We start from the raw sequence: 55,892 nt of genomic DNA, 5'->3' as shown, positions 1-55,892 counted from the left end.
CACCGGGTGCCGCTCGTGGAACACCCGCCACCCGAACGAGCCCGGTTCCTCGACGGTGATCAACGGCGCGTCCACGATTCCTCCTCGGTTCACCCCACGTGCGGCCCCACCGATTCGACCACCTCGATCCGGAACCGCCGCATCGACGGCGCCCACGGCGTCGGCCCCGCGGTCCGTGCCGGGCACGACGTGCAGGTCGCACGGCACCCCGGCCTCACGCAGCCGCCGAGCGTAGCCGAGGTCCTCATCGCGGAACAGATCGAGGCCGCCGACCCCGAGTCACCCCGGTGGCGACTCGCCCAGAGCGCCGCGCGGCGCACGTTGCCATCGGCCGTTGACAGGGGACAGTTTTAGCCATAATCACCCATGATCAATGTCCGAAATGTCGGGACAATTATGGCTAAAACTGTCCCCCTCCAGAGACGACCACCCCACTGAACGCGGAAAAGGGCGGGGTGAGGACCCGAGTCGTCGATGTGGTTCTAGTCCGCGAAGCGGTTGAGCTTGAGCGCGCGCACGAACGCACTCCACTGGGAGGGAGTCGCCGTGACGAAGCCGCCTGCCGGGTGCTTCGAGTCGCGCACTGCGGTGTGGCCGGATAATCGGGCGACCTCGACGCATTCGCCGTTCGGGCCGCTGTAGCTGGACTTGCGCCAGTTCCGCACTTCGTTCACCACTGGGCCTCCGTGCTGCACGCGATCTCTTCGATGAGCTCTGAGGTGGCTTCAGGGCTCATGGCAACTCTGCCGATCAGGTCGACCGCGTGTCCATACTCGTGAACATCGTCTGTGTCGACGACGAAGGCTCCCGAGCTGAAGTGCTCGAAGTGCACCGCTGAGGGCGCGTCCGGGAACTCGTAGAGGACGAAGGGACCCAGCACCCCGGGGTGCCAGCCCACGCCGGGCCGCACGAGCTGGACCGTCACGTTGTCCCGTTGCATCAGCTCGCGGATGTTGCGGAGCTGATCAACCATCACCTCGCTCGACCCGATTCGGTCCCGCAGCGCGTTCTCGCCCAGCAGCACGTGCAGGTCGAGGGGTCTCTTGCGCGTGATCACCTCCCGGCGAGCGATGCGCACCATGGTTCGCGCCTCGATCTCGTTGGGTGGCAAACCGGCTGCTCTCATCAGCGCCCGCGCGTAGTCGGTCGTCTGGAGCAGCCCTGGGATGAGCATGGGCGCCCACTGGTAGATCGCCGAGGCGGCGCGTTCGCATTCGACTGCGCCTGCGAGTTGTTGGGGGATGCCGGGCATGCCGACGGTGAGCCAGTTGGGTTCTCCGGCGTGCTTGGCCAGGTCGACGATCCGCCTCTTCTCCGCTCCCGTGACCCCGGCTGCGGTGAGGAGGGAGGCGACGTCTTCCGGGGTGGGCACTCTGCGGCCGGTTTCCCAGTGGGAGATCGTGCCGTGGCTCATGCCGAGGCGTTTGCTGAGCTCGCGGCCGCTGATCCCGCATTCCTCGCGGATCGTGCGGATCGCGGCGGCCAGGGCGCGGGCTCTCGGCGTCATCGTGTTGGCGTCTACAGGCACGAGACGAAACGTAGACCCTCTGAACTGGTATATCCATCGCTCGATCAGGTACTTGATCGATGACTAGTAGACGTCGATTCTGATGTGGACAGTCGCAGATCACCCTGGGGGAAGCGATGTATCCGTTTCATTGGGTTCCGTCGGCATCGGCACGCCACGCGAGCGAAGACCCGCGCCCGGAGGGCACTTTCGTCTACCCGACGGGCACCGAGGTGTCGACGCTGTGCGGCCTGACCGAGCAGAGCGCCGACAACTCCGAACTCGCCTGGTTCTGGCCCACCTGCGAAACCTGCTACGAGAAGGCCCGAAAGATAGCCGACTCGCTCACCACCTAGCCCGATCCCCCGCCGCCGTCGGGGTGACGGAATACCGGAGTATTCCGTCGCCCGATTACTCCGGTATTCCGTGACCGGATTACTCCCGTAATCCGTCGCCCGATTACGGCGGTTTTCCGTCGCCGGAATACCGGAGTAATCGGTCACCCCGGGCCCGTCAGGACGAGCGGAGGGCGGGGGCGACCTCGGTGGCGAGGCGGTGGAGCGAGGCGAGGGCATCGTCGATCGGCATTCCCGCCCAGTCGGTGCGGAGGATGAAGTGGTTGACTCCCAAGGAGTCTCGCCACGGCAGCAGCGCGTCGACGCAGTCCTGCGGGGAGCCGACGATGAACCGGTCGTCGGCGAGTTCGGCGTAGTCGCTGCGGAACGACTCCCGGTCCGGCATCACCTTGTCCTGGCCCCAGTCGGCGTACACCTCGTACTTGCGGGCCAGGTGCGGCCGGGCGAGTTCCAGCGCGCGATCCCTCGTGGGGGCGCAGTAGATCTCGCGCATGAGCGGCAGTTCGCGGACCGGTTCGCGGCCCGCGGCGGCGCGTTCGGCGTGGAAGAGGTCGAGCTGCCTGCGGACGGTGGCCGTGGTGGCGTGCGGGTTGATCATCCAGGTGTCGCCGAGCCGGGCCGCGCGACGCACTGCGCCGTCGGAGTTGGCCGCCATCCACACCGGGGGTGTGCGGTGCGGCAGCGAGGTGGAGCGGACGCCGTCGAGCCGGCACCACGGGTTGTCGGCGTGGACGGGCTCGCCGCTCCACAGCTCCTGGACGATGCGCAGGTTCTCGGTGAACCGCTTGACCTTCTGCTCGGGTGGCACCCCGAACGCCGCGTACTCGACCTCCCGGTAGCCCAGGCCCACGCCGAACACCGAGCGCCCGCCGGTGACGGCGTCGAGGCTCGCGAAGTTCTCGGCGGTGTCGACCGGGTTGTGCAGCGCGAGCAGGTGGATCCCGGTGCCGATGCGCATCTCCCCCGCCTCGGCCGCCAGCCGGGCCAGCCACGGCAGCGGCTGGATGTGGGAGAACGACTCGGGCAGGTGGTGCTGCCCGGCGAACACCGAGTCCAGCCCGCCGTCCCGGGCGGCCCGGACGAGGCGGAGCTGTTCGCCCAACGCCTCGACCGGATCGCGCCCTGCGGGCTGCTGGTGGGTCAGGAAGACCCCGACCTGGACCTCTTCAGCCACGGCAGGCCTCCGCGAAGTCGGCCGCCGGGGTGTCGTCGCCGAGCGAGAGGACGGCGTCGAGCACCTTCTCGGCGGTGGCGGCCGAGGCCGCGGTGCCGATGGTGTCGTGGAACTTCGCGACGATCTCGTCGTTGCTCAGCGGGCGCTCGTCGTGGCCGCGGTTGACCTGCTCGCGGTGCCGCAGCACCCGCCCGTCGGCCAGCTCGATCTCGACGTAGCCGGAATAGGCTGCGGGGAAAGCGCTTTCGTCGTCATCGACGACGGTCACCTTGCCCGCCAGATCCAGGATCCCCCGGTCCCGCAGCGCGTCGTCCTCCAGCTCGGTGAGCGTGAAGCGCCCGCGCCGCAGGGCGGCGGCGACCACGAACGGGAGGCTGAACTTCGCGTCGTACTCGTCGCGCGGAGCCCACTTGGCCTCCAGCGGTTCGCACACGACCTTGCCCGGCACCGGGTGGATCGCGCACCGCACGCTGCTGATCTCGGTGTCGCCGATCTCGGGGCGCAGGATGAGCGCGGCGTCGGCGAAGGCGTGGATGAAGTGGCAGATCGGGTAGGGCTTGACGGCGGTGCGCATCAGCTCCCACGTCTCGCCCCAGCCCTCGACCACGGCCTCCGGACGCGTCTCGCGCCCGGTCAGGTGCGTGTTGTAGAGCCCGAAGCGGCCTTCGTAGACCTCGTTCGGCCCGGTCCAGCCGGCCTTCGCGAAGCCGGCGGCGGTCAGGCCCGACATGGCCGCCCAGCCCGGGTGCAGCCGCTTGGTCCAGGCGCCGTCGGCGAGGAATTCCAGCAGCCCGGAGCTCATCGACCCCACGATGCCCTGGGCGGTGGCGAGCCCGTCGGCGTCGAGTCCGGTGATCTTGCCCGCCGCCACCGACGCCCCGAAGGCGCCCGCGACGGCCGTGGGGTGGAACCCGACGTCGTGGAACCCGCCCGCGCCGCCGACGCCGACCCGCGCCGAGACCTCCACGCCGAGCACGTAGGCCAGCAGCAGGTCCCGGGTGGTGGCGCCCTGGGCCACCGCCGCCGCCAGCGCCGCGGGCAGCGCGGCGGCCGAGACGTGGGTGACCGCCGGGATGTGGGTGTCGTCGAAGTCCATGCCGTGGATGAGCACGCCGTTGAGCACCGCGGCGTCGCGCGCCGGGAGCCGGTCAGGCATGGCCAGCACCGGCTGGTCACCGCCGCCGAACGAGCTCAGCGCGTGCCGCGCGACCGCCGCGAACGGGTAGCGGGTGGAGGCGAAGGCGAGCCCGACCGCGTCGAGCACGAGGTGCCGGGCGCGCAGCAGCACGTCGTCCGGGACGTCGGAGAGCGTGGCCTTGGCGGCGAAGTCGGCCACCTGGCGGGACAGAGTCATCGTCGATCCTCCTGTTCGCGTCACCGCAGCGTCGCCTTGCCCGCGAGCAGCGCCTTGGCGACCACGCCGCGCAGCACGTCGTTGGTGCCCTCGCCGATCGACATCAGCGGGGCGTCCCGGTACAGCCGCTCGACCTCGAACTCCGTGGAGTAACCGTAGCCGCCGTGGATGCGCATGGCGTCGGTCGCGCAGGCCAGGGCCTGCTCGGAGGCGAAGATCTTGGCCATGCCGGACTCGGTGTCCATCCGCACGCCGTCGTCCATCCGGGAGGCCGCCCAGTAGGTCATCAGCCGCGCCGACTGGAGCCGCACGGCGATCTCGGCCACCCGCAGCTGCACGGCCTGGAAGTCGCCGATGGGCTGGCCGAACGCGGTGCGGTCGCGGGCGTAGCCGAGGGCTTCCTCGTAGGCGCGCTGGGCGATGCCGACGCTGCGCGCGGCGATGTTGATCCGCCCGGTCTCCAGCGACGACAGCGCCTGCTGCATGCCGCGTCCCTCGACGCCGCCGAGCAGCTGGGAGGCGGGAACCCGCACATCGGTGAGCACGACCTCGCAGGACTCGGTGCCCTTGTAGCCGAGCTTGCCGATGTCGCGGGTGACCTCCAGCCCGGGCGTGTCGGCGTCGACGAGCAGGATGCTCATGCCGCGGTGGGCGGGGCTGGCGGTGGGATCGGTCTTGACCAGTACCGGCAGCGGGTCGGCGTGCCGGGCGTTGGTGATCCACATCTTGGTGCCGTTGATGACGTAGTCGTCGCCGTCGCGGCGGGCGGTGGTGAGGATGCCCTGCAGGTCGGTGCCCGCGCCGGGTTCGGTGAGGGCGATGCCGGTGCGGCGCTGCCCGGTGGCCAGTTCCGGCAGGTACTTGGCCTTCTGCTCCTCGGTGCCGTGGCGGGCGAGCATGAAGCACGACACCGAGTGGCTGCCGAGGATGCCGGCGATGCCCATCCAGCCGCGGGAGATCTCCTCGAAGGCCAGCGCGAACGACACCGTGTCGGCGCCGAGACCGCCGTACTCCTCGGGGACGGCGAGGCCGAACAGGCCCAGCTGCTTCATCCCCTCCACGATCTCGGTCGGGTACCGGCCGGAGGCCTCCCAGTCGCGGGCCACCGGCACGATCTCGCGGTCGACGAAGTCGCGCAGCGTGTCGCGGAACAGCCGTTGTTCGTCGTTGAGCGTGAAGTCCATTGCTCAGCCCTTCCCCAGCACGCCGGCGTCGCGCAGCTCGGCGATCGCCTCGTCGGTGTATCCCAGGTCCCGCAGGACGCGGTCGGTGTCGGCGCCCATCGCGGGCGCAGGTCGGGTCGGCACCCGGTCGGCACCGGGCGGGCCGACGCGCACGGCGCTGCGGAGGGTCCGCACGGTGCCGAACGCGGGGTGCTCGGTGCTGGCGATGAGGTCGCGCTCGACGGTGTGCGGTTCGGTCATGGCGGCGGCGACGTCGTTGATCGGCGCGCACGGGATCGACGCCGCGTACAGCGGTTCCAGCCACTCGGCGACGGTGCGGGTGCGCAGGATTCCCTCCAGCTCCGGGAGGAGTTCGGCGCGGTTGCGGTCGCGGTCGGCGAAGGTCGTGAACCGCTCGTCGGAAGCGAGGTCCGGCCTGCCGATGACCTCGGTGAGCCGATGCCAGAACTTCTCCTTGGCGCAGCCGATGACCAGCCACCCGTCGGCGGCCTCGAAGGCCTGGAACGGCACCAGCGACGGGTGCGCCGACTGCCGCGTCCGGGCGGGCTCGTAGCCGGCGGTGAGGTGCCAGGTGCCGGGGTAGGTGAGCAGGCTGATCGCGGTGTCGTAGAGCGACAGGTCGCAGTCGGTGCCGACGCCGTCGCGGCGGGCGGCGTGGATGCCCGACAGCAGCGAGATCGCCGCCACGTACCCGCCGCAGTAGTCCACTAGGGACAGTCCCGTTTTCTGCGGCGCGCCACCGGGTTCGCCGGTCAGCGACATCCACCCGCCGAGGGCCTGCAGCACGTAGTCGTAGCCGGGTTCCCTGGAACGCGGCCCGGTCATGCCGAAGCCGGTCAGCGAGCAGCAGACGATGCGCGGGTTGATGTCCTTGAGGTCGTCGTAGCGGATGCGCAGCTTCTCCGGCACGTCACCGCGCAGGTTCGAGTACACCGCGTCGGCCTCGCGCACCAGGTCCTCGAAGACCTTCCGGCCCTCGTCGGTGCGGATGTCGAGGGTGACCGAGGACTTGTCGCGGTTGAACGACTGGAAGAACAGCGAGTCGCCGTCGGCGGCGTACGGCGGCACGGTGCGCCCCACGTCGCCGTCGACCGACGGGTCCTCGATCTTGATGATCTGCGCGCCCAGCTCGGCCAGGTGCATCGATCCGAACGGGCCCGCGCCGTACTGCTCCAGCGAGACGATCCGCACGTCCTCCAGGGGCCTCATGACTCCTCCAGGCTCAGCGGCTCGGCGGCCTGCGGGAACAGCGTCCCGGCCCCGCCCGCTTCCTTCTTGTGCACGTAGAAGGTGCGCTTGAACGACAGGACCTCGACGGCGTCCTGGTTGAGGGTGCGGGTCTTGACGGTGACGATGCCGGCCTTCGGCCGCGACCCGGACTCGCGCTTGGACAGCACGATCGACTCCGACCACAGGGTGTCGCCGGAGAAGACCGGCGCGGTGAGCTTGAGCTCGTCGAGACCGAGGTTGGCGAAGGCGTTCTGGGTCAGGTCGGTGACCGACTGCCCGATCGCGATGGAGATCGTCAGCGGCGAGACCACCAGCATCTTCCCGAATTCCGAGTCCGCACCGACCTGGGCGTTGAAGTGCGCCTGGTTGGTGTTCATGGTCAGCAGCGTGAACCACGTGTTGTCGGTGTCGGTGATGGTGCGGCCCAGCGGGTGCTGGTAGATGTCGCCGACTTCGAAGTCCTCGAAGAATCGGCCCTGCCAGCCGGGTTTGACGGACATGCGTTGCACACTCCTTCGTCGCGCTCAGGCGCGTTCGATCTCTTCCAGTCGGCGGTTGGTGGTGCGCTCGCCGAACAGCAGCATCACCAGTCCCATCGCCAGGGCGGCGAGGGCGAGGTAGACGTAGACGGCGGGCAGCCCGAAGCCGGAGTACAGGCCCGCGACCAGGAATCCGCCGACGACACCGGCCAGCCGCCCGGAGCCGTTGGCGATGCCGGAACCGAGGCCGCGCAGGTGCAGCGGGAAGACCTCGGCGATGTAGGTGTAGAGCGTGGCCACACCGGTCTGCATGAGCATCGCGGCGCCGAATCCGCAGATCAGGATGGCGGCCGAGTGCGGGATCAGGCCGAACAGCAGCAGCAGGACGGCGACCGCGACCTCCAGGCCGAAGATGACGGTCTTGCGCTCGAAGCGGTCGATGATCGGCATCGCCAGCAGGGCGCCGGGCACCGCGGCGATCGCCAGGATCGACGAGAACGTGAGGCTCTGGGCGGTGGTGTAGCCGCGCTCGACCAGCAGCGTGGGCACCCACGAGCTGAAGCCGTAGAACGACAGGATCAGGAACACGCAGCCCAGCGCGGCGACGATCGTCTTGCGCAGGGTGGCGCCGCGCAGCAGTTCGCCGACCTTGCCCGCCACGACGGGCTTTTCGGCCACCGGTTCCGGCAGCGGCTGTCCGGTGCGCTGCTCGGCCTGCGCCTCCAGCTTCGCGACCAGCTCCTCCTCGCCACCGGTGAGGCCGTGGGCGGCGCGCCAGCGCACCGACTCCGGCAGCACCTTCAGCGCGATGACACCGGCGATGGCGCCCAGCGCGCCGAGCACGAAGATCCAGCGCCAGCCGCCTTCGCCCAGCGGCACCAGCAGCCGGGCGGCCCAGGCCGCGATCGGGACTCCGGCCAGGCCGATGGCCAGCAGCAGCGCCTGCCAGCGGCCGCGGTGGGCGCGCGGGAACATCTCGCTGACCCACACCAGCAGCACGCCGGTCATGGCCTGCAGGCCGAATCCGGTGAGCACGCGCAGGACCCCGAGCGACCACGGTCCGACGGCGAAGGCGCTGAGCAGGGAGAACAGCGAGTAGAAGAACACGGCGCCGATGAGCACCGGGCGTCGTCCGATGCGGTCGGAGAGCCGGCCGCCGACGATGGCGCCGACGAACATGCCGACGAACCCGGCGGAGGTGATCGCACCGACCGCGCCGATCGACAGTCCCCACTCGGCGCGCAGGGCGGGGGCGGCGAAGGCGAAGGAGTTGAGGTCGACGAGGTCGAAGACGAACAGCGAGCCCAGCAGCCAGGCCCAGCGGTGGTGCTGCCTGGTGACGACGGGGATGCGGTCGAGGCGGGCGGTGAGGTCGGCGGTGGTCGGCGGAGCCGCTCCGGTGCCGGGGTCGGATGGACGAGACGCCATTGTCGTGCTCCCTCCGGCGCGCTGCGCTGCGCGCCCCTCGGGCCCCGCGCCGGTGGTGCGCGGGGCGACCGGGTGGTCCCGGCCACACCGGGGACACTAATCATCAGACATTTAGAACCGCAAGAGTTCAGCCGAGAAATTCGGACTCGCCGGCGCGCAGCAGGATCGCCCGCGCCCGCAGCTCCACCGGGCGGTCGATGAGCTTGCCGTCGAGCACCGCCACTCCCCCGGAACCCGCCGCGACCAGCACTTTCCTCGCCCAGTCGAGCTCGTCGGCGGTGGGCGCGAAGGCGCGCGAGACCGGCTCGACCTGCGCCGGGTGGATGCACAGCTTGGCGGTACAACCCAGCGAGAGCGCGTGCGCGGAGTCGGCCAGCAGCAGCTCCTCGTCGCGCACCGCGGTGGTGACGCCGTCGATCGGCGCGCCCGCCCCGGCCACCCGGGCGGCCAGCACCAGGGCCGAGCGGGCGTGGCGCAAGGCCTCGTTGTCGGCCGGGTCCACGCCGAGCTCGGCGGCCAGGTCCACGCTGCCGAACGCCGGCCGGACCACCCCGGGCACCGCGCACACCTCGGCGGCCCGGTGGATGCCGACGGCGGTCTCGATCAGCGGGATGATCTGCGGTTCCGGCCCCATCGCGGCGGCCAGCGCGGCGACCTCCGCGGGGTCCTGGGCCTTGGGCAGCATCACCGGAACGCCGGGCACCGCGGCGACGTCCTCGGCGTACCACGGGGTCGACGGCGGGTTGACGCGCACGATCACGTTGGGCGGGGCGGTGCTCAGCCAGTCCGACACGGCGCGCCGGGCGTCCTGTTTGGACTCCGGCGCGACCGCGTCCTCCAGGTCCAGGACGACGAAGTCCGCGCCGGTGTCCACGGCCTTCGCGAAGCGGTCGGGACGGTCACCGGGGACGAACAGCACGCTGCGGGCACCGATCAGGGAACGTTCACTCATACGTCAGACTTTTGCACAACAATCCCGCTCGGGACAGTGTTGTGGGGATACGATGCAATGGCAGGCAGGGTCGCGACGCGGTCGCGGCGCCACGAGGAGCACTCCGGAGCGTGAACAGATGAGCCCGAACCCGGACCGTCGGGGCACCGCCACCTCGCCGGAGGAGACGCCCAAGGCCGCGCCGCGCGCGAACCTGCGGGTGCAGAAGGTGCGGCCCGCCTACCGGCAGGTCGCCGACGAGCTCCGCTCCCAGATCATGCGGGGCAGCCTGGAACCCGGGTCCCGGCTGCCGTCGGAGTCCGAGCTGACCGGCATGTTCGGCGTCAGCCGTTCCACCGTCCGCGAGGCGCTGCGCGCCCTGGCCAGCCAGCACCTCATCGAGACCCGGCGCGGCGTGCAGGGCGGATCGTTCGTCGCCGCGCCCGAACCCACCCGGCTCGTCGACGACCTCGGCGGCATGCTCGGCGTCCTGGTCACCACCCCGCAGATGGGCATCGGCGATCTCCTCGAAGCGCGCCTGCTGCTGGAGCCGGCCGCGGCCCGGCTGGCCGCCCAGCGCGCCGACGACGACACCGTGGAGGCGCTGCGCGCGGCGGCCGAAGCCCCGCGCGATTCCCGCGATCCCAGCGGTTTCGTCACGCACATGGACTTCCACACCATGATCCTCATGGCCACCGGGAACCTGATGCTGACCATGATGGGCCAGCCGGTCAGCGACGTGCTGCGCACCCGCCTCGACCGCGCCTCGGTCGCCCCGGAGCAGTGGGACCAGGTCGACTCCTGCCACATCGCGATCACCGATCACATCGCCCGCGGCGAGGCCGCCGAGGCCGAGGAGCGGATGCGCGACCACCTCCTCGACCTCAAGAACCTCTACACCGAGACCTGGCGCACCCGCCCGGAGGAGTGACCTCACGCCGCGACGTTCGTTACCAGTGGGCAGTTTTAGCCATTACTGTCCAGACAAAACGGACATCAACCTGGGGCGGTTGTGGCTAAAACTGCCCCGGCGATCCTGGACGTTGATGGCCGGACCCAACCCTGCGCAGCACGAGGAGTCGAGTGTGGAACCGAGCACGATCCGGCACGAGGTCATCGACGGGGTTCTCGTCGTCACGCTGAACCGCCCCGACCAGCTCAACGCCTTCACCCCCACGATGGCCGACGAGCTGGAACGGACGTTCGTGCAGGTCAACGACGACGACTCGATCCGCGCGGTGGTCGTCACCGGCGAGGGGCGCGCGTTCTGCGCCGGGATGGACCTCAGCAGCGAGGGCAACGTCTTCGGGCTCGACGAGTCGAAGTCGCCGACGCTGGCCGACATGGACGACCTCGACGACCCCGAGCTGAGCCGCGTCCGCGACACCGGCGGCCGGGTCACCCTGGCCATCCACGACTGCCGCAAGCCCGTCATCGCCGCCATCAACGGCGCCGCCGTCGGCATCGGGGCGACGATGACGCTGGCGATGGACGCCCGGCTGGTGTCGACCAAGGCCCGGTTCGGGCTGGTCTTCGGGCGGCTCGGGATCGTGCCCGAGGCCGCCTCGACGTGGTTCCTGCCGCGCATCGTCGGCATGCCCCGGGCCCTGGACCTCGCCTACCGCGCCGACATCCTCGACTCCGCCGCGACCGCCGAGATGGGCCTGGCCAACTCCGTCCACGAGCCCGACGAGCTGATGCAGGAGGCCCTGCGGCTCGCCGACGCCTGGACGAAGGGCAAGTCCCCGGTGGCCACCGCTCTGACCAGGCAGATGATGCGGCGCAACAGCGCCTACGACCACCCCCGCGAGGCGCACCGGATCGACTCGCTGGCGATGTTCCACACCAGCATCGGCGACGGCAAGGAAGGCGTCGCCGCCTTCACCGAGAAGCGAGACGCCGAGTTCCAGGGCCGAGCCTCGCAGCTGCCCACCTTCTACGACGAGTGGATGCAGCGCTGATCGAACGTTCCCAGGTTCTTCCCAGCTCGTTCACCACGAGCACCCGCACTTCCCGCCTACCTTGGTGAGCGCAGTCGGGGAAGGCGTGGGAAGGCGGATCATGGGTGGCCTCACCAGGCGGCTCGCGGAGCTCTCGGGGGAGCTCCGCGGCCACGTCGTCGGCCAGGCCGCACTGTTCACGGGGATCGGCGCGGCCACCACGCTGGGCAACGCGGCGCTGTACGTGCTGCTGCGCGGCACGTTCAGCGCCGGGTTCGCCAACGTGCTCTCGGTGCTGATCACCACGATCGCCAGCACCCTGGCGCACCGCCGCTGGGTGTTCGCCGGTCGCGACGAGCACCCGATGCGGATGCATCTGCAGACGCTGGCGACGTTCGGCTTCTACTGCGCCTCGAACCAGGTCGCCCTCTGGATGCTGGGCCTGGCCGTCACCGACCCGTCCAGCACCGCGGAGGCCACCGCCGTCACGGCGATGGCCCTCCTCGGCGGCACCACCAGATTCCTCGCGATGCGCCTCTGGGTCTTCACCCGCCGCCGGTCCGCGGTGCGGGCGCCCGGTCGTGCCGAGGCGCGGGTCGTCACGCGGTGAGGTCGGTGCCGCGGGGTTCGCGGACCGCGGTGGCCGCGAGCAGCGAGATGACGCTGAGCACCATGATGTACGCGCCGACGGAGTAGGCGCTGCCGGTGGCCTGGGTGAGGGCTTCGGCGATGGTCGGCGCGAACGCCCCGCCGAGGATGGCGCCGAAGGCGTAGCCGATGGACACACCCGAGTAGCGGACCTTGGCCGGGAACATCTCCGCGTACATCGCCGACATCGGGCCGTAGGACAGGCCGATGCCGAACGACAGCACCACGATGGCCAGCGCGAACATCACGCCGGAGCCGGTCTCCATCATCAGGAACATCGGCAGCATCCACACGAACACCGCCGCATAGCCGATCTGGAAGGTGCGCACCCGCCCGATCCGGTCGGACAGCGACCCCGCGTAGACGGTGAACACCAGCCAGCCGACGGCGCCGACGATCGTCGCCAGCAGCACCGTCGGCCGCAACAGCCCGAGGGTCTTGCCGTAGCTGAGGAAGTAGGCGATGACCAGGTAGCCGGCCGCGTTGTTGGCGACGAAGATCAGCGCCGAGAGCACCACGTTGCGGGTGTTGCTGCGGAACAGCTCGCTCAGCGGCGCCGAGGAGTGAGCCTTGCGCTCCAGCATCTCCCGGAACACCGGGCTCTCCTCGACCATCCGGCGCACCAGGTAGCCGAACACGATGAGCGCGACCGACAGCAGGAACGGGATGCGCCAGCCCCAGGCGTTGAACTGCTCCTCGGTGGTCGACGAGCTGATCACCCACAGCACACCGGTCGCCAGGATCAGCCCCAGCGGCACCCCGGTCTGCGGGTAGGAGCCGAAGTAGCCGCGCTTGTCGCGCGGGGCGTGCTCGACGGCCATCAGCGCCGCGCCACCCCACTCGCCGCCCGCGGAGAAGCCCTGCACGACGCGCAGCACGATCAGCAGGACGGGCGCGGCGACCCCGATCTGGGCGTAGGTCGGCAGCAGTCCGATGAGGGCGGTGGCCGAGCCCATCATGATCAGCGTCATCACCAGCATGGCCTTGCGCCCGAGGCGGTCGCCGAACCGCCCGGCGATCACCGCGCCCAGCGGCCGGAACAGGAAGCTGATCCCGATGGTGGCCAGCGACAGCAGGCTGGCCAGGCCGGGCGCCTCCTGGCTCAGCGGCCCGAAGAAGTGCGGCGCGAACACCAGGCTCGCGGCCTGCGCGTAGATGAAGAAGTCGTACCACTCGATGGTCGTGCCCACGAGCGTGCTGGCGAGCAGCCGCTTCTCGTCCCGGGAGCGCGCGACGCGGGGCGGGGAGTCCGACATGGCTGAACCTCGTTGTTCCGTCGTCGAAGTGTCGGATGTCTGTCTAGCCGGGACAACGCGCCAGGTCGAGACCTAACCGCGCACGTTTCCGACGAATTCTCGCCGCCGCCGGCGCACCACGCGCAGCACCACCCAGGTCAGCAGCGCCAGCACGGCCACCACGAGGTATTCGATGAGCGGGATGCGGACGATCTCGTTCAGGCCGAGCAGCGACCGCCCGGCGGAGTACACCGCGACCGCGGCGGCGAGGTAGAGCCCGGCCAGCACCCAGCGGACGGTCCGGGACAGCCCCAGGCCGTGCATCTGGGTGATGACGAAGACGCCGAGAAAGCCGAACAGGAACATCGGCCACATGCCGTCCGGCCCGGAGTTCATCACCGCCACCAGCGTCCCGTGCACGGCCACGAGCAGTTCGAGGGTCAGCGTCCACCAGCGGTCGGTGTGCGCGCGGGTGAAGAACAGGCTGCCCTGCACCAGCAGCAGGAACATGTAGGCGAAGCCGATGAGGTGCCCGCTGGTGGTCTCCATCGGGTGGTACCAGAAGGTGTAGATCGCGGCCCAGCTGAACAGGTACCCGTGGTACTCGCGGAAGAAGCGGGTGATCTCCGCTGAGATCGGCGCCGGACGGCCGAAGAACATCCCGCGACGGCGGTTCTCCATGATCAGCACGACGATGAGCAGCAGGATCACCGAGCCCTGCGAGGAGAAGATCGAAACGTCCTGCGCGAGACCGTCGTAGAACACCTGCGTCTGCACCTCGTGCAGCACGATGAACCCGAGGTGGGCGATCAGCGCGACCACGTTCACCGGGTGCAGGCCGCCGGTGTAGCGGCGCACGTGCCGTTGCGCGTAGTAGATCAGCCCCCACCCGACCAGCTGGTGCGCCGCGTACCCGGTCCAGGCCGAAGCCCTGGTCCAGAAGGTCGGTTCGGGCAGCTTCCAGTAGTACCAGGACGCACCTTGATCGGGTGCTAACCGCACGTCGCCGAGCCAGAGGCCACCGGCCCACACGGCGGCGGTGAGCACCAGGCTCGCCACCACGCCCGCACCGAGCACCACCCGCGAGTTGTTCACCACGCGCACCATCCTCCCGCACGCGGGCCGGTTTCGGTTCGATCGTCCGTTCTTGACCTGGTGTGATCCTGGACGTAGCTTGCCTAGCAAGCGCTTGGTTCGGGAGGTGTTGGTGGTGGTCGCTACCGGGGTGGTGGATCGGCGTCAGGTGCGGAAGGTCGCCCTGTCCGGGCTGCTGGGGACCGTGATCGAGTACTACGACTTCCTGCTGTACTCGACGATGGCGGCGCTGGTGTTCGGGACGCTGTACTTCCCCGGGTCGAACCCGGCCGTGTCGACGATCGCGGCGTTCGGGACGCTCGCCGCCGGGTACGTGGCGCGACCGCTGGGCGGGTTGCTGTTCGGGCACTTCGGCGACCGGATCGGGCGCAAGTCGGCGCTGGTGACGAGCATGGTGCTGATGGGCGTCGCCAGCGTGCTCATCGGCGTGCTGCCCACCTACTCCTCGATCGGGCTGACCGCCCCGGTGCTGCTCGTGCTGCTGCGGTGCGTGCAGGGCATCGCCGTCGGCGGCGAGTACGGCGGGGCCGCGCTGATGGTCATCGAGCACGCCGAGGCGGGCCGTCGCGGCACGTGGGCGGGGATCATGCAGGCGGGGTCGCCGCTGGGCTCGCTGCTGTCCAACGGGGCGGTGGCGCTGGTGACGCTGCTGCCGCACGAGGACTTCGTGTCCTGGGGCTGGCGGGTGCCGTTCCTGGCCAGCGCGGTGCTGCTGCTGATCGGGCTGTACGTGCGGTTGAGCGTGGTGGAGAGCCCGCTGTTCCGCGAGGCGCTGGCCAAAGCCGGTGAGCGGGAGCAGGTTCCGCTGCTGCGGGTGCTGCGGCGGCCGAAGGCAGTGCTGCTGGCGTGCGCGGCGGGCATCGGGCCGTTCGCGATGACCGCGCTGATCGGCTCGCACAGCGTCGCCTACGCCAAGGGGCTCGGCTACGCCCTGCCGGACATCATGCGGGCACACCTGCTGATCAGCCTGACCGGGTTGATCGGGATCCCGCTGTTCTCCGCGCTGTCGGACCGCATCGGGCGCCGGCGGGTACTGCTGATCGGGGCGGCGGGCGCGGTGCTGTTCGCGTTCCCGATGTACGCGCTGCTGGGGATGCGGACGGTGCCGGCGATGATCGCGGCGCTGGTGATCGCGCAGGTCTTCCAGAACCTCATGTACGCGCCGCTGGCACCGATGCTCTCGGAGATGTTCGGCACCCGCGTCCGCTACACCGGGGTGTCGCTGGGCTACCAGATGGCGAGCCTGCTCGGCGCCGGGTTCACGCCGATGATCGCCGCCGCCCTGGTGGCCGGAACCGGCGGGTCGAGCCTGCCGCTGAGCGGGATCATCGTTGCGGCCGTGGGGGTTTCGATCGGCGCGGTGCTGCTGATCTCCGAGACCCGGGGCCGGGACCTGGGCGAATCATGAGCTCCTTCGCCGAGATCGTGCTCGCGCGGGCCCGCGACGAGCGGGTCGGGCTGCGCTTCGGCGACCGGTCGTGGACGTGGGCGCAGGTGGTCGCCGAAGGCGCGAGCCGGGCCGGTGTGCTGCGTCGGCTCGGGGTGCGGCACGTCGGGGTGCTGCTGGAGAACGTGCCGGACTACGTGTTCTGGATCGTGGCCGCCGCGCTGGAGGGCGCGGTGATCGTCGGGATCAACCCGACCCGGCGCGGTGCCGGTCTCGCCCGCGACATCCGGCACACCGACTGCGATCTCATCGTCACCGAGGACCGGCTGATCGGTCTGCTCGACGTCGGCCACGGGGTGCCGGTGCTCAACGTCGACGACGGGCTGGACCTGCGCGCGGAGGCACTGCCGTCACAACCGTCCGAGGCGGAGCGGACGTTGCTGCTGCTGTTCAGCTCGGGTTCCACCGGGGCGCCGAAGGCCGTGATCTGCTCGAACGGCCGCCTCGGGGCGCTGGCGGAGTCGCTGGCCGCGCGCACCGAGCTGGCCCGGGACTCGGTGTCGTACCTGTGCATGCCGTTGTTCCACGGGAACTCGGCGATGATGAACCTCGCGCCCGCGATGCACGTGGGGTCGACGGTGGTGCTGGCGCGGAAGTTCTCCGCCTCGGGCTTCGCCCGCGACGTCCACCGCTACGGCGTCACGTTCGTCAACTACGTGGGCCGCACCCTTTCCTACGTCCTCGCCCGGCCCGAAGGGCCGCAGGACCGGACCAGCACGTTGCGGCTCGCCGTGGGCACCGAGGCCTCGCCGGTGGAGGCGGAGCGGTTCGCCGAGCGGTTCGGCTGCCGGGTGTCGGAGGGCTACGGGATGAGCGAGGGCGTCCTGCGGATCAACCGGACTCCCGCCACTCCCCCGGATTCGCTGGGGCTGCCGGTCGGCGGCGCCGACGTGCGGGTGCTGCGGGAGGACGACGGAACCGAGTGCCCACCGGCGGAGTTCGACGAGCAGGGGCGGCTGGTCAACGCCGAGGAAGCGGTCGGGCAGATCGTGGCGATCGGCGGCGCGGCGGCGTTCGAGGGCTACTACAACAACCCGGAAGCCCAGGCCGAACGCGTGCGCGGCGAGGACTTCTGGACCGGCGACCTCGCCTATCGCGACGCCGACGGGTTCTTCTACTTCGCCGGGCGCACCGCCGACCGGCTGCGCGTCGACGGCGAGAACTTCGCCGCGGCCTCGGTCGAGCGCATCCTCCAGCGCTGGGACCCGGTCGAGGCCGTCGCGGTCTACCCGGTCCCGGACCCCACGACCGGAGACCAGGTCATGGCCGCCCTCCAGCTCCGCACCGACTTCGACCCGGACGCCTTCGCGGCCTTCCTCGCCGAACAGCCCGACCTCGGCACCAAGTGGCTCCCCCGCTTCGTCCGCATCACCCCGGAGCTCCCCACCACAGCCAGCAACAAGACGGCCAAAACCCCACTCCGCCAAGCAGCCTGGAGAACCGAAGACCCCGTCTACTTCCGCCGGGGCCCGACCCCGAGCTACCGCCGCTTCACCCCGGAACGCCGCGAGGCGTGGGAGCGGGGCTTCGCCGCGGCCGGGCGCACGGGTGCGGCGCCTCGGGGTGAGGCCGGGGACAGTTTTAGCCATAATTGACCCATGATCATGTCCGTTATGTCCGGTCAATTATGGCTAAAACTGCCCGACTGCCGACCCCCACCCCCGTGACGCTCCGGCCTCAGTCCGTCGGCCACCGGGGTTCTGCGGTGGGGTCGATGCCGAGGGCGGACTTGCCGATGGTCTCCAAGGCGACGTCGTTGTTCGGCGGGTGGAACTGGCCCGCGCGCACGTCGCGGTAGTAGCGCTCCAGCGGGTGCTTCCGGAAGATGCCGTGGCCACCGGTCATGCGCACGCAGCGGTCCACCGCCGCGTCCGCGGCGTTGACGGCGGTGTGCTTGATGGTGTTGAGCTCCAGCGGGCTGAGCATCCCGGTCTCGGCGCGGCGGCGGAGCCCGTCGGAGACCAGGGCCTCGGCCGGGCGCAGCAGGAGTTCGATCTCGGCGGCGTTGAAGACCTGCGCGGGCTGCCGCGACATCGGCAGCGACGCGCCCGTCACCGTCCTGCGCGTGACGTGGTCGTAGGCGTAGCGCACGGCCGCGCGGGCCACGCCCAGGTAGATCGAGGCCACGTTGAGCGCGAACCAGGCGAACCCGCGTTCCCGCGACGCGTCCCACACCAGCGCCGCCTCGGCCGGATCGACGCCCTGCTGCACGGCCGCGTGGGGCACGAAGACCTCGTCGAACTTGACGTCCCACGACCCGGTTCCGCGCATCGACATGGTGTCCCAGGTGTCGATGAACTCCAGGCCGGGCGTGTTGCGGGCGAGCCCGAACAGCAGCAGCCTGCCGGTCTCGGTGTCGGCGGCGGTGCCCCAGAAGAACCCGAGCACCGGCGCCAGCGAGCAGAACGACTTGCGCCCGCTGACGACGTAACCGCCCTCGACGGGCCTGGCCGGGGTCGACGAGGTGCGCACGTTGAGCCCGGTGGCGGCGTCGGTGAGGCTGCCGCCGACGACGGTGCCGTCGCTGACCATCTCGAACAGCGGCCCGGTCTGCTTCTCCCCGTCGCGCCAGCCCTCGGCGGCGGCGCCGAGCCCGAACAGGTGCATGTTGATCGCCAGCGCCGTCGACGCGCACCCGCCGGCGAGGATGTGCTGGCAGCGCACGACGGTCTCCAGATCGGCTCCCCCACCGCCGAACTCCTCCGGCACGGCGAGGGTGAGGTAACCGGCTTCCCTCATCCGCTCGACGTTCTCGACCGGGAACCGCCCGGCCCGGTCGGTCTCGGCGGCGGTCTCGGCGAACTCGGCGGCCAGGGTGGTGGCGACCTCGGTCCAGTCGGTCATTCACGGCTCCACGATGATCTTGCAGTGCTCTTCCGGATTTCCGAGCGCCTCGAACGCCCACGGGATCTCGTCGAGGGGGACTCGCGCGGTCACCAGCGGTGCCACGTCGATGACGCCTTCGGCGATGTTGCGCAGCGAGGCCGCGAACTCCTCGGGGCTGTAGCCGAGGGCGAACCGGACGCTGAGCTCCTTGCTGATCCCGAAGTGAGGGTTGATCGAGTCGGTCTCCATGCACACCCCGACCACGACCACGCGGGCCTCGCGCGGCGCGCGCTTGAGGACGTCGTCGAGGACACCGGGCACGCCGATGGCCTCGAACACCACGGGATTCCCACCGCCCCAAGGACTTTCCTCGCGGGGGTCGACGACGCGGGAGGCCCCGAGCGTCGTCGCGAGCCCCCGCCGCGCCGGGGACAGGTCCGAGGCCACGACCTCCTCCACGCCGCGCGTCTTCAGCGCCGCGATGACCGACAGCCCGACCGGACCGCAGCCCAGGACCAGCGCGCTCTCGCCGTCCTGGATGCCGGACTTGGTGACCGCGTGCAGCCCGACCGCCATAGGCTCGGTCAGCGCCGCGTGATGCGCGGGCACCCCGTCGGGCACCGGCAGCAGCAGCGGAGCCGACAGCAGCAGCCGCTCGCCGTAACCGGCGGCGACGGTGTTGGAGTAGACGATCGGCTGCATCCCGCCCTCGCCCAGCAGGATCGGCATCGACGTCACCAGGTCCCCGACCCGCGCGGAGTCCACACCGGGCCCGACCTCCAGGACCTCGGCCGCGAACTCGTGCCCCAGGAACACGTCGCGGTCCAGGTCGATCCCGCTGGGCTGCCCCATCTCCTCGCCCAGCGCCAGCATCCGGTCGCCGTGCCGCGCGAAGTGCAGGTCCGATCCGCAGATCCCGCACGCGACGACCCGCGCCAGCACCTGGCCCGGCCCGGGAACGGGTTCGGGCACGTCGTCGCGGACGACCAGCCGTCCGGAGCGCAGCGCCGCCGCGCGCATCAGGAGCTCGCCTCGGTCTCGGCGACGTGCTGCTCGTGCGCCTTGACCACAGCCTTGCCCGCCCGGCCGAAGATCTCGTCGCGCTGGCCCACGGCCCACTCGTGCGAGGCGCGCGGCGCCGCCAACCGCCCCTTGAAGTGCGGGATCACGTGCCGGGCGAACAACCGGTAGGAGTTGAGGGTGCGCTCCGGCGAGGCCCAGTCGTGGCCGAGCAGCAGGAACGTGCCGAAGCCGCCCGCCTGGTCCAGCAGGTCCTCGATGTGCTCGATGGCGTCGTCCGGGGTGCCGATGACGACGCTGTCGGACTGGGCGTACTCCTCGACGAATTCCCTGCGGCCCTTGGGTTTTCCGTCGGTGTTCTCGGCGAGCGGCACGAATCCCGCGCCGCCGCCGAAGTACCCGGCGAACTCCTGCAGCCCGTAGGTGCAGTCGTCGACGGCCTGCTCGCGGGTCTCGGCGAGGTGCATGGTGCCCAGCACCCGCCACGTCGAGCGGTCGGGCTCGGGGTTGCCGGCCTTGGCGGCCTGCTCCTGGACCACGCCCCAGGCCTTGCCGATCGCAGCGAAGCCCTCGCTCGCCGCCGACATCGACAGCGACAGCAGCGACGTCCCGTACTTGCCCGCCAGCCGGGGTCCCGACGGCGAGACCATCGCGGCCACCGCGACTTCCGGGTGCGGCCACTGGTACGGCCGGACCTGCAGCCGCGCCTCGTTGAGCTGGAACCAGTCGGTCTTGCGGGTCACCGGTTCCTCGCCGCGGAACAGCGCGAGGATCGTCTCCAGCGACTCCTCCATCATCCGCCGCTGCTCGACCGGGTCGATGCCCAGCACGTAGGCGTCGGTGGGCAGCGCCCCGGGTCCGGCGCCGAAGATGAGGCGTCCGCGCGTGAGGTGATCGAGGGTGACCAGCCGGTCGGCCAGCAGCCACGGGTTGTGGTACGGCAGCGAGACGACTCCGGTGCCGAGCCGGATGTGGCGGGTGCGCTGCGCGGCGGCGGCGATGAAGATCTCCGGGCAGGAGATGATCTCGTAGCCGCCGGAGTGGTGCTCGCCGAACCAGGCCTCGTCGAAACCGAAGCGGTCCAGCGCTTCGACGCGCTCCAGGTCGTACTCCAGCGCCAGCGTCGGGTCCTGGCCGAGCGGGTGGAACGGCGCGTAGAAGACCCCGAAGTTCAGCGGTGCGCTCATGCTTTCTCCCCGTGGCCGATCGAGTCGAGGAATCCGAGGAGGGCGGCGTTGACCTCCTCGGGCGCCTCCTGCTGCACCCAGTGCCCCGCGCCCTCGACGAAGACGTCGCCGCGGTTGTCGGACCGCCAGGAGTCCTGAACGGACGGTGGCGTCATGACGATCACCGGGTCGGCCGTGCCCGCGATGAAGAAGCTGGGCACCTCGACCTTCGCCCCGGCCAGCTGCGGCGTCCGCTCCCAGTTGCGGTCGAAGTTGCGGTACCAGTTGAGCCCGCCGGTGAAGCCGGTGCGGGTGAACTCGCCGATGTAGAAGTCGAGCTCGTCCTGGCTCAACCAGGCGGGGAGCTCGGTCATCTCGGGGAAGCGGTCGACGAACCCGCGCCCGTCGTCGGCGACGTCCATGCCGCCGGGCCGGTCCGGCTCGACGCGGGTTCCGGCGAGCATCCGCCGCATCGTCTCGCCGGGCCGGGCGTTGAGCTCGGCGTCAGCGACACCGGGTTCCTGGAAGTACAGGATGTAGAAGAAGTTCTCGCCGTAGCGGGACCGGAACGCCTGGGTCGGCGGGACCGGCGGGCGCGGCGTGAACGGCACGCTCATCCCGCACACCCCGGCGACGCGCTCGGGGTGCAGCAGCGCGGTCTGCCACACGACCATCGACCCCCAGTCGTGGCCGACGAAGACCGCCTCGTCCTCGCCGAGCTCGTCGAGCAGCGCGATGAGATCACCGCTGAGGTGCTCGATGTCGTAGTCGGCGATGTTCACCGGGCGCGAGGAGCGACCGTATCCGCGCTGGTCGGGGGCGATCGCGCGATATCCGGCGCGGGCGAGGGCGGGCAGCTGGTGCCGCCACGAGTAGGCGAGTTCCGGGAAGCCGTGCGAGAAGATCACCGGCGGTCCGGATCCCTCTTCCACGACGTGCAGGTCCACGCCGTTGCAGCTGACGGTGCGTTCGGGCATGCGTGGCCTCCTGGCCTGGGCGCGCGTGCGAACCGGGATGACTGGAAACAGCCGTTGCCAGAAACATACGTTATGGTAACGCGTGTTGCCAAGACCTGATGATTCCGCGAAAAGCACCCGCTGGGCGGGAGTTCCCGCCGCCGACCGGGTGTCGGCGCGGCGCGCGCTGCTGCTCGACGCCGCCCTCGAACTGCTCGGCACCGAGGGCTGGTCCGGAACGTCGGTGCGCGCGATCTGCCAGTCCGCGCGGCTCAACCCGCGCTACTTCTACGAGAGCTTCGCCGACCTCGACGACCTGGTCATCGCCCTCTACGACCAGCTCATCGACCAGCTGCGCGAGCAGGTCACCGACGCCGTCGACGCCGCCGACGAGCACGACCGGATGCGCGCCCTCGTGCGCGCCACGGTCGAGTTCATCGACGCCGACCACCGCCGCGGCCGCGTCCTCTACGTCGAGGCGCTGGGCAACGAGAAGCTCAACCGCCGCCGCGTGGAGACCGGTTTCGCCATCGCCGGCCACGTCAACGCGGGCGGTTCCGGCGACCCGCTGCGCATGATCACCGCCTCGATCCTGGTCGGCGGCTTCAGCGAACTCCTCCTCGCCTGGCTCAACGGCCTCATCACCGTCACCCGCGACCAGCTCGTCGACACCGCGACCGCCCTGTTCAGCGCCATGACCGACCGGGCCGGAACGCTCCCGCGCTGCTGAGAGCGGATCCGCCGGGGGCAGCGAGGGGGCTCGCGGTGACGGTTGCGGGGGCAGGCTCGGGGCATGAGCGATGACGACAAGCAGCCGATGTTCGACCACCGGCTTCGCGAGAAGTACTACGACCAGCGGGTTCTGGTGCTCGACGGGCCGCTGGACGACGACAACGGCACCGTGCTGATCACCCAGATGCTGTCGCTGGCGCACGCCGATCCCGGCAAGGACATCGCGCTGTGGATCCACTCCCCCGGCGGTTCCGTGCCGTCGATGCTGGCGATCCGCGACGTGATGCGCCTGGTGCCCTGCGACGTGTCCACCCTCGCTCTCGGGCTGGCGTGCAGCGCGGGCCAGTTCCTGCTGTCGGCGGGCGCGGCCGGCAAGCGGTTCGCGCTGCCGCACGCGCGCATCCTGATGCACCAGGGCTCGTCGGGGATCAGCGGCTCGGCCGTCGAGGTCGAGGTGCAGGCCGACGACCTGCGCTACACGCGCGACACGGTGCTCGGGCTCATCGCCGAGGACACCGGGCAGCCGCTGGAGCGGATCTTCGCCGACTCGCTGCACGACCGCTGGTTCACCAGCGAGCAGGCCCGCGACTACGGGTTCGTCGACCGGATCGTCGACGAGCTCGGCGAGGTGATGCCCACGCGCACCCCGATGGGTCTCGGCGCCGAGACGGGGGTGCGGGCATGAGCAGCTACACGATCCCCAACGTGATCACCCGCGACGGCGGCGGCGAGCGGATCATGGACGTCTACTCGCACCTGCTCGCCGAGCGCATCGTCTACCTGGGCACGCCGATCGACTCGGGCGTGGCCAACGCGCTCATCGCGCAGCTGCTGCACCTGGAGGCCGACAGCCCCGACCGGGAGATCAACCTCTACATCAACTCCGAGGGCGGCGATCCGTCGGCGATGCTGGCCCTCTACGACACCATCCGCTACGTCAAGTCCCCGGTCGCCACGACCTGCGTCGGTCAGGCCGTCGCGGCCAGCGCGGTCCTGCTCGCCGCCGGAGCCCCCGGTCGCCGCGCCGTGCTGCCGCACACCCGGGTGGTGCTGCACCAACCGGCCGCGCAGGGCCGGGGCACGATCCCCGACCTCATCCTGCAGGCCGACGAGGTGATCCGGGTGCGCACCCAGCTGGAGGAGATCCTGTCCCGGCACACCGGCCGCGACGCGGCCACGCTCCGGCACGACACCGACCGCGACCGCGTCTTCGACGCCCAGCAGGCCGTCGACTACGGACTAGCCGACCACGTCCTGGACGAACGGGGGTGAGAATTAAAGACTGTTGAGGGGTCAACTTGCTTGGCGGTGCGGGTAGCAGAACCTGATCGGCTCCGTGGACTCCGTGCGCCGCTCCTTGAGTATGTCTATACGCGGCGTCACGGCGTACTCGCCACGAAGCCGATCAGAACCTGCGGCGGTGCCAGCGTCTGAGGTGATGAAAGAGAACGCGGCTTCGCCGCGTGACATCTCGCCTAGGCGGCCATCAGGACTGGTCCTGCGGGTGGGGCGATCGGGGCCGCGCTGCGGACGTCGCCGGCGATGGTGATGAGCAGGTCCGGGAGCTCGATTCCGAGCGCGCCGGTGATGGCGGCGATCATCTCGCTCGACGGTTCCTTGCGGCCCCGCTCCACCTCCGAGAGGTACTGCGGGGAGACCCCGGCGCGCTCGGCGATGTCGACGAGCCGGTCCCCGCGGTCCTCCCGCGCCGCGCGCAGCGTCCGGCCGAGCTCCTCGCGCCACAGCGGCTCGGGGGCGGGCTTGCGCTTGTGCTGGAGGTCCACGACGTCCGCCATGCCCACATCGTGACACCGCCGGACTCCGCCCACGCGCCGTTCTGCTGACGGCGGAACGGATTCACCCGGCCACGAGGCGGCGAGCACCCGACCGTCTCGCCCGCTCCGATCGAGATCAGACCACTAGTCACACTGTTACTAGTGGCGCGTAGGATCACGGGCGTGAACCACAACGGACGCAAGGCCCGCTGCCCGCGCGGCCACCTGCTCGTGCCGCCGAACCTCGTCACGGCCTCGGCGAAGCGGGGCCTGCGCGCCTGCCTGGCCTGCCACCGGGCTCGCCGGGTGAAGAACTACCGCGGCTGGAGCGAGGACCACTTCATCGCCGACGCCCACCGCCGCTACGCGGCCCTCCTCCTCAACAACGCCACCACCCCCTGAGCCCCAGCCGCCCCGCGAGGCACCTCCGGATGTCGGGACCCCTGGAGCAGGACAGTTTTAGTGAAAACTGTCGGGGGTCGATGCCCGAAATGTCCGGACAGTTTTCACTAAAACTGCCCCCTGGCGACCACCGACACCCCCAGACCCCTCAGCCCAGAGCACCCAGCGCCCGAGTGGGGAGTTCTGGGATTCAGGTGTAGGCGCGGAGGAAGGTGTTGACTCCGTCGGTGATGAGGTCGTCGAGCTCGTCGGTGTCGCGGGCGAGGTCGGGGGTTTCGTCCAGGACGTCGAGGGCGAGGCGCATGGTCAGGGCGATGAAGTGCTGGACGGCGCGGCGGGGGTTGTCGAAGCGCAGCGCACCCGCCTCGGCGTAGCGGGTGAAGCGGGCTTCCAGGGCGCGCTCCGGCTCGTCGTGGAGGCCGCCGGGAAGGCGCGGAACGGGCGGGTTCTGGCCGATGAGGCGCCGGAAGTTGACGTAGACCGACGACGGGAACGTCTCGGTGGTCACCCGCTGCGCGAAGGCGCGCAGCGCCTCCCGCAGGTCGCGCCCGTCGGTGAGCTCCTCGTCGATGGCGGCGTGGACGGTGCGCAGAAGCACCTCGCCCGAGCGCTCCAGCACCCCCTGGAACAGCGCGCGCTTGTCGCCGAAGTGGTCGTAGACGGTGCGCTTGGAGACCTCGGCGCGCGCGGCGATGGCGTCGACGCTGGTCACCTCGAAGCCCTCCGAGACGAACAGCTCCTCCGCCGCGTCCAGGATGGCCGCGCGCTTCATCTCGGTACGCCGGCGCCGGCCGGGCGTCTGCGCACCCGCCTCGGGGACCGTCCTGGGGCTCGTCATGTTCTCATCCTATTCTCAGCCATTCCACACTACACCGTGTAGTGTAGTTTTTAGCCGGTGAAGCGCGGAGCGAACCGATCGCTCCCCCCGGCCGACGTAGGAGGCGGACATGAGAGCACTCGTATCAGGGGCGAGCATCGCCGGACCCGCAACGGCTTTCTGGTTGCGGCGCAGCGGTTTCGAGGTGACCGTGGTCGAGAAGGCCGCTGCCGTGCGCAGCGGTGGCTACCCGATCGACGTGCGAGGGACGGCGCTGGAGGTCGTGCGCCGGATGGGCGTGCTCCCCCAGCTGCAGGCCGCCGACGTCGAGTCGCGGCGGCTGACGTTCCTCAACACCGACGGCTCGGTCGCGGCGTCGGTGCACCCGCAGCACGTGGTGGGCGGCGTCGACGGGCAGGACCTGGAGATCCGGCGCGGCGACCTCACCGACGTGCTCTACGAGGCGGTGCGCGAGGACGTGGAGTTCGTCTTCGGCGACTCGATCGAGGCCCTCGACGAGCGCGCCGACGGCGTGCGCGTGACCTTCCGCAGCGGCGTCGAGCGGGACTTCGACCTGGTGGTGGGCGCCGACGGGCTGCACTCGCGGACCCGCGAGCTCGTGTTCGGACCGGAGGCCGGGTTCCACCGCTACCTGGGGTTCTGCTTCGCCGGGTTCACCATGCCCAACACCTTCGGGCTCTCCCACGAGGCCGTGATGTGGAACGCGCCGGGCAAGGGCGCGATTCTCTACGGCGTCGAGGACGGCGAGACGGTGCACGCGTTCCTCGACCTGGCCTGCCCGCAGCCAGCGGACGCGCTGCTGCGCGACCCGGACGCGCAGCGCGCGATGATCGCCGAGGCGTTCGCCGGGGACGGGTGGGAGATCCCGAAGATGGTCGAGGCCATGCAGGAGGCCGACGACCTGTTCTTCGACACGGTCAGCCAGATCCGGATGCCCGCGTGGTCGCGCGGCCGGGTCGCGCTGGTCGGCGACGCCGCGCACGCGCCGTCGTTCCTGTCCGGGCAGGGGTCGAGCCTGGCGCTGGTCGGCGCCTACGAGCTGGCCCGCGCACTGGCCACCCACGCCGACCACGCCGAGGCCTTCGCCGCCTACGAGGCGGGGACCCGCGAGTTCGTCGAGCTCAACCAGGCGCTGGTCGACGAGGGCGACGCGGTGATGTTCCCCGCCACGGCCGAGGCGCTGGAGACCCGCAACGCCGAGCTGCGCTCCCTCCCCGGCGAGCTGCCCGAGACCGGCCGGTTCGAGCACTCGGCGCTGACGCTGCCCGAATGGCCGGTCGCGCTCGCGTGAGCCCTACCCGAGGAGGTCGCGGCGGGCGGCGTCGACCATCTCGACCGCGTGGTGGAGCCCGGCCCGGGTGAAGCGGGCGCGCAGGGCGGTGAGCGTCTCGGCCACCTCGTCGCGCGACATCCCTTGCCGCGCTTGGGATTTCACCAGACCGAGGCGGGCCAGGGACTCACCCCGGGGTTCGGCGATGCGGGTGAACTCCTCGATCGTGTCCGCGTAGACCCGCTCGGCCTCGGCGTAGCGGCCGGCGCGGTAGAGGACGTTGCCGCGCATCTTGTGGTTGTAGGCCAGCGCGGCTTCCAGGCGCATGTCGCGGCACACCTGCTCGGCCTCGGCGAGCAGTTCCAGCGCGCCCTCGACGTCACCGCGCAGCGAGGTCAGGTCGGCGATGCCGCGCAGCGCCCAGGCGCGTCCGCGCTGGTCGTCGCTGTCGGTGGCGATCGCGCACGCCTCGGTGAACAGCGTCAGGGCGCGGTCGTGGTCGCCGTGGTGCCGGTGGATCTGCGCGATGCCCTCCAGCGCCCACACCACGTGCCGCGGCTGCCCGTGGGCGCGGGCCTCGGCCAGCAGCTTCTCGTGCAGCCGCAGCGTTCCGGCGAAATCCCCCTGCACGCGCCCGGTTTCGGCCAGACCGGCCAGCGAGTAGCCGCGCGCCACGACGTCGTTGCCGCGCTCGGCCGCGGTCGCCGCGCGGGTGAGCAGCCGGTGCGCCAGCGTGTAGCGGCCGCGCTGGCGGGCCAGGGTTCCGCCGCTCCACAGCGCCCAGGCCATCGCAGCGGGGTCCCCGGCGTCGCGGGCGGTGCGGTAGCTGGCTCGCCAGGCGCGCTCGGCGCGGTCGACCCGCCCCAGCCTCCGGCAGGCCTCGGCGATGGCCAGCTGCGCCCCGGCCCGCTCCTCGGCCGTGGTCGCCGCCGCGTCGTGCTGCTCGGCCTGGACCAGCACCTCGTCCAGCGAGGCGTTCACCGACATCGCCGCGAGTCCACCCCGGTACTCGGCTGCCTCGGCGCGCATGGGTCTCCCTCCAGTAGGCGCACCCGCTCCCCAGACGCGGGTGATCATGTCCACTGGAGACGTTATGGACGCCCGAGCGCCGCAACCTCAGGTGCGAACCCGGAAACCTCGGCGTCCGACCCTGAGACCGACCCCTAGGACCAAAGTCGTACGACCCCGGCGCAGGTCAGCCGAACAGGCCCTGACCCCAGAACTCCCCCGGCCGCACACCGGGCGGGCAGGCGAACAGCGCGGAACCGTTGTGCTCCAAGTACTCCATCATCGCGTCGTCGCGGGCCAGCGCGCGCTGCATCGGCACGAACTGCCTGCGCGGATCGCGGTTGAAGCACACGAAGAACAGGCCCGCGTCCAGCCTGCCGAGACCGTCGGAGCCGTCGGTGAAGTTGTAGCCGCGGCGCAGCAGCCGCGCCCCGGTGTTCTCCGCCGAGGCCAGGCGCACGTGGCTGTCGTCGGGCAGCGCGCGCACGTCCACCGGCGCGAACTCGTCGGTGGCGCCCAGCGGAGCACCGGATCCCTTGGTGCGCCCCACGATCCGCTCCTGCTCGGACAGCGAGGAGCGGTCCCAGGTCTCGATGTGCATCCGGATCCGGCGGGCCACCAGGTAGCTCCCGCCGGTCATCCACTCCGGACCGTCACCGGGCCGCACCCACACGTGCTCGTCGAGCGCGGCGGTGTCCTCGGACTTGATGTTGTTGGTGCCGTCCTTGAAGCCGAACAGGTTGCGCGGCGTGGCCTGCTCGCGGGAGGTGCTGGAGGTGCGGCCGAAGCCGAGCTGCGACCAGCGCACCGAGACGGTGCCGAACCCGATCCGCGCCAGGTTGCGGATGGCGTGCACCGCGACCTGCGGGTCGTTCGCGCAGGCCTGCACGCACAGGTCTCCCCCGCTGCGGGCCGGGTCGAGGTTGTCCTGCGAGAAGTGCGGCAGCTCGGCCAGCGCGGGCGGGCGACGGTCGGCGAGCCCGAAGCGGCCGTCGAACAGCGACGGGCCGAACCCGACGGTCAGCGTCAGCGCGGACGGCGGCAGGCCGAGCGCCTCGCCGGTGTCGCCGGGAGGTTCCTGCTCCCCGCCGCCGGTCGCGCCGTGCTCGACGGCCTCCTGACCTGCGGTCATCCGCTCGGCGGCGCGGGTCCAGTCCTGCAGCAGGCGGACGAGTTCGGCGCGGTCGGAGGTGGTGACGTCGAAGGCCACGAAGTGCATCCGGTCCTGCGCCGGGGTGGTGATCCCGGCCTGGTTCGGGCCGTGGAACGGCACCTGCTCGGCAGCCGGATCGTGCCCGCTCTCGTGGACCGCGACTCCGGCACCGGCGCCGGCGATGGCCACGCCGGCGCCGGTGAGCCCGAACAACTTCCTGCGCGAGACGGTCACCGCGTCACGACCCCCGCGGTCGTGCTCAGGGGTTCGCTGAGCGCGTCGACGGCGGCGGCGAGCTCCTTGACCTGCTCCGGGGTCAGCTCCTGGTAGAGCTTGAACCCGTCGCCGGTCTTGTAGCGGTCCAGCAGCGACCGCACGGAGGCGAAGTCGCGGTCGAGCTCGCCGAGCAGCTGCGGGTCCTTGGCCGACAGCACCGGCCGCAGCGACTCGACGACCTGCTCGGCGCCGTCGACGTTGGCCTGGAAGTCCCACAGGTCGGTGTGCGAGAAGATCTCCTCCTCGCCGGTGACCTTGCCGGTGGCGACCTCGTCGAGCAGTTCCTTGGCGCCGTTGGCGACATCAGCCGGGGTGGGTTCGACGCCGCGGGCCTGGGCGACGAGCTGGTCGACGTCGGCGGCGAGCTGGTCGGCGATCGCCGGGCTGTCGGGCTGGAGGCCGGTGACCCACAGGTCCTTCTCCAGGCGGTGGTAGCCGGTGAAGGGCTGGCCGGGTTCGAGGTCGGCCTCGCGCCCGTCGATCTTGGGGTCGAGGTCGCCGAAGCTCTCGGCGACGGGCTCGATGCGCTCCCACGGCAGCCGCGCCTTCGGGTACAGCGCCTTGGCCCGCTCGACGTCACCGGCCTTGACGGCCTGGACGAACTCGCCGGTCCCGGCCTTGAGCTCCTCAGCCTGCCGGTCCACGTAGGACTTGTAGGTGGCCACGGCCCGGGCGGCTTCGGGGCTGGTGACGGCCTGGGCGGAGCCGGTCACGGTGAACTCGCCGCGGATGCCGTCGCCCTGCATTCCGGGCTTGCAGGCGGTGGTGTACTTGCCGCCCTCCGGCACCTGGGCGACGAGCTGCCGGTTCATGCCGGGGCCGATGTTCTCGACCTCGCTGATGATCTTGTCGCCGTCGCCGAGCAGGTAGAACTCGGTGACCTGGGAGCCGGTGTTGCGCACGTCGAAGGTGATCGTCCCGGCGGGCGCGGTGGTGCTGGAGACCTTGCAGGCGTCGTCACCGGCTTCGACGCCGATCGCGCCCGGGGCGGCCGGGGTGGCCGGGGTGGCCTGCTGGCCGCAGGAGGCCAGCGCGAGCAGGGTCAGCGGGAGGGCGGACTTGGCGAGGGTTCTCACGACATCTCTCCGGTCGGGGTCGGGGCGTCGGCGCGTTGCGGCCGCAGGAACAGGACGAGGACGGGCAGCGCGTAGCCGAGCCAGACGATCGCCTCGAACACGGTGGTCTGCGGCGAGAAGTTGAAGATCCCCTTCAGCAGCGTGCCGTACCAGGACGACGGCGGGACCTGCGCGCTCACGTCGAAGGCCAGCGCGTGCAGCCCGGGCAGCACCCCGGCTTCCTGCAGGTCGTGGACGCCGTAGGCGAGCACGCCCGCGGCGACGAACACCAGCAGGACTCCGGTGGCGGTGAAGAACTTCCCGAGGTCGATCGTGATCGCGCCGAGGTACAGCGCCCAGCCGATCACCACCGAGGCGGCGATGCCGAGCAGGAACCCGGTCAGCGGCAGGATCGTTCCGCCACCGGCGGATTGGACGCTGGAGAAGAAGAACACCGCTGTTTCCAGGCCTACTCGCGCCACGGCGAGGAACGCGACCGTGATCACCGACCAGCTGCCCAGCTGCAGAGCCTGGTCGAGCTGTCCGCGCAGCTGCGCCGACAGGGTGCGCGCGGTGTTGCGCATCCAGAAGATCATGGTGGTCACGAAGACCACGGCGAGCAGGGACATCCCGCCGCCGAACATCTCCTGCTGCTCGAAGGACATCGTCGCCGAGGTGTAGGTCAGCAGCGCGCCGACTCCCACCGACAGCGCCACCGCGGCGGCGACCCCGGTCCACACCAGGCGCAGCGCCCAGCGGTGCTGACCGCGCACCAGGAAAGCGATCAGGATGCTCACCACGAGGACCGCTTCGAGGCCCTCGCGCAACCCGATCAACGCATTGCCGATCAGCACGGAATCCCCTCTCTTCGTCATCTCGGATCGAGACGTGAGGGGACCATAGGCATGCCTAACCTCATAGGCAAAACCCTGTGCCCACCATCACCGAAATCCCCAACCCCGAAACCGCGCCAAGCACCTCACCAACGCGTCACGACCTGCACAAACACCCCCACTGGAATCATTTCGAAAACATCCGGAGAACCCATCTCCACTTTGAAAAATGGACACCAAGAAACGGATTACCAGAATCATTCGGACACCCACCGACGGAATTCGAAATGCGGAACCTCCCCCGCCGCTTCATCGCCACCAATTCCCGAATCAGCCACACCGCAACTCCGGAGCGAAGCGCGAGATCCCGGGTGGAACTTCGGGAGCGAGGTGGGCGTGCAGCCTTGGCCGATGGTCACCAGGGGACAGTTTTAGTCCAAACTGTCCGGACATTTCGGACATTGATCATGGACAGTTATGGCTAAAACTGTCCCCTAGCAACGCACGTCGTCACCTGAACCCCCACGCCCTCCCGGTCGCGCGCGGGGTCAGGGGGCGAAGTGCCGCAGCACGGCGGCGGTGAGCGCTGAGCGCTGCAGCAGACCGAAGACCGTGGCGTGCTCGGTACGAGCATGAGCCCCCGCACCGACGGCACCGAGCCCGTCCAGGACCGGAACCCCGGCCGTCTGGACGAAGTTCCCGTCACTGGCGCCGCCGACCGCGGTCTCGCGCGTTCCGGGGCATCGGGAACAGGTGCTCGTCGGGGAGCGTTTGTGCGCAGGTGAGCCGGGTGCGGAGGGGAAGACGATGAGCCTGCGGCAGTTCGAGTACGCGCTGGCCGTGGCCGAGCAGGGCTCGGTGACCGCGGCCGCCGAGTCGTTGCGCGTGGCGCAGCCGTCGATCTCGCAGCAGATCCGGGGGCTGGAGCGCGAGCTCGGGGTGGCGCTGTTCTCCCGCACCCCGACCGGGCTGGTGCCCACCACGGCCGGGCACGCGTTCCTGCGGGAGGCCGAGGTCGCGGTGGCGGCGGTGCGGCGGGCCCGCGCGACGGCTCGGGCCGGTGGCGAGGAGCTGGTCGGCGAGCTGGTGGTGGCGGCGCAGATGGGGTTCGGCACCCGGCAGCTGCCCAGCGCGCTGAGCGCGTTGCGCAGGCGGTTCCCGCGCGTGGAGGTGACGGTGTTCGAGGAGCCGAGCGCCGCCGAGTTCGACCGGTTGTGCCGTCGCGGCACCGTGGACCTGGCGCTGATGGCCGTCTGCGAGCGCAGCCCCGAACGCGCCCACCACCTCGGCGATGAGGAGTTCGTGGCGGTGCTCGGCGAGAACCACCGGCTGCTCGACGGCGACAAGGTGGAGCTGGACGAGCTCGCGGATGAGCCGTGGATGCGGTTCGACCGGGACAGCGCGCTCGACGGAGCGGTGGCAGCGGTGCTGCGGGACCACGACCTCTCCCCCGCCACGGCCGCCCGGGTGTCCCAGACGGCGACGGCGGTCCGCTGGGCCGCGCACGGCCTCGGCGTCGCCGTCGTCCCGGCCTCCGCGGTGCCCCAGGGCTACGAGCACCTCACGCGGCCGCTGTCCCCGGAAATCGCCCAGCCCGTCATCGCCGTCCTGCGCGCCGCTCCCGGTCCGGCGGAGTCAACCCTGCTCGACCTCTTCCGCCACGAAACCTGGGGCACCACACCCTTTCTCACCTGACTAGCCGGGGACGCGGTTCGGGTGCGGACGTCACCAGGGGACAGTTTTAGTGAAAACTGTCCGGACGAAACGGACATTGATCATGGGTGATTCGAGGAAAAACTGTCCCCTGGTGACGAACGTCCTCACCGCACCCGAGGCACCCACCCCGGGGGCACGCCTCGGTTCGCGAGGGTGGTTCAGCTGCGGTGGAATTCGCCGCCGTCGACGACGAGGTTGCTGCCGGTGACCCACGCCGCGCGGTCGGAGGCGAGGAAGAGCACCGCGTTCGCGATGTCCTCCGGCTCCCCGTCCCTGCCGAGCGGGACGGGGGCGGCGTCCTGGCCGGGTTCCAGCCGCGCCCACAGCTCGCGGGTGCGCTCACCGCCCGGGGTGGCGGTCCGGCCCGGGGTGACGGTGTTGACGCGCACGCCGTGCGGGGCGAGTTCGGCGGCCAGTCCGAGGCTGTAGTTCTCCAGCGCCACCTTCGCGGCGGAGTAGTGCAGGAACTGCGGCGGCGGGCTGTAGATCGCCGCCGAGGAGATGTGCACGATCGCGCCGGACCGGCGCTCCCGCATCCCCGGGGCGACCAGCGCGTCCAGCCGCACCGATGCCAGGAAGTTCAGGTCCAGCGCCTCCTGCCACTCCTCGTCGGGAATGGCGACCGCCTCGGGGTGCGGCTGCGCGCCGCCGACGTTGTCCACCAGCACGTCCACCCCGCCCAGCACGTCCTGCGCCGCCTCCACCAGCTCCTGAGCTCCCGCACGGGTGCGCAGGTCGGCGGTGACGAGCGTCGCCCCGCCGGGAGCACTGGTGGCCACCCTCGCGGAGGTGACCACCTCGGCCCCCGCCTCGACCAGCCCCCGCACCACGGCGGCCCCGATGCCCCGGGAGCCACCCGTGACCAGCGCCCGCTTGCCTTCGAATTCCCGAATCCCGACCGCGCTCATCGCACCGGCCTTTCCCTCTGCCGTTGAAATGCGCTGCGGGAGCGCAATTCTCACCGCAGCGCGTCGAACGATTCCACGCTACGACCGACTTCCCAGCAGGATCAAAGACCAAAAACCGCTGACGGCAATAGGCGATCCCTATACCGAGGAGCCATCACACCAGGGGTTTGCCCTGGCGCATTCTGCGGCGGAGGTCCCAGAGGTAGTAGTTGAAGGGGAACCTGCGGAGCGGGATGGGGAGGCGGAGGGCGACGGCGCCGATGGTGCGGGTGAGCCTGTCGAAGCGGCGCTGGTCGCGGGCGCTCCAGGGCAGGCCCATCTGGTCGCGGAAGGTCTGCGGCAGGAAGCCGGTGGTGAGGAACTTGTTGAGCGGGGCGAAGGGGATCCGCAGGATCGCCGGGAGGAAGCGGAGTTCGGCGATGTCGAGCAGGTGGGCCCGGATCGTGTCGTCGATGTCGACCTCGGCGAGGTTCTTCTCCCAGTAGTCGTCGAACTCCGCTCTCGTCGACGGCCACATCTCCGGCTTGACCTGCAGCGTCGTGCCGAGCGTCTCGGCGGCGGCGAAGATCCCCTCGCGGCGGTCGGCCGGGATCGGTTTGCCGGACATGGCCACGTACGAGTCCTCGTAGCCCTTGTACAGGCAGGCCGCGACCCACAGCTGCAGCTCGGGGTCGAAGGCGTTGTAGGACACCGGGCTCGACTCGCCGGAGCGGACCCGGGCGTGCGAGCGGTTGACCGCACGCCGGTAGGCGCGCTTCTCCTCGTCGGTTCCCAGGGTGGCCACCGACAGGTAGGTGAAGGTGGTGCGGGTGCGCTTGTACGGGTGCTTGAACAGGTTTCCGCTGTCCACTGTGCTCTCGTAGACGCCGTAGCCGACTCCGGGCCGGCCCAGCTGCATGATCACGTTCGCGGCGCCGGCCATCAGGCCCGCGCCGACGATGACGTCCCCGAACTCCTCCGCCGGTGTCATGACCGCCTCCCGTCGTTGGAAAGTCCACCCGACCCCCGAGAGAATCATGCCCTCTATTGACGCACAGTCAATAGCAATTCCTCATGTATACACAGCTGTTCGGTCGTCTATTCAGCCTTCGCGAACAATCGGGCGAAGTCTGTTGACATCTGGGCAACAGCGGTTCAGCGTGTGTCGACGCAGGTTCGCAACGGAGGGAACTGGCCGTGACCACAGCCGAGCAGGTGAACCGGGCCGTCGAGGGACTGACCATCCCCGCACTGCTGCGTCGCAACGCCCGCGACTTCCCCGACCACCCCGCGCTGACCAGCGGGATCGGATCGAAGGACACCACCTGGACCTGGTCCCGGTTGCGCACCGAGGTCGCCGCGCTCACCCGCGGGCTGACCGCGCTGGGACTCGGCCGCGGCGACCGGATGCTCATCTCGATGTCCAAGCGGCCCGAGCACTGGGTCGTCGACCTCGCCGCCATCCACGTCGGTGCGCTGTCCTGCACCACCTACGACACGCTGAGCACCGAGCAGCTCCGCTTCATCGCCCAGCACAGCGAGGCGACCGTGCTGGTGCTGGAGGACCGCGAGCAGCTGCGGCGCTGGCGCCCGGTGCTCGCCGAACTCCCGCACCTGCGGGCCGTGATCACCGTCGAGCCCGACGCGGGCAGCGACCCCGGCTTCGTCGACTACGCCGACCTGCGCGGCGAACCGGGTCCGCCGGACGCCGCGTTCGAGCGGCTCACCGACCGGGCCGAGCCGGACTCGCCGCTGACCGTCGTCTACACCTCCGGCACCGCCGGCGAGCCCAAGGGCGTGGTGCTCACCCACCGCAACGTCATCCACGAATCGCTGATGCAGGACCACCTCGTGCCGGTCGCCGAGCACCCGCGCTCGGTCGCCTACCTGCCGCTGGCCCACATCGCCGAGCGCGTGCTGGGCATCTACATGCCGATCTGCAACGCCGGGCACGTCACCCTCTGCGAGGACCAGGCGCAGCTGCTGCCGACGCTCAACGCCGTGCGCCCGCACGGTTTCTTCGGCGTGCCGCGGGTGTGGGAGAAGCTGGTGGCCGGGATGTCGGCCAAGCTCGCCGCGCTGCCCGCCGAGCAGGCCGAGGCGGTCGAGCGGGCTCGCGAGGTCGCGCTGGAGGTGTTCCGGTTGCGCTCGGCCGACCGGGCGGTGCCCGCCGAACTCGCCGAGCGGCACCGGGAGCTCGACGAGCGGGTGCTGCGGCCGCTGCGCGCGGCCATCGGTCTCGACGACTGCGCGCGGGCGTTCAGCGGCGCCGCGCCGATCCCGGCCGCGGTGCTGGAATTCCTGGCGAGCGCGGGACTTCCGGTCTACGAGGTGTGGGGGCTGAGCGAGACGACCGGTGCGGCGACGGTGAGCACGCCGGAGGTCTTCGCGCTCGGCGCGGTCGGCAGGCCGGGACCCGGTGTGCAGGTCCGGGTCGCCGAGGACGGCGAGCTGCTGGTGCGCGGACTGGTGGTCTTCGCCGGATACCTGCGGCGAGGCGGCTCGATCGCACCCGCCACCGATGCCGACGGCTGGCTGCCCACCGGCGACATCGGCACCGTCGACGAGCGCGGGATCGTCGCGATCACCGACCGCAAGAAGGAGCTCATCATCACCGCGGGTGGCAAGAACATCGCGCCCACGAAGGTGGAATCGCTGCTGCGCGCGCACCCGCTGGTCGGTCACGCGGTCGCGATCGGCGATCGGCGCCGCTACGTCACCGCGCTGCTGGTGCTCGACGAGGAGGCCGCGCCGGCTTGGGCGAAGTCCCACGGCGTCGACACCACCGATCTCGACGAGCTGGCCGCGCACCCCGAGGTGCGGGCGGCGCTGGAGGAGGCGGTGCACCAGGCCAACCAGCGGCTGGCGCGGGTGGAGCAGGTCAAGGACTTCCGGGTGCTGGCGGGCCCGTGGACTCCCGAGAGCGGGGAGCTCACGCCGAAGCTCAGCCTGCGCCGCAAGGTCATCGCCGAGCGCTGCGCGGCGATCGTCGAGGGGATGTACGAGTGAGGTATTGGCAGCGCGCCAACACCGCGCATCCCGGGCGCCACCAGCGCCGCAGGCCGTGTCGACAGGGCGGTTGCGGTATCTTGTTGACGTCGGTACGGCCACAGATGAGGAGTCGGCATGAACGCCCAGCGCCCGGTCCAGCGACGACGGTTGGACCCCGACGCGCGGCGCGCCGAGATCCTCGCCGCCGCCCGCAAGCTGTTCGGCGCGGGCAGCTTCTCCACCGTGTCCACTTCGGACATCGCGGCCGAGGCGGGCGTGGCGCGGGCGCTGATCAACCACTACTTCGGCAGCAAGCGCGAGCTCTACCTGCAGGTCGTGCGGCAGATGATGGTCGTGCCCGCCTCGGTCTCGCAGCGCCTGCCCCCGACCTCGACCGAGGAGCGGCTGTCGATCTGCGTGGACCGCTGGCTGGACGTGGTGGAGCGCAACCGCGACATGTGGCTCTCGGCGATCGGCTCGGAGGCCATCGGCCACGACGACGAGATCGAGCGGATCATGCTGGAGGCCGACGAGATCGCCACCGACCGGGTGCTGGAGGCCGCGATGATGGCCGACGTGACCGAGGGCCGGGAGAAGCTGCGCGGCATGATCCGCGCGCACAGCGCCATGCTCAAGGCCGCCTCCCGCGAGTGGCTGGTGCGCGGCAGCCTGAGCCGCGGCGATCTGCACGTGATGCTCACCCGGACCGTGCTGCACCTGGTCAACGAGGTGTTCCCGGCCGTGCGCGAGGACTGACCCGGCTCCGGCTCGCACGAGCGTTACCTCGCCGTCGAGGGAGCATTGCATGAGCCGCTCGTCCGGGCCGGTCGTGGACGCCCTGCTGCAGGCCGGATTGCTGCTGGACTTCGGGGCGCGGACGCTCGCGGGCACCGCGCGGGTGCTGCTGCGGGCGAGGCTCGCGTGGCGGGAAACCCTCGACCAGGTGCACTTCCTGGCCGCGGTGACCACCCTGCCCGCGCTGCTGGTGACGATCCCGCTGGGCGTCGTGGTGGCGCTCAACGTCGGGTCGCTGGCCGGCCAGATCGGGGCGGAGGGCTACGGCGGCGCCGTGGTCGCCTTCGTCGTGGTCGGCCAGGCCTCTCCCCTGGTGTGCGCGCTGATGATCGCCGGGATCGGCGGGTCGGCGATGTGCGCCGACCTGGGCGCGCGCACCATCCGCGAGGAGATCGACGCCCTGGAGGTCATGGGCGTGCGCACGATCGAGCGGCTGGTGGCGCCGCGGGTGATCGCGTCGGTGGTGACCACGATGCTGCTGGCCTGCATCGTGATGCTGGTCGGCATCGGCACCACCTTCCTGTTCCAGGTCCTGGTGCTCGGCGCCTCGCCGGGCATGTTCCTGCAGACGCTGGTGCAGTACTCGCGGGTCGAGGACGTCGGGATGGCGCTGGTCAAGGCCGCCGCGTTCGCGGTGCTGACCGCGCTGGTGGCCTGCTTCAAGGGGATGACCGCCCGGGGCGGGCCCGGCGGGGTCGCCAACGCGGTCAACGAGGCCGTGGTGATCTGCTTCGTGTGCGTGTTCATCGCCAACACGGTGCTCACCGAGCTCTACCCGGTGCTCATCCCGGCCAAGGGCGAGTACTGATGCCAACCGCCGTCACCTCCGCCGTGGACGCCCTCGTGCTCATCGGCAGGCACGTGACCTTCTACCTGCGCGCGATCGCCGGCGTGCCGGCCGCGCTGGTGCGCTACCCGAAGCACGTCGTGCGGCTGGTCACCGAGATCAGCTTCGGTTCGGCGTCGCTGCTGGCCGGGGGCGGGACGATCGGCGTGGTGTTCGCGATGTCGTTCGTCTCCAGCACCCAGGTCGGGCTGGAGGGATACCGGGGCCTGGACCTGCTGGGCATGTCGCCGATGACCGGGCTGATGGGGGCGCTGGTCAACACCCGCGAGATCGCGCCGATCGTGGCCAGCATCGCGCTCGCCGCCAAGGTCGGAACCGGGTTCACCGCGCAGCTGGGCACGATGCGGGTGGCCGAGGAGATCGACGCGCTGGAGTCGCTGGCGATCCCGTCGCTGCGCTACCTGGTGAGCACCCGGATGGCGGCGGCGTTCATCTCGGTGATCCCGCTGTACCTGGTGGGGTTGTTCGCCTCCTACATGGCGACGGGTTTCGCGATCGTCCACCTCAACGGCGACTCGCCGGGCACCTACAACTCGTACTTCCACCTGGTGCTCACCCCCACCGACGTGCTGTTCTCGCTGGTGAAGGCGGTGGTGTTCGCGCTGCTGGTGACGCTGATCCACTGCGCGCACGGCTACTACGCCACCGGCGGGCCCGAGGGCGTGGGCAAGGCGGCGGGCCGGGCGCTGCGCACCAGCATCGTGACGATCACCGTGGTCGACGTGCTGCTGAGCCTGCTGTTCTGGGGCGTGCGGCCGTCCTTGCCCGCGCTGGGGTTGTAGCGGTGGCGCGGCGGAGCGAGCGGGCGTCGCTGGCCCTGCGCGGGGCCGCGGCGGTGGTGGTGCTGGCGGTGGGCGCGGTGACCGCCGTGGCGGGCAGCGCCGGGGTGTTCAGCGCCGAACCCGAGATCACCACGACGCTGCCGGCCTCGGCGGGCCCGGTCCGGGAGAACACGCCGGTGCAGTACCGGGGCATCAAGGTCGGCGAGCTGGCGCGGGTCGTGCCCGACGACTCGGGCGCGCGGCTGACGATGGAGCTGGATCCGGAGCGGATCGGCGAGATCCCGGCCGGGGTGCGGGTGCGGCTGCTGCCGCGAACCCTGTTCGGCAACCAGTACCTCGACCTCACCGGCCCCGAGCTGCGCGACGGGACGCGGCTGGCCGACGGCGCGCACGTGCCCCGGGACACCTCCCGCCCGACCGCGCAGCTCTACACCACCTACACGCGGATGTACCGGCTGCTCGACGAGCTGGAACCGGCTCAGCTGCAGGTGGCGCTGACCGCGATGGCCGACTCGCTGCGCGGCCGGGGCGAGCGGCTCGGCGGGATGATCGACGACGCCGCGGCGCTGGCCGACGAGGCCGACCCGATCCTGCGCGACCTCGGCCCGGACCTGGCGACGATGGCCGCGGTCGGCGACGACCTGCGCGCCGCCGCACCGGATCTGGTGCGCTCGCTGGACAACGCGGTCGCACTGTCCACTGTGGTCGTCGAGCAGCGGGAGGACATCGGGGCGCTGCTCGGCGGTGGCATCGAGGTCACCGGCCGCGCGCAGCGGTTCCTCGACGCCAACGGCGAGCGGACCGTGGAGCTGGTCCGCGCAGCGGATCCGATCACCGACGTGCTCGGCGCGAACCCGGGCGCGCTCGGCGCGGCCAAGGCGGGCGTGGACACCTTCCTCGACGGCGCGAACCGCGCGTTCTCCACGGGATTCTTCAAGATCCGCGCCAAGGGCAGCCTCGAGAACCCGCACCCGTACACCTCGCGGGACTGCCCCCGCTACGGCTCGCTGGCCGGGCCGAACTGCCGCGCGGAGACCTCCGTCGGACCGGTCGGGTCCGCGCAGGAGGACGACGTGATGCGCCGGCTCGCCCCGCTGCTGCCCGCGCCCGAGCACGCTCCCCCGGCCCCGCCGTCGCCGGACCTGCTCGGGCTGATGCTCGGCCCGGTGGTGCGCGGAACGGAGGTGATGACGCCGTGAAGCAGGTGCGGTGGTTCCGGCTGGCCGCGTTCGCGGTCGTCGCGCTGCTGTGCGGGACGGTCGTGGTGAACACGATCAGCGACCCGGTGACCGGCGCGACCCGCGAGTACCGGGCGGTGTTCAGCAACGCCGAGGGCCTCATCCCGGGCAGCGACGTGATGATCGCGGGCGTGCGCGTCGGCAAGGTCACCGACGTCGAGCTCGACGACGGGCTGGCGCGGGTGTCCTTCGACCTGGCCGCCGACCAGCGGATCCCCTCCGACGGCGTCGCGGCGGTGCGCTACGCCGACATGCTCGGCGGCCGGTTCCTGTCGCTGTCGGCCGGGCGCGGTCCCGCGCTGCCCGAGGGCGCGGAGATCCCGGTGGAGCGCACCCGGCCTCCGCTGGACCTGACCGCGCTGCTCAACGGGTTCAAGCCGCTGTTCGACGCGATCGACCCCGGCCAGGTCAACCAGCTGGCCGGAGAGATCGTCGCGGTCTTCGACGGCGAGCAGGGCACCATCACCGACCTGCTGACCAAGGTCGTGGCGGTGACCTCGGCGCTGGCCGAGCAGGACGAGGTCATCGGGCAGGTCGTGGACAACCTCAACAGCGCCCTGGGCACCGTGAACCAGAACCGGCAGCAGCTGCGCGATCTCATCTCCGGGCTCGCGCAGCTGACCTCGGCGGCCGCGCGGCAGAGCCCGCAGATCGCCGAGTCCGTCGACAACGGCGCCGCGCTGGCCGGGTCGCTCGACGGCGCGCTCGGCGACATCGGGCCGGGCCTGTCGCAGGACGTGCGATCGCTGCGGGAGATCACCTCCGGGATGGTGCGCGACCAGCAGCACTACGCCGCGGCGATGCACGAGCTGCCCGGGTTCCTCACCGCGATCAACCGCGCGGGCGGCTACGGGTCGTGGATGAACGTCTACATCTGCAACCTCAGCGCCTCGGCCGGCGGTGTCGCGGTCGGTTTCGGGGCGGGCCCGCACACGGAGGTGTGCCGATGACCCCCGCGATACCGCCGAAGGCCCTGCGCAACGGTGCGATCGGGGCGATCACCGCGCTGGCGCTGCTGCTGGCCGCGGTGCTGGTGCCGCAGCTGGCCTTCCGCGCCCGCACCCAGGAGCACGTCGCCGAGTTCGCCAACGCCGCCGGGCTGACCACCGGCACCCCGGTCACCGTCGCCGGGGTCCCGGCCGGGCGGGTGACCGGGGTGGAGCTGGCCGGTGACCGGGTGCTGGTGACCTTCCGGGTCGACTCCGGCCAGCGGCTCGGCAGCGCCACCCGGGCCGGGATCAAGATCCGCACCGTGCTGGGAACCCGCTACCTGCAGGTCGATCCGGCCGGGCCGGGCGAGCTGGAGGACCCGATCCCGGTGGCGCGCACTGCCGTTCCCTACAGCCTCGACGAGATCAGCCGGGGCGCCACCGCCACCACCGCCGGGCTCGACACCGCCGCGCTGCAGCGCATGATCGCCACCCTGCGGCAGGCCGCCCCCACCGACTCGCGGCTCACCGGCGACGCGCTGACCGGCATCGGCGACGCCGCCCGCGTCCTCGGCGAGCGCGGCGAGCAGATCGACGAGCTGCTGCGCGGCACCCAGGCCCTGACCTCCACCTTGCTGGAGGAGCAGGACTCGCTGGTCTCGCTGCTCGGCGACGCCCGCCTGGTCGCCGACGTGCTGCACCAGCGGCGGGACGTGCTGCGGCAGCTCATCGCCGACCTCGACGGCGTCACCGCCCAGCTGGACGGGCTGCTGCGCGACAACCGCGACGTCCTCGGCCCGCTGCTGGAGGACCTGCACGCGGTCACCGACTCGCTGGAGCGCAGCGACGCCGACATCGCCGAGACGCTGCGGCAGCTGGGGCCCGCGAGCCGCTACGTCACCAACGCCTCCGGGACCGGGCCGTGGGGCGAGGTCGCGGCTCCGCTCGGGCCCATCCCGGACAACGTGCTGTGCGTGGCCGGACTGCTCGAGGGGTGCCGATGAGACGCGCGTGGACGATCGTGGCCGCCGCGACGCTGCTGGCGGTGCTGGCGGCCACCGGCTGGTACACCGTGCTGCGACCGCAGCAGACCCTGGAGCTCTCGGCGGACTTCGCCTTCGCCGACGGCATCTTCCCCGGCAACCGGGTCGCGATCCTCGGCGTCCCGGTGGGCACCGTGCGCGAGGTGCGACCGGCGGGCCGCGCGGTGCGGGTGACGATGGATCTGCCGCCGGGCACCGAGGTTCCCGCCGACGCGCACGCCTACATCGTCAGTCCGGCGGTGATCAGCGACCGCTACGTCGAGCTCGGGCCCGCCCACACCGTCGGGCCGACGCTCGGCGACGGGACGACGATCCCGCTGTCGCGCACCCACTCGCCGATCAAGTGGGACGAGCTGACCGCCTCGCTGGACACGCTGCTCAAGGCCCTCGGCCCGCAGGGCGCGGCACCCGGCGGGGTGGGTGAGCTGATGCGGGTCGGCGCCGATTCGCTGGACGGGCGGGGCCCGGCGATCCGGGAGGCGATCTCCCGCGTCGCGCAGGCCACCGAGGTGCTCGCCGACGGGCGCGGCGACGTCCAGGCCGTGCTCACCAACGTCGACCGGCTGCTGCAGCTGCTCGTGGAGCGCAAGTCCACACTGGACTCGCTGACGAGCAGCACCTCCGATCTCACAGCGGATTTCACCGCGCAGAGCGATCAGATCAGCTCCACTCTCACCCGGCTGTCGTCCTCGCTGACGCAGGTCGACGGGCTCCTCCGCGAACACGGCGACCGGCTCACCGGCGACGTCGCCCAGCTCACCCGGCTGTCCCGGACGCTGGCCGATCACCAGCGGCAGCTCGCCGAAACCCTCGACGTGCTGCCGCTGGGACTGGACAACCTGCAACGCACCCTGGCGCCCGACGAGCGAATGCGCCTGCGGCTCAACGTCTCCACCAACCTCCGCCAGTTCGACACCACCGCCGCGCTGTGCGAGCGACTGCCGCTGCCGCTGTGCGACGGGCCCGGCATCGTCAACCCCATCCCCATCCCGCTGCCACCGCTCCCGCTGCCCACCGGCACCACCGGAGGTGGCCGATGAGAGCCCGCGCGATCCCCGCCCTCGCCGTGGTGCTGGCCACCGCCTCCTGCGGGATGAACCTGCAGAACGCCGGTGTCGGCACCGGCATCAGCGGACCGAGCAAGCAGATCACCGCCGTGTTCTCCGACGCCGGGCGGCTGCCGCTGGGCGGCGTGGTGCGCGCCGGGCAGGCCGAGGTCGGCCGGGTCACCGCCATCCGCACCCGCGACTTCCGGGCACTCGTGCAGATGGACGTCGAAGCCGACGTCGACCTGCCGCGCGGCACCACCGCGCAGCTGCAACTGGCCTCGCCGCTGGGCGAGGCGTTCGTGATGCTCGACCGGCCGCCGGGCGGGCCGATGCTGGAGGACGGGGCGGTGATCCCGATCGAGCGCACCACCCGCGGCCCCGACATCGAGGACACCCTGGCCGCCGTGGGCACCGTGCTCAACGGCTCCGGGCTGGACCAGGCGCGCACCGTCGTCGGCGAGCTCAGCACCGCGCTGCGCGGGCGCGAGGGCGAGGTGCGCGACCTGCTGCACCAGCTGCAGGAGGTGCTGGGGTCGTTGCAGCGGCACCGCGACGACATCGACCACGTCCTCGCCGCCCTGCACTCCACCTCCGAGGAGCTCGCCCGCAACAAGCCGCTGCTGGAGGCCACGTTCACGCAGGTCAAGCCCGGTGTGGACGTGCTGCTGGCGGAGCGGGACCGGTTCGGGGCGCTGCTGGCCGGCACCGCGTCGCTGAGCGCCACCGCCGACTCCCTCACCCGGCGCACCGCCGGGACGCTCACCGGCGAGGTGCGGCAGCTGCGGCCGGTGCTCGACGAGCTGCGCGGCTTCGACGGGCACCTCGCGAGCACCCTCGACGGCCTCGCCCGGTTCTCGCAGCTGTTCCAGCGGGCCACGCCGGGCGACTACGTGCTGTTCAACGGAACGCTGGACGTGCCGGGCACGCTCGGCGAGGTCGTGGCACCGGGAAGGAGCGGGCCGTGAAGCGGAACCGGTTGATGCTCGCGCAGATCGCGCTGTTCGTGCTGATCGGCATCGGCTGCACGGTCTACGTGGTGACCAACGTGGTGCGCCCGCACCTGATCTCGGCGCCGCACCACGTGACGGTGCGGATGCCCGAGGCCGCCGGCATCACCGAGGACTCGCTGGTGACGTTCCGGGGTGTGGAGATCGGCGCGGTGACCGGGGTGCGCATCGAGGACACCGGCGTGAGCGTGCTCATCGCCATCGACTCCTCGGCCCGCGTGCCCGCCTCCGCGCAGGCGGTGATCGCGATGGACACGCCGATGGCGCTGCAGCACCTGGACCTGCGGGCCGACACCGACGCGGGCCCGTTCCTGCACGACGGCAGCGTCATCCGGCCCGAGCGGACCGCGCGGCCGCTGCCGCTGGAGACGCTGCTGACCGACTTCACCGCGCTCGGCGACACCGTCGACCCGCGCGACGTGAACCGGCTCGGCGAGGCGCTGGCCACCGGGCTCAACGGCACCGGGCCGGAGCTGACCCGCATCCTGGACAACAGCGCTGAACTGCTCAAGGCGACGCGGGAGAACGTGCCTCGGCTGCGCGGCGTCCTCGACAACGGGCGGACCCTGGTCGGCCCGAACGGCGAGCAGGCCGACCGGTTGCGGGTGCTGGCGGCGAACCTGCGGTCGCTGACCGACCAGGTGCGCGCCGACGAGCCGCAGGTGCGGTCGCTGCTGGCCACCGCGCCGGACACGACGCGGCAGGTGGCGCGGTTGATGGCCGACAACGAGCCGTCGGTGACGGCGCTGCTGGGCAACCTCGTCACGACCGGTCAGATCGTCAGCGTCCGGGGCCCGGCGATGCAGCAGGCGCTGGTGTCGCTGCCGGGCACCTTCGGCGGGCTGGGCCGCATCGTGCACGGCGACACCGCCGACTTCGACCTGGTCCTCACCCAGGGGCCGTCGTGCGTCACGCCGATCGAGCGGCGTTCACCCGCCGACGCCGAACCGCGCGAACCGTCCCTGGACTGGCACTGCCCGGGCGACGATCCTCGGATGGGTCAGCGCGGCGCCGCCAACGCGCCCCGCCCGATCGGCACCTACGACACCACCACCGGCGACACCGGCGCCGGCTTCACCCTCGGCACCTCGGGTGGGCAGAGCGAGGTGCTGGGCTCCCGTTCCTGGTACTCGATCCCGCTGCAAGGAGTCCGCTGATGACCGACACCGCCACCCGGGCCGAGCCCGAGCAGCGCCGGGCCGTCCTGAAATCCCTTCGCGCACCGCGTGTTCTGGTCACCGCGGTGATCGCCGTCCTGCTGCTGGGGGCGCTGGCCTGGACCGGTCTGCAGCTCCGCGAGCACCTCGCGGTCGAGTCGGCCCGCGCCGACGCCCAGGAAGCCGCCAAGCGCTACGCCACGGACCTCTCGACCTACGACTACCGGCACCTGGACTCCGGTTTCGCCACCGTCACCGCCCACGCCGAGGGTCAGTTCGCCGAGCAGTACAAGCAGGTCAGCGCCAGCCTCACCGAACTCATCCGGCAGAACCAGGCGGTCTCCCAGGGCACGGTCCTCACCACGGCCGTCGTCTCCGCCGACGAGGATCACGCGGTCGTGGCCCTCTTCGTCGACCAGAAGATCACCAACAAGAACACCCCGGAACCCCGAGTCGACCGAAACCGCATGCAAATGACCCTCACCCACGACAACAACCGCTGGCTCATCACCAACATCCAACTCCTCTAAACCCCACCCGAACGTGCCCTCAAGTCGAATACCGCAGTTTTCGACCGGTCGAATACCGCAGTTTTCGACGGGACGAATACCGGAGTTTTCGACTTGAGGGCACGATCGTGTGGATCAGAGGCCGTAGGTCTTGCCGATGATGTCGCGTTGGATCTCGCTGGTGCCGCCGTAGACGGTGGACACGACCGTGGAGCGGAGCATGGACTCCATGCCGTACTCGGTAGCGTACCCGTAGCCGCCGAGCATCTGCATCCCCTCCAGGGACACGTGCTTGGCGAGTTCGGTGCACTTGAGCTTGACCATCGACGCCTCGCGGGCGAAGACCGCGCCGGGTTCGCGGTCGATGGCCGCGGCGACGCTGTAGAGCAGCAGCTGAGCGCACTCGATCTCGGTGGCCATGTCGGCGATGCGGTGCTTGAGCGCCTGGAACGACCCGATCGGCCTGCCGAACTGCTCGCGCTGCTTGACGTAGTCGAGCGTGTCGTCGAAGGCCCGCCGCGCCGCGCCGACCATGTTGGCGCCGAGGATCATCCGCTCCAGGTTCAGCCCAACCATCAGCTGCGACCACGCCTCGCCGACCGCCCCGACCACGGCCGAGTCGGGCAGGAAGCAGTCGGTGAAGTACAGGTCGTTGACCTCGCGGCCGCCCATCGTCTCGATGCCGCTGATCCGCAAGCCCTCGACGTCGGTCGGCACCATGAACTGGGTCAGCCCGCGATGCTTGGAGTCCTCCTGCGAGGTGCGGGCGATGAGCAGGACGTGGTCGGCGATGTGGGCGTTGGAGCACCAGGTCTTCTGCCCGTTGATCACCCAGCCGCCGTCGGCCCTCTCCGCCCGGCACGTCAGCGCTCCCACGTCCGAGCCGGCGCCGGGCTCCGACATCGACACGGCCTCGACCCGGCCGCGCACGACACCTTCGAGCACGGTGCGCTTCTGCTCCTCGGAGGCGAACTTCTCGTAGGCGGCGGCGGTGATGATCGTGGTGGCGAACCCGCTCATCGGCACCCGCCCGTAGGCGGTCTCCTCCAGGAACAGGCACAGCTCGGTCATGCCCTGCCCGGATCCGCCGTAGGCCTCGGGAAGCGAGATCCCGAGCCAGCCGAGGTCGGCCATCTTGTCGTAGAGGACCTGGTTGTGCGGCTCGGTCCCGCGCGCGGTGAGCTCGTCCCGCTGCTCCTTGGTGCCGCACTCGCGGCGGCAGAACTCGCCGACGGCGTCGACCAGGTCGCTCTGCTCGTCGGTCAGGACTCTCGGCATGGCGTGCCCTCCGTGGCTCTCGCGCGAGTCGTGGTCCCGCGGAGTGTGTCCGCGCTGTTGGCACTCTGTCAACAAGGGCTCTCGGAAACCCGTTCGAATTCGCTCGATCGCCGCTGCCGCAAGCCCTTCGGCGCTGTTGACCTCCGCACAACAGACGGTTACGTTCGAGTCGTCGTTCGCGGTGGGAAGGGAGCAGGATGCGGCGATTCGACCGCCTGAGGACGATCCTCGCGATGGATCCCGAGAGGGACTGCGACGAGATCTATCGGCTGCTGTCCCTGTACGAATTCCCCTGGGACTTCACGCGTTCCCTCGAACTGGCGCTGTTCCGCACCTACGCCGTGCCGAGCATCGGCCGGCTGCTCGACCGCACCGGCGAGTTCGACCGCCGCACCCAGGAGCGCTACGACGACACCGTGCTGGTGCTCTACGAGATCCTCATCCCGGAGTCCCCGGCCTCGCGGGCACGGGCGCTGGACCGGCTCAACCAGATCCACTGGCGCTACCGGATCAGCAACGACGACTACCTCTACACGCTGGCCACGTTCGTGGTGATGCCGGTGCGCTGGATCGAGGAGTTCGGCTGGCGCCGCCTGCACCCCCGCGAGATCCGCGCGCTGACGGCGATGTGGCGGAAGATGGGCGAGGGCATGCGCATCGAGGGCATGCCGGAGACCTACGAGGGGTTCGAGCGGCTGCTCGACGACTACGAGCGCGAGCGGTTCGCCTTCGACGCCGGAGGCAGGCGGGTCGCCGACTCGACGATGCGGCTGTTCGGGTCGTGGTTCCCGCGCCCGCTCTCGCCCGCGGTCACCGACGCCACCCGGCTGCTGATGGACCCGCACCTGCTCGACGCCCTCGACCTGCCCCGCCCGCCCGAGCTCGCCCGCCGCGCGGTCCGCCTCGGTCTCAAGGCCCGGGGCCTGTTCCTCCGGCTGGGCCCACCGCGGCCGGACTCGCGCCCGGTCCTGCCCCGGCCCCGCACCTACCCGGACGGCTACGCCCTCGACGACCTCGGGCCCGACTCCTACCGCCGCAACCCGACGCACCGCGACGCTCCCCCGGCGTGCCCGGTCCTGCACTAGGGCAGTTTTAGCCAGAACCGCCCGGGGTCACCGCAGTGAAATCCCGGGCGGTTCTGGCTAAAACCGTCCCCGTCAGACGGCCTCCAGCACCCGCTCCTCCGGGACCCGAGCCCGAGGCCGCGTGGCCAGGAACGCCACCAGCCCCAGCGCCGACATCCCCGCTCCGACCAGCGCCAGCACCGGGTAGTCGGAGACGCGCGCCAGGACCCCGCCGCCGACGGCGGAGCCGAACGCGACGCCGAAGTTGAACGCGGCCGCCGCGAGGGCCGACACCAGCGCGGACGCGACCCCCGCGACCTGCAGCACGTAGGACTGCAGCGGCGGCACCATCCCGAACCCGGTTCCCCCGAGCAGCACCAGCAGCACGATCACCGCGGGCAGCCACGAGCCCAGCGCCCACAGCGCCAGCAGCGACACGACGAGCCCGCCGAGGATCACCACGACGGTGCCGGTCACGGTCCGGTCGGCGAACCGGCCGCCGAGCGCGTTGCCGGTGATCAGCCCGGCGCCGAACAGCAGCAGCAACCAGGTCACCGAGCCCTGCGACACCCCGGTCACCGAGGTCAGGTACGGGGCGATGTAGGTGTAGACGACGAACAGCCCGCCGTAGCCGAGCGCGATCGCCAGGAACGCCGTCCACAGCCGGCCGTTGCGCAGCACGCCGAAACCGCGCTCCTCGGCCTCTCCCCCGCCGGGTGCGCTGGGCAGCACCAGCCACATCGCCAGCACGCCGACGGCCGCGAGCAGCGACACCACCCAGAACGCCGCCTCCCAGCCCACGGCGCGACCGGCGAGGTTGCCGATCGGCACGGCGATCACGTTGGAGACGGTGAAGCCGGTGAACACCACGGCGATCGCCGTGGCCTGCCGCGACGGGGCGACCAGTCCGCGGGCGACGGTGATCGCCGTGCCGAGGAAACCGCCCAGCATCGCCCCGGCCAGTGCCCGCGACAGCGCGATGACCGGCAGCGAGGCGCTGAGCGCGGTGATGGCGTTGGCGACGAGGAACACCAGCGTCAGGCCGATGACCAGGGGTTTGCGCGGCAGGCGGAGGGTGGCGGCGGCCACCAGCGGGCCGCCGATCACCGCGCCGAGCGCGAAGCTCGTGGTGACCCAGCCCGCCGTCGACACCGGGATGGCGAGGTCCGCGCTGATCAGCGGGAGCAGTCCGTTGGGCACCAGCTCGGCCGTGCCCAGCGCGAACGCGGTCAGGGCCAGAGCGACGATCGGGAATGGCATGACGTCGAGCCTCGGCCGCGCGGCGGGCGGCTACCAGAGCCCGGTTGTGGGCTCCCCGCGATGGGTGGCACTCGCGGGGATACCTTCACCCCGGCCGGTGCGAGCTACCGTGGAGGAGTGAGCGATCCGGGTGAGCTGGGGATCTTCCTGCGGGGCAAGCGCGCGGCGCTGCCTCCGGAGGCGACCCCGTTGAACGGTTTCGGGGTGCGCCGCCGCGTCCCGGGCCTGCGCCGCGAGGAGGTCGCGCAGCTGGCCGGGGTGAGCGTGACCTACTACACGCGCCTGGAGCAGGGCCACAGCCGCAACGCCTCGGACGAGGTGCTGCTGGCGCTGGCCAGGGCGCTGCAGCTGTCGGTGACCGAGACCGAGCACCTCCTCGACCTGGCTCGCGCCCGCCGCACCACGACCGATCCGGGCCCGGAGTCGGCGAGCCCGCGGGCGCTGGAGCTGCTGGCGCTGGTGGCGGAGCGCCCGGCGATCGTGCTCGGCAGGCGCAACGACGTCCTGGCCTGGAACGAGCTGGGCCACGCCCTGGTGGCACCGCACCTGCCCGCTGAGGCTCCCGAGTCGCCGGCGACGCGGCCGTCGCTGCCGCGGATGCTGTTCCTGGATCCGCAGGCCCGCGCGCTCTACCGGGACTGGCCCGCCGAGGCCGCCGACTACGTCGCCTACCTGCGGATGGCCAGCGGCAAGCACCCGGACGACGAGGCGCTGACCCGCATGATCGGCGAGCTGTGCATCCGCGACGACGCCTTCGCCGACCTGTGGGCCTCGGGCCGGGTCAGCGAGTGCGTGGCCGGGACCAAGCCGATGCGCCACCCGAGCGCGGGCGACATCACTGTCGACTTCCAGCTCTGGGCCCAGTCCGACCGCCCCGACCAGCGGCTCGAGCTCTACTCGCTCCGCGACGACCCCGACGGCTCCCGCACCCGAAGCCTCCTGTCCCACCCCGCCACCACCCGCTGACGCGCCACCACCCGAACACCACGGGTGCTCCTTGCCGTGGTCATCAGTGCGCTCAGCGCTGCGGAGGGGACAGTTTTAGCCATAATCACCCATGATCAATGTCCGTTTCGCCCGGACAATAATGGCTAAAACTGTCCACTTCCCTCACCTCGACCACCGAGCCACGCCCGTGACTCACGCCCAGAACAACTAGTGGGACGACGAGGCCCGGCATCGCTGAGATGCCGGGCCTCGTCGTGCGCTCAGTGACCCGCGATCGGGGTCGCGATCTCGTTGGGGGCGTGCGGAAGCGCGCCGGTGGCGGTCTTGTTCCCGGAGGCCAGGTCGATCGCGTGGATCTCGCGCTTGGCGGGGTCGGTCACGTAGGCCGTGCCGCCGCGCACGAACAGCGCCGGGCGCGGCTGCTGCCACTCCAGCGGCTCCTCCCACTGCCCGATGACCGGGATGCTGCGGACCACGCGGGCCTGCACCGGGTCGATCACGTGCAGCTGCCCGTCGGTGCCCAGCACCAGCGCCTCCCCGGCCGGGCCGCGGCCCAGCGAGCGGAAGGTGTAGCTGGTGCCCAGGTCGACCAGCTTCAGCGAGGAGTCGGCGGTGTTGACCAGCGCGACCTGCTGCGGGCGTTCGAGCTCGGCGTGCTCGTCCTGCTTGTAGTCGCCGAGCACGACCGGCGAGTGCTCGCTGCCCGCCTGGTTGCCGATGCGGCCGTAGGGCGTCGGAGCGGCGACCTTGGTGATCTTCCCGTCGCGGTAGATCAGCGCGCCGTTCTCGCAGCCGATGACCACCGCTTCGCCCTGCGCGACGGCCTCGCCGTGCACGCCCGGGCAGTCCTCGTTGCGGGTGATCTCGTGGCGGTGCTCGTCGAGGACCGCGATGCCGGTGCGCTCCTCCTCGTTTCCGAGCGAGAGCACCATCTGCCCGGTGGACAGCTCCACCGCGACGCCGTGGTGGGCCTCGGCGGCGGTGTGCTGGTCGGTGGCGGGCGCGCCGTGGGCGAGCTCGGCGGTGTCGAACGAGGTCACCTCGCCGGTCCCGTCGGAGAACAGCACGGTCCGGCCGGCGTTGCGCACCACGTGCCCGGGCTTGGGCGCCGGGAACGTCACGTCGGTGAGCTCGGCGTGCGCGGCGTCGAGGACCTGGAAGCCCGTCGAGGTCGACACCATCACGTGCTCGGCGTCGCCGGCCGGGTTGAGCCGGTTGAAGCCCGGCAGCGGAATGTCCTGGGCCACGGCCAGGTTCGTGCCGTCGAGCACCAGGATGCCGCCGTCGTAGGTGGTGACGATCGGGTCGGCGACGGTCCGGGCGGGTTCGGCCGGTGCCGGTCCCGCGGCCTGTTCGGTGCCGCACGCGGCCAGTGCCAGCGCCGTCGTGGCGACGGCGATCGGTAAGCGCACTCGTTTCACGGTTTTCTCCCTCTTCTCAGGTCAAGCGCCCAGTCCGGAGGCGATCGCCTCGGTGTTGGCGCGGGTCATCTCCAGGTAGGTGGCGGCACCGCCGCCGGGAGCGGTGAGCGATTCGGAGAACAGCGGCGTCACGCGCACGTCGAGCCCGGCCTGCTCGGCGAGCACCCGCGCCAGCCGGTCGGGTTGCGAGGAGTCGGCGAAGATCGTGCGCACCCCGGCTCGGCGGATAGCTCCGGCCAGCGACGACAGGTCGGAGGCGCTGGGCGAGGCCAGCGTGGTCCCGCTGGGGATCACCGCGCCGACCACCTCGAAGCCGTAGCGCTGGGCGAGGTAGCCGAACACGTGGTGGTTGGTGACGAGCTTGCGCCGCTCCGGCGGGATCCGCTCGAACCGCCGCGCCGTCTCCTCCTCGACCGCCAGCACCTCCGACTTGTACTGCGCCGCAGTGCTTTTCACCGCCGCTGCGTCGATTCCGCCCACGTGGGCCACGATCTGCTCGGCGATGACGTCCACGGCCCGGGCCACCCGGGTCGGATCGGTCCAGAAGTGCGGATCGGGCTGCGAGCCCGGCCCGGCGATGGGCAGCGGGTCCACCCGCTCGGCCACCGCCAGCGTCGGGACGCCTTCGGCCTCGGCGGCCTGGACGTGGCGCTGCACGCCCTCCTCCAGGCCGAGACCGTTGTGCACCACCAGGTCCGCCTGCTCGAGTTCGGCGGCCTGCTGCGCGGAGACCCCGAACGAGTGCGGGTCGGCACCGGGCGCCATGAGCACCGACACCGACGCGCGGTCGCCGACGATCTCGCGGGTGATGTCGCCGAGGATGTTGGTGGTCACGACGACCTGGGCGCGCGGCTGGGCTCCGGCGGAGCAGCCGGTCAGCAGCAGGGCGATCAGCGCGATCAGCGCGAGTGCGGTGCGCTTCATCGGCCGGTCTCCACCACGTGCGCGATCGGTCCGCCGAGCGGGAAGCTGCGGGCGACGCGGAGGCCGTCGTTGTAGTCGATCTCGTGCACGGTGCCGCCGTCGTGGACGTAGGCGCGCGAGGTGTCGATGAGGATGCTCGGCGGTGGCCCGCCGGGTTCGACGACCCGGTTCCGGGCGATCTCGGTGCCGTCCTCCCGGTAGGCCCGCAGGGTGCCGTCGGTGCCGAGCGCCAGCAGCGAACCACCCGCCCCCACGGCGTTGACGCCGGTCACCGGCCCGGTGGGGACGTGGGTGAACGCGCGCTTCGACAGGTCGAGCAGCCAGGCCCCGTCGGTTCCGGCGGTCGCGGCGAGGGTGTCGCTGCCGGGACGCTGGTGGAACTCGGTGGCGCGCGGCGCACCGGGCGGGTAGGCGATCTTCTCGCCCTGGAAACGGCCGTCCTCGGCGGAGACGAGCAGCGCTCCGTCGGCGCAGCCGAACACCACGCCGCGCCGCGTCACCGCGGTGCCCGCGGGTTCCGGGCAGGGCTCGTCGACGCGCGCGGTCTCGGTTCCGGCGCGGTCGAGGACCCGCACCCCGTTCTCGGACGGGGCCAGGACGTGCTGCTCGTAGGGCACGGCCGCGGTGCCGGGCAGCACCCGCGCGGTCCCGGCCCGCTCGATCTCGCCCTCCTCCAGCGCTTCCCGGTTCAGCAGGAGGGTTTCACCGTCCACACCGGACAGCGCGGTGACGGCCTTGTCGCTGTGCGCCTGGACGGGGGTGGCGAGGTCGACGTCGCCGACCTCGCGGATCTGCGCGCGGTAGTGGTGCACGTGGTCGCCGTGGTCGACGGTCCAGCCGCCGCTGTCGACGACGCGCACCGAGTCGGCGCCGGAGAGGTAGGCGAACCGGCCGTCGGTGACGACGTCGCGGATCCCGGGCACGGGAGCGAGGTCGCGGACCTCCTCGGTGAGCAGGTCCAGGACCCGCACCGCTCCCCCGTCGTCGGCGACGACGAGCCGGGACTGCACCTCGGCGGTCTCCTCGGCGCCCTCGACGTAGCCGTGCGGGACCGGTGGCGGTGGCGGGGGTGGTGGTGACGAACAGGCCGCCAGGATCAGCAGGCCTAACGGGAGTGCGCTCAGACTGCGGTGTTTCACGCTACGGGCTCGACTTCCTTCTCGACTTCTCCGGTGATCGCCGCCCGCCACCGGTCGCGCAGCGCGGAGACCAGGGCGGACAGGAAGAACAGGGCCACCGAGGTGGCGGCGATGCCGGCCCCGGCGGCGATGCCCCAGTGCCACGAGGCGAGCAGCCCCAGCACGGTGGCGGCGGCTCCGACGGCGGCGGCTCCGGCCATGACCAGCGGGACGCGGTTCGCCCAGAGCAGGGCGGCGGCGGGTGGCGCGATGAGCAGGCCGAACACCAGCAGCGTGCCGACGACCTGGAAGCACATCACCATCGCCAGCGTCACCAGCCCGGTCATCAGCAGACCGGCCGCTCGCGGACGCATTCCCAGCGTGTGCGCCTTGCGCGGGTCGAAGGTCAGCGCCAGGAACGGCCGGTAGGCGGCCACCGAGATCACGACGGCGATGACCAGCGCGACGACGAGCCGCACCAGGTCGCCGTCGGTGACGGCGAGGACGTCGCCGAACAGGAACCCGGTCAGGTCCACGGCGAAGGACTTCGAGTGCGACACCACGATCACGCCGGTGGCCAGCATCCCGACGAACAGCAGCCCGATCCCGGTGTCCCGGGACAGCCTGCGGGAGCGGTCCAGGGCCGAGACCCCGGCCGCCATCGCGCCCGCGCTCAGCGCCGCACCCAGCAGCAGGTCGCCGCCGAGCACCGAGGCGACGGCCACGCCGGGCAGCATCCCGTGCGACATGGCGTCGGTCAGGAACGCCATCCCCCGCAGCACGACCCAGGTTCCGGCGAGCGCGCAGATCATCGAGACGAGCAAACCCGCCCAGAGCGCGCGTTCGACGAAGGAAACCCCGAACGGGACGAATAGCCATTCCATGTGGTTCAACCTATAATGGAAATGATTGTCGTTCTCAAAGTTGTGGCGTGACTTCGCCCACGACGACCGGAGGGGAAACCGTGAGCGCTCCGTCACCGACCGCAGTGGAGATCACCCGGTTACGGGCCGGGTACCGGGGAAAACGGGTGCTCGACATCGAGTCGGCGGAGATCCCGGCCGCGTCGCTGACCGTCGTGGTGGGCCCGAACGGCGCAGGCAAGTCCACCCTGATGGCCGCACTCGCCGGGACGCTGCCCGGCGACGGCGCGCTGCGGACCCGCTACCGGGGACGGCCGGCGTTCGTGCCGCAGCGCAGCGCGGTCCCGGAAGCGCTGCCCTGCACGGCCTTCGACGCGGTGGCGATGGGCCGCTGGGCCAAGCGGGGCCCGTGGCGCAGGCTCACCGCGGCCGACCGCGCGGCGATCGGCGAGGCCGTGGAAAGGCTGGAGATCACCGCGTTCGCGTACCGGAGTCTCGGCGCGCTCTCAGGCGGTCAGCGCCAGCGCGTCCTCGTCGCCCAGGGGCTGGCCCAGCGCGCGGAGCTGCTGCTGCTCGACGAACCCGACGCCGGCGCCGACCCGCACGCGCGCAGGCTCATCGCCGAGGCGATCCGCGCCGAAACCCGCCGGGGCAGCGCGGTCGTGCAGGTCTCCCACGACCTCACCGAAGCGCGCGCAGCCGATCACTGCCTCCTGCTGCACCGGGGCCGCCTGCGCGCCGCGGGTCA

At 71.2% G+C, this 55,892-nt stretch carries 56 protein-coding genes and 1 pseudogene (2 of these 57 running past the window's edge); 26 read left to right on the top strand and 31 right to left on the bottom strand.

Annotated elements, in window-relative coordinates:
- From BM424_RS15505 to BM424_RS15495, 3 genes are all read right to left on the bottom strand, one after another.
- Positions 1–75 carry the beginning of a damage-control phosphatase ARMT1 family protein gene (locus BM424_RS15505; protein ID WP_217649716.1) on the bottom strand. 1,068 nt of this gene lie to the left of the window's left edge, so 75 of the gene's 1,143 nt are visible here — the first part of the coding sequence; its start codon is at positions 73–75; its stop codon lies off the left edge, out of view.
- Positions 76–482: 407 nt separating this feature from the next.
- Positions 483–674, bottom strand: a complete 192-nt coding sequence (locus BM424_RS15500; RefSeq protein WP_093418303.1) for a DUF397 domain-containing protein — start codon at positions 672–674, stop codon at positions 483–485.
- On the bottom strand, positions 671–1,528 hold the full coding sequence (locus tag BM424_RS15495; RefSeq protein WP_093418074.1) for a helix-turn-helix domain-containing protein: 858 nt from the start codon (positions 1,526–1,528) through the stop codon (positions 671–673). Before BM424_RS15495 ends, BM424_RS15500 begins: the two co-directional genes overlap by 4 nt.
- A 116-nt stretch (positions 1,529–1,644) precedes the next feature.
- Between BM424_RS15495 and BM424_RS15490 the strand changes: the two genes are divergently transcribed.
- Positions 1,645–1,863 carry an HC3 family zinc finger protein gene (locus BM424_RS15490; RefSeq protein ID WP_093418071.1) on the top strand — a complete coding sequence of 73 codons (219 nt, stop codon included), beginning with the start codon at positions 1,645–1,647 and terminating at the stop codon, positions 1,861–1,863.
- Between the two features lie 157 nt (positions 1,864–2,020).
- Here the strand turns inward: BM424_RS15490 and BM424_RS15485 are convergent, their stop codons facing one another.
- The 7 genes from BM424_RS15485 to BM424_RS15455 all read right to left on the bottom strand — a co-directional run bounded on the left by BM424_RS15485 (position 2,021) and on the right by BM424_RS15455 (position 9,664).
- Complete coding sequence (locus BM424_RS15485) at positions 2,021–3,037, bottom strand: LLM class flavin-dependent oxidoreductase (RefSeq protein WP_093418069.1); 1,017 nt, start codon at positions 3,035–3,037, stop codon at positions 2,021–2,023.
- A complete protein-coding gene (locus BM424_RS15480; protein WP_093418066.1) occupies positions 3,030–4,391 on the bottom strand; it encodes an MmgE/PrpD family protein in 1,362 nt (453 codons plus the stop codon). Before BM424_RS15480 ends, BM424_RS15485 begins: the two co-directional genes overlap by 8 nt.
- 20 nt (positions 4,392–4,411) lie before the next feature.
- Positions 4,412–5,575, bottom strand: a complete 1,164-nt coding sequence (locus tag BM424_RS15475; protein WP_093418063.1) for an acyl-CoA dehydrogenase family protein — start codon at positions 5,573–5,575, stop codon at positions 4,412–4,414.
- A 3-nt stretch (positions 5,576–5,578) separates the two neighbouring features.
- Positions 5,579–6,784, bottom strand: a complete 1,206-nt coding sequence (locus BM424_RS15470) for a CaiB/BaiF CoA transferase family protein (RefSeq protein WP_093418061.1) — start codon at positions 6,782–6,784, stop codon at positions 5,579–5,581.
- Positions 6,781–7,305, bottom strand: coding sequence for a MaoC family dehydratase (locus tag BM424_RS15465; RefSeq protein ID WP_093418058.1), 525 nt, complete (start codon positions 7,303–7,305; stop codon positions 6,781–6,783). Before BM424_RS15465 ends, BM424_RS15470 begins: the two co-directional genes overlap by 4 nt.
- A gap of 24 nt (positions 7,306–7,329) precedes the next feature.
- Positions 7,330–8,712, bottom strand: coding sequence for an MFS transporter (locus BM424_RS15460; protein WP_093418056.1), 1,383 nt, complete (start codon positions 8,710–8,712; stop codon positions 7,330–7,332).
- A 127-nt stretch (positions 8,713–8,839) separates the two neighbouring features.
- A complete protein-coding gene (locus tag BM424_RS15455; protein ID WP_093418053.1) occupies positions 8,840–9,664 on the bottom strand; it encodes an HpcH/HpaI aldolase/citrate lyase family protein in 825 nt (274 codons plus the stop codon).
- A 118-nt stretch (positions 9,665–9,782) separates the two neighbouring features.
- Between BM424_RS15455 and BM424_RS15450 the strand changes: the two genes are divergently transcribed.
- The 3 genes from BM424_RS15450 to BM424_RS15440 all read left to right on the top strand — a co-directional run bounded on the left by BM424_RS15450 (position 9,783) and on the right by BM424_RS15440 (position 12,193).
- A complete protein-coding gene (locus BM424_RS15450; protein WP_093418051.1) occupies positions 9,783–10,574 on the top strand; it encodes a FadR/GntR family transcriptional regulator in 792 nt (263 codons plus the stop codon).
- Between the two features lie 154 nt (positions 10,575–10,728).
- On the top strand, positions 10,729–11,604 hold the full coding sequence (locus BM424_RS15445; RefSeq protein ID WP_093418048.1) for a crotonase/enoyl-CoA hydratase family protein: 876 nt from the start codon (positions 10,729–10,731) through the stop codon (positions 11,602–11,604).
- Between the two features lie 100 nt (positions 11,605–11,704).
- A complete protein-coding gene (locus tag BM424_RS15440) occupies positions 11,705–12,193 on the top strand; it encodes a GtrA family protein (protein WP_093418046.1) in 489 nt (162 codons plus the stop codon).
- Here BM424_RS15440 and BM424_RS15435 read toward each other — a convergent pair.
- Positions 12,183–13,487, bottom strand: a complete 1,305-nt coding sequence (locus tag BM424_RS15435) for an MFS transporter (RefSeq protein WP_093418043.1) — start codon at positions 13,485–13,487, stop codon at positions 12,183–12,185. The two genes, BM424_RS15440 and BM424_RS15435, sit on opposite strands and share 11 nt — an antisense overlap.
- Before the next feature lie 72 nt (positions 13,488–13,559).
- On the bottom strand, positions 13,560–14,564 hold the full coding sequence (locus tag BM424_RS15430; RefSeq protein ID WP_217649715.1) for a hypothetical protein: 1,005 nt from the start codon (positions 14,562–14,564) through the stop codon (positions 13,560–13,562).
- A gap of 112 nt (positions 14,565–14,676) precedes the next feature.
- Between BM424_RS15430 and BM424_RS15425 the strand changes: the two genes are divergently transcribed.
- Both BM424_RS15425 and BM424_RS15420 read left to right on the top strand, forming a co-directional pair.
- Positions 14,677–15,969 (top strand): MFS transporter, encoded by a 1,293-nt coding sequence (locus BM424_RS15425; protein WP_245775870.1) that lies wholly within the window; start codon positions 14,677–14,679, stop codon positions 15,967–15,969.
- Positions 15,966–17,603, top strand: coding sequence for an AMP-binding protein (locus BM424_RS15420; RefSeq protein ID WP_093418038.1), 1,638 nt, complete (start codon positions 15,966–15,968; stop codon positions 17,601–17,603). The genes BM424_RS15425 and BM424_RS15420 overlap by 4 nt, the downstream gene beginning before the upstream one ends.
- A gap of 82 nt (positions 17,604–17,685) precedes the next feature.
- Here the strand turns inward: BM424_RS15420 and BM424_RS15415 are convergent, their stop codons facing one another.
- Genes BM424_RS15415 through BM424_RS15400 form a run of 4 tightly spaced genes read right to left on the bottom strand, consistent with a single transcriptional unit; the run spans position 17,686 to position 21,997 of the window.
- Positions 17,686–18,852 carry an acyl-CoA dehydrogenase family protein gene (locus BM424_RS15415; protein WP_093418035.1) on the bottom strand — a complete coding sequence of 389 codons (1,167 nt, stop codon included), beginning with the start codon at positions 18,850–18,852 and terminating at the stop codon, positions 17,686–17,688.
- Positions 18,853–19,854 (bottom strand): zinc-binding dehydrogenase, encoded by a 1,002-nt coding sequence (locus BM424_RS15410; protein ID WP_093418033.1) that lies wholly within the window; start codon positions 19,852–19,854, stop codon positions 18,853–18,855.
- Complete coding sequence (locus BM424_RS15405; RefSeq protein WP_093418030.1) at positions 19,854–21,041, bottom strand: LLM class flavin-dependent oxidoreductase; 1,188 nt, start codon at positions 21,039–21,041, stop codon at positions 19,854–19,856. The genes BM424_RS15410 and BM424_RS15405 overlap by 1 nt, the downstream gene beginning before the upstream one ends.
- On the bottom strand, positions 21,038–21,997 hold the full coding sequence (locus BM424_RS15400; protein ID WP_093418027.1) for an alpha/beta fold hydrolase: 960 nt from the start codon (positions 21,995–21,997) through the stop codon (positions 21,038–21,040). Before BM424_RS15400 ends, BM424_RS15405 begins: the two co-directional genes overlap by 4 nt.
- Before the next feature lie 85 nt (positions 21,998–22,082).
- Between BM424_RS15400 and BM424_RS15395 the strand changes: the two genes are divergently transcribed.
- The 3 genes from BM424_RS15395 (at position 22,083) to BM424_RS15385 (ending at position 23,980) form a co-directional block, all read left to right on the top strand.
- The gene (locus BM424_RS15395) at positions 22,083–22,706 is read left to right on the top strand and encodes a TetR/AcrR family transcriptional regulator (RefSeq protein WP_175548110.1); all 624 of its coding nucleotides are present in this window, start codon (positions 22,083–22,085) and stop codon (positions 22,704–22,706) included.
- A 63-nt stretch (positions 22,707–22,769) separates the two neighbouring features.
- Complete coding sequence (locus BM424_RS15390) at positions 22,770–23,393, top strand: ClpP family protease (protein WP_093418022.1); 624 nt, start codon at positions 22,770–22,772, stop codon at positions 23,391–23,393.
- Positions 23,390–23,980 carry a ClpP family protease gene (locus tag BM424_RS15385; protein ID WP_093418019.1) on the top strand — a complete coding sequence of 197 codons (591 nt, stop codon included), beginning with the start codon at positions 23,390–23,392 and terminating at the stop codon, positions 23,978–23,980. The genes BM424_RS15390 and BM424_RS15385 overlap by 4 nt, the downstream gene beginning before the upstream one ends.
- A 203-nt stretch (positions 23,981–24,183) precedes the next feature.
- On the opposite strand, the gene BM424_RS15380 is transcribed toward BM424_RS15385, so the two are convergent.
- Positions 24,184–24,504: a helix-turn-helix domain-containing protein gene (locus BM424_RS15380; protein ID WP_093418016.1), complete on the bottom strand. Its 321-nt coding sequence runs from the start codon at positions 24,502–24,504 to the stop codon at positions 24,184–24,186.
- Positions 24,505–24,666: 162 nt separating this feature from the next.
- Between BM424_RS15380 and BM424_RS15375 the strand changes: the two genes are divergently transcribed.
- Positions 24,667–24,885, top strand: coding sequence for a hypothetical protein (locus BM424_RS15375; RefSeq protein WP_093418014.1), 219 nt, complete (start codon positions 24,667–24,669; stop codon positions 24,883–24,885).
- A 190-nt stretch (positions 24,886–25,075) separates the two neighbouring features.
- Here the strand turns inward: BM424_RS15375 and BM424_RS15370 are convergent, their stop codons facing one another.
- On the bottom strand, positions 25,076–25,723 hold the full coding sequence (locus tag BM424_RS15370) for a TetR/AcrR family transcriptional regulator (RefSeq protein ID WP_093418012.1): 648 nt from the start codon (positions 25,721–25,723) through the stop codon (positions 25,076–25,078).
- A gap of 109 nt (positions 25,724–25,832) precedes the next feature.
- Here BM424_RS15370 and BM424_RS15365 point away from each other — a divergent pair, with 109 nt between their 5' ends.
- Positions 25,833–27,014: an FAD-dependent monooxygenase gene (locus BM424_RS15365; RefSeq protein ID WP_093418009.1), complete on the top strand. Its 1,182-nt coding sequence runs from the start codon at positions 25,833–25,835 to the stop codon at positions 27,012–27,014.
- 3 nt (positions 27,015–27,017) lie between these two features.
- Here the strand turns inward: BM424_RS15365 and BM424_RS15360 are convergent, their stop codons facing one another.
- From BM424_RS15360 to BM424_RS29475, 5 genes and pseudogenes are all read right to left on the bottom strand, one after another.
- Positions 27,018–28,022: a tetratricopeptide repeat protein gene (locus BM424_RS15360; RefSeq protein ID WP_093418007.1), complete on the bottom strand. Its 1,005-nt coding sequence runs from the start codon at positions 28,020–28,022 to the stop codon at positions 27,018–27,020.
- Positions 28,023–28,188: 166 nt separating this feature from the next.
- Positions 28,189–29,388: an iron uptake transporter deferrochelatase/peroxidase subunit gene (gene efeB / locus BM424_RS15355; RefSeq protein ID WP_093418004.1), complete on the bottom strand. Its 1,200-nt coding sequence runs from the start codon at positions 29,386–29,388 to the stop codon at positions 28,189–28,191.
- Entirely contained in the window at positions 29,385–30,506 is a 1,122-nt protein-coding gene (efeO, locus tag BM424_RS15350; RefSeq protein WP_175548109.1) for an iron uptake system protein EfeO, read from the bottom strand. Before efeO ends, efeB begins: the two co-directional genes overlap by 4 nt.
- The gene (gene efeU / locus BM424_RS15345; RefSeq protein WP_093418001.1) at positions 30,503–31,339 is read right to left on the bottom strand and encodes an iron uptake transporter permease EfeU; all 837 of its coding nucleotides are present in this window, start codon (positions 31,337–31,339) and stop codon (positions 30,503–30,505) included. Before efeU ends, efeO begins: the two co-directional genes overlap by 4 nt.
- Before the next feature lie 527 nt (positions 31,340–31,866).
- Positions 31,867–32,046: pseudogene (locus BM424_RS29475) on the bottom strand (M20 family peptidase); the annotation flags it as partial.
- Between the two features lie 79 nt (positions 32,047–32,125).
- On the opposite strand from BM424_RS29475, the gene BM424_RS15335 reads away from it, so the two are divergent.
- Positions 32,126–33,013 (top strand): LysR family transcriptional regulator, encoded by an 888-nt coding sequence (locus tag BM424_RS15335; protein ID WP_093417999.1) that lies wholly within the window; start codon positions 32,126–32,128, stop codon positions 33,011–33,013.
- 179 nt (positions 33,014–33,192) lie between these two features.
- On the opposite strand, the gene BM424_RS15330 is transcribed toward BM424_RS15335, so the two are convergent.
- Positions 33,193–33,942 (bottom strand): oxidoreductase, encoded by a 750-nt coding sequence (locus tag BM424_RS15330; RefSeq protein ID WP_093417996.1) that lies wholly within the window; start codon positions 33,940–33,942, stop codon positions 33,193–33,195.
- Positions 33,943–34,096: 154 nt separating this feature from the next.
- Positions 34,097–34,912 (bottom strand): oxygenase MpaB family protein, encoded by an 816-nt coding sequence (locus BM424_RS15325; protein ID WP_093417993.1) that lies wholly within the window; start codon positions 34,910–34,912, stop codon positions 34,097–34,099.
- A 206-nt stretch (positions 34,913–35,118) separates the two neighbouring features.
- On the opposite strand from BM424_RS15325, the gene BM424_RS15320 reads away from it, so the two are divergent.
- The 11 genes from BM424_RS15320 to BM424_RS15270 all read left to right on the top strand — a co-directional run bounded on the left by BM424_RS15320 (position 35,119) and on the right by BM424_RS15270 (position 46,289).
- On the top strand, positions 35,119–36,930 hold the full coding sequence (locus BM424_RS15320) for an AMP-dependent synthetase/ligase (RefSeq protein ID WP_093417991.1): 1,812 nt from the start codon (positions 35,119–35,121) through the stop codon (positions 36,928–36,930).
- 117 nt (positions 36,931–37,047) lie between these two features.
- The gene (locus BM424_RS15315; RefSeq protein WP_175548108.1) at positions 37,048–37,668 is read left to right on the top strand and encodes a TetR/AcrR family transcriptional regulator; all 621 of its coding nucleotides are present in this window, start codon (positions 37,048–37,050) and stop codon (positions 37,666–37,668) included.
- A gap of 49 nt (positions 37,669–37,717) precedes the next feature.
- Complete coding sequence (locus tag BM424_RS15310; RefSeq protein WP_093417988.1) at positions 37,718–38,515, top strand: MlaE family ABC transporter permease; 798 nt, start codon at positions 37,718–37,720, stop codon at positions 38,513–38,515.
- The gene (locus BM424_RS15305) at positions 38,515–39,336 is read left to right on the top strand and encodes an MlaE family ABC transporter permease (protein ID WP_093417985.1); all 822 of its coding nucleotides are present in this window, start codon (positions 38,515–38,517) and stop codon (positions 39,334–39,336) included. Before BM424_RS15310 ends, BM424_RS15305 begins: the two co-directional genes overlap by 1 nt.
- Positions 39,337–39,338: 2 nt before the next feature.
- A complete protein-coding gene (locus BM424_RS15300) occupies positions 39,339–40,535 on the top strand; it encodes an MCE family protein (RefSeq protein WP_093417982.1) in 1,197 nt (398 codons plus the stop codon).
- Positions 40,532–41,524 carry an MCE family protein gene (locus tag BM424_RS15295; RefSeq protein ID WP_093417979.1) on the top strand — a complete coding sequence of 331 codons (993 nt, stop codon included), beginning with the start codon at positions 40,532–40,534 and terminating at the stop codon, positions 41,522–41,524. Before BM424_RS15300 ends, BM424_RS15295 begins: the two co-directional genes overlap by 4 nt.
- Positions 41,521–42,507: an MCE family protein gene (locus tag BM424_RS15290; protein WP_093417976.1), complete on the top strand. Its 987-nt coding sequence runs from the start codon at positions 41,521–41,523 to the stop codon at positions 42,505–42,507. Before BM424_RS15295 ends, BM424_RS15290 begins: the two co-directional genes overlap by 4 nt.
- On the top strand, positions 42,504–43,586 hold the full coding sequence (locus BM424_RS15285; protein WP_093417973.1) for an MCE family protein: 1,083 nt from the start codon (positions 42,504–42,506) through the stop codon (positions 43,584–43,586). Before BM424_RS15290 ends, BM424_RS15285 begins: the two co-directional genes overlap by 4 nt.
- Positions 43,583–44,560 (top strand): MCE family protein, encoded by a 978-nt coding sequence (locus BM424_RS15280; RefSeq protein ID WP_093417971.1) that lies wholly within the window; start codon positions 43,583–43,585, stop codon positions 44,558–44,560. Before BM424_RS15285 ends, BM424_RS15280 begins: the two co-directional genes overlap by 4 nt.
- Positions 44,557–45,759, top strand: a complete 1,203-nt coding sequence (locus tag BM424_RS15275; RefSeq protein ID WP_093417968.1) for an MCE family protein — start codon at positions 44,557–44,559, stop codon at positions 45,757–45,759. Before BM424_RS15280 ends, BM424_RS15275 begins: the two co-directional genes overlap by 4 nt.
- Positions 45,759–46,289, top strand: a complete 531-nt coding sequence (locus tag BM424_RS15270) for a hypothetical protein (protein ID WP_093417966.1) — start codon at positions 45,759–45,761, stop codon at positions 46,287–46,289. Before BM424_RS15275 ends, BM424_RS15270 begins: the two co-directional genes overlap by 1 nt.
- 114 nt (positions 46,290–46,403) lie before the next feature.
- Here BM424_RS15270 and BM424_RS15265 read toward each other — a convergent pair whose 3' ends face one another.
- Positions 46,404–47,546 carry an acyl-CoA dehydrogenase family protein gene (locus tag BM424_RS15265; protein WP_093417963.1) on the bottom strand — a complete coding sequence of 381 codons (1,143 nt, stop codon included), beginning with the start codon at positions 47,544–47,546 and terminating at the stop codon, positions 46,404–46,406.
- A 233-nt stretch (positions 47,547–47,779) separates the two neighbouring features.
- Between BM424_RS15265 and BM424_RS15260 the strand changes: the two genes are divergently transcribed.
- Positions 47,780–48,631 (top strand): oxygenase MpaB family protein, encoded by an 852-nt coding sequence (locus tag BM424_RS15260; RefSeq protein ID WP_245775869.1) that lies wholly within the window; start codon positions 47,780–47,782, stop codon positions 48,629–48,631.
- 72 nt (positions 48,632–48,703) lie between these two features.
- On the opposite strand, the gene BM424_RS15255 is transcribed toward BM424_RS15260, so the two are convergent.
- The gene (locus tag BM424_RS15255; protein ID WP_093417957.1) at positions 48,704–49,870 is read right to left on the bottom strand and encodes an MFS transporter; all 1,167 of its coding nucleotides are present in this window, start codon (positions 49,868–49,870) and stop codon (positions 48,704–48,706) included.
- 117 nt (positions 49,871–49,987) lie between these two features.
- Between BM424_RS15255 and BM424_RS15250 the strand changes: the two genes are divergently transcribed.
- On the top strand, positions 49,988–50,836 hold the full coding sequence (locus BM424_RS15250) for a helix-turn-helix domain-containing protein (protein ID WP_245775868.1): 849 nt from the start codon (positions 49,988–49,990) through the stop codon (positions 50,834–50,836).
- 242 nt (positions 50,837–51,078) lie between these two features.
- Here the strand turns inward: BM424_RS15250 and aztD are convergent, their stop codons facing one another.
- Genes aztD through aztB form a run of 4 tightly spaced genes read right to left on the bottom strand, consistent with a single transcriptional unit; the run spans position 51,079 to position 55,165 of the window.
- Positions 51,079–52,239, bottom strand: a complete 1,161-nt coding sequence (gene aztD, locus BM424_RS15245) for a zinc metallochaperone AztD (protein ID WP_093417951.1) — start codon at positions 52,237–52,239, stop codon at positions 51,079–51,081.
- A gap of 21 nt (positions 52,240–52,260) precedes the next feature.
- Positions 52,261–53,163 carry a zinc ABC transporter substrate-binding protein AztC gene (gene aztC, locus BM424_RS15240; RefSeq protein ID WP_093417948.1) on the bottom strand — a complete coding sequence of 301 codons (903 nt, stop codon included), beginning with the start codon at positions 53,161–53,163 and terminating at the stop codon, positions 52,261–52,263.
- On the bottom strand, positions 53,160–54,302 hold the full coding sequence (locus BM424_RS15235) for a WD40 repeat domain-containing protein (RefSeq protein WP_093417945.1): 1,143 nt from the start codon (positions 54,300–54,302) through the stop codon (positions 53,160–53,162). Before BM424_RS15235 ends, aztC begins: the two co-directional genes overlap by 4 nt.
- On the bottom strand, positions 54,299–55,165 hold the full coding sequence (gene aztB / locus BM424_RS15230) for a zinc ABC transporter permease AztB (protein WP_093417942.1): 867 nt from the start codon (positions 55,163–55,165) through the stop codon (positions 54,299–54,301). The genes BM424_RS15235 and aztB overlap by 4 nt, the downstream gene beginning before the upstream one ends.
- A gap of 47 nt (positions 55,166–55,212) precedes the next feature.
- On the opposite strand from aztB, the gene aztA reads away from it, so the two are divergent.
- Positions 55,213–55,892 carry the 5' portion of a zinc ABC transporter ATP-binding protein AztA gene (gene aztA / locus BM424_RS15225; RefSeq protein ID WP_425442017.1) on the top strand. 55 nt of this gene lie beyond the right edge of the window, so 680 of the gene's 735 nt are visible here — the first part of the coding sequence; its start codon is at positions 55,213–55,215; its stop codon lies off the right edge, out of view.

It is taken from the genome of Saccharopolyspora flava, from assembly GCF_900116135.1.
Classification (GTDB): domain Bacteria; phylum Actinomycetota; class Actinomycetes; order Mycobacteriales; family Pseudonocardiaceae; genus Saccharopolyspora; species Saccharopolyspora flava.
This window is presented reverse-complemented; position numbering and strand designations above follow the sequence as displayed.

Bases quoted from the DNA above. Each gene is read 5' to 3' on its own strand.
- BM424_RS15270 (WP_093417966.1), top strand. From the start codon at position 45,759: ATGACCGACACCGCCACCCGGGCCGAGCCCGAGCAGCGCCGGGCCGTC.
- BM424_RS15450 (WP_093418051.1), top strand. From the start codon at position 9,783: ATGAGCCCGAACCCGGACCGTCGGGGCACCGCCACCTCGCCGGAGGAG.
- BM424_RS15335 (WP_093417999.1), top strand. From the start codon at position 32,126: ATGAGCCTGCGGCAGTTCGAGTACGCGCTGGCCGTGGCCGAGCAGGGC.
- BM424_RS15490 (WP_093418071.1), top strand. From the start codon at position 1,645: ATGTATCCGTTTCATTGGGTTCCGTCGGCATCGGCACGCCACGCGAGC.
- BM424_RS15475 (WP_093418063.1), bottom strand. From the start codon at position 5,575: ATGGACTTCACGCTCAACGACGAACAACGGCTGTTCCGCGACACGCTG.
- BM424_RS15465 (WP_093418058.1), bottom strand. From the start codon at position 7,305: ATGTCCGTCAAACCCGGCTGGCAGGGCCGATTCTTCGAGGACTTCGAA.
- BM424_RS15370 (WP_093418012.1), bottom strand. From the start codon at position 25,723: ATGACGAGCCCCAGGACGGTCCCCGAGGCGGGTGCGCAGACGCCCGGC.
- BM424_RS15435 (WP_093418043.1), bottom strand. From the start codon at position 13,487: ATGTCGGACTCCCCGCCCCGCGTCGCGCGCTCCCGGGACGAGAAGCGG.
- BM424_RS15480 (WP_093418066.1), bottom strand. From the start codon at position 4,391: ATGACTCTGTCCCGCCAGGTGGCCGACTTCGCCGCCAAGGCCACGCTC.
- BM424_RS15290 (WP_093417976.1), top strand. From the start codon at position 41,521: ATGACCCCCGCGATACCGCCGAAGGCCCTGCGCAACGGTGCGATCGGG.
- BM424_RS15360 (WP_093418007.1), bottom strand. From the start codon at position 28,022: ATGCGCGCCGAGGCAGCCGAGTACCGGGGTGGACTCGCGGCGATGTCG.
- BM424_RS15380 (WP_093418016.1), bottom strand. From the start codon at position 24,504: ATGGCGGACGTCGTGGACCTCCAGCACAAGCGCAAGCCCGCCCCCGAG.
- BM424_RS15330 (WP_093417996.1), bottom strand. From the start codon at position 33,942: ATGAGCGCGGTCGGGATTCGGGAATTCGAAGGCAAGCGGGCGCTGGTC.
- aztB (WP_093417942.1), bottom strand. From the start codon at position 55,165: ATGGAATGGCTATTCGTCCCGTTCGGGGTTTCCTTCGTCGAACGCGCG.
- BM424_RS15280 (WP_093417971.1), top strand. From the start codon at position 43,583: ATGAGAGCCCGCGCGATCCCCGCCCTCGCCGTGGTGCTGGCCACCGCC.
- BM424_RS15285 (WP_093417973.1), top strand. From the start codon at position 42,504: ATGAGACGCGCGTGGACGATCGTGGCCGCCGCGACGCTGCTGGCGGTG.
- BM424_RS15255 (WP_093417957.1), bottom strand. From the start codon at position 49,870: ATGCCATTCCCGATCGTCGCTCTGGCCCTGACCGCGTTCGCGCTGGGC.
- BM424_RS15440 (WP_093418046.1), top strand. From the start codon at position 11,705: ATGGGTGGCCTCACCAGGCGGCTCGCGGAGCTCTCGGGGGAGCTCCGC.
- BM424_RS15305 (WP_093417985.1), top strand. From the start codon at position 38,515: ATGCCAACCGCCGTCACCTCCGCCGTGGACGCCCTCGTGCTCATCGGC.
- BM424_RS15405 (WP_093418030.1), bottom strand. From the start codon at position 21,041: ATGAGCGCACCGCTGAACTTCGGGGTCTTCTACGCGCCGTTCCACCCG.
- BM424_RS15315 (WP_175548108.1), top strand. From the start codon at position 37,048: ATGAACGCCCAGCGCCCGGTCCAGCGACGACGGTTGGACCCCGACGCG.
- BM424_RS15415 (WP_093418035.1), bottom strand. From the start codon at position 18,852: ATGACCGACTGGACCGAGGTCGCCACCACCCTGGCCGCCGAGTTCGCC.
- BM424_RS15385 (WP_093418019.1), top strand. From the start codon at position 23,390: ATGAGCAGCTACACGATCCCCAACGTGATCACCCGCGACGGCGGCGGC.
- BM424_RS15365 (WP_093418009.1), top strand. From the start codon at position 25,833: ATGAGAGCACTCGTATCAGGGGCGAGCATCGCCGGACCCGCAACGGCT.
- BM424_RS15260 (WP_245775869.1), top strand. From the start codon at position 47,780: ATGGATCCCGAGAGGGACTGCGACGAGATCTATCGGCTGCTGTCCCTG.
- aztC (WP_093417948.1), bottom strand. From the start codon at position 53,163: ATGAAGCGCACCGCACTCGCGCTGATCGCGCTGATCGCCCTGCTGCTG.
- BM424_RS15410 (WP_093418033.1), bottom strand. From the start codon at position 19,854: ATGCGCGCGGCGGCGCTGCGCTCCGGACGGCTGGTCGTCCGCGACGAC.
- BM424_RS15460 (WP_093418056.1), bottom strand. From the start codon at position 8,712: ATGGCGTCTCGTCCATCCGACCCCGGCACCGGAGCGGCTCCGCCGACC.
- BM424_RS15390 (WP_093418022.1), top strand. From the start codon at position 22,770: ATGAGCGATGACGACAAGCAGCCGATGTTCGACCACCGGCTTCGCGAG.
- BM424_RS15420 (WP_093418038.1), top strand. From the start codon at position 15,966: ATGAGCTCCTTCGCCGAGATCGTGCTCGCGCGGGCCCGCGACGAGCGG.
- BM424_RS15310 (WP_093417988.1), top strand. From the start codon at position 37,718: ATGAGCCGCTCGTCCGGGCCGGTCGTGGACGCCCTGCTGCAGGCCGGA.
- BM424_RS15400 (WP_093418027.1), bottom strand. From the start codon at position 21,997: ATGCCCGAACGCACCGTCAGCTGCAACGGCGTGGACCTGCACGTCGTG.
- BM424_RS15455 (WP_093418053.1), bottom strand. From the start codon at position 9,664: ATGAGTGAACGTTCCCTGATCGGTGCCCGCAGCGTGCTGTTCGTCCCC.
- BM424_RS15265 (WP_093417963.1), bottom strand. From the start codon at position 47,546: ATGCCGAGAGTCCTGACCGACGAGCAGAGCGACCTGGTCGACGCCGTC.
- BM424_RS15325 (WP_093417993.1), bottom strand. From the start codon at position 34,912: ATGACACCGGCGGAGGAGTTCGGGGACGTCATCGTCGGCGCGGGCCTG.
- BM424_RS15470 (WP_093418061.1), bottom strand. From the start codon at position 6,784: ATGAGGCCCCTGGAGGACGTGCGGATCGTCTCGCTGGAGCAGTACGGC.